46 protein-coding genes and 2 tRNA genes (2 of these 48 only partly in view) are annotated in these 57,671 nt (G+C 31.6%); 35 read left to right on the top strand and 13 right to left on the bottom strand.

The genetic code is table 11. The features are described 5' to 3' along the window. The 4 genes from AC2GW8_RS07065 to AC2GW8_RS07050 form a co-directional block, all read right to left on the bottom strand. Window positions 1-802, bottom strand: the start of a protein-coding gene (locus tag AC2GW8_RS07065; protein ID WP_440882063.1) for a phosphoenolpyruvate carboxylase. It extends 1,784 nt beyond the left edge of the window; 802 of the gene's 2,586 nt are visible here — the first part of the coding sequence; the start codon lies at window positions 800-802; the stop codon falls past the left edge of the window. A gap of 83 nt (window positions 803-885) precedes the next feature. Next, complete coding sequence (gene gltD / locus AC2GW8_RS07060) at window positions 886-2,343, bottom strand: glutamate synthase subunit beta (RefSeq protein ID WP_440882062.1); 1,458 nt, start codon at window positions 2,341-2,343, stop codon at window positions 886-888. Between the two features lie 3 nt (window positions 2,344-2,346). Beyond that, window positions 2,347-6,858 carry a glutamate synthase large subunit gene (gene gltB, locus AC2GW8_RS07055; protein ID WP_440882061.1) on the bottom strand — a complete coding sequence of 1,504 codons (4,512 nt, stop codon included), beginning with the start codon at window positions 6,856-6,858 and terminating at the stop codon, window positions 2,347-2,349. 172 nt (window positions 6,859-7,030) lie between these two features. Beyond that, window positions 7,031-8,311 (bottom strand): ammonium transporter, encoded by a 1,281-nt coding sequence (locus AC2GW8_RS07050; protein WP_440882060.1) that lies wholly within the window; start codon window positions 8,309-8,311, stop codon window positions 7,031-7,033. Between the two features lie 650 nt (window positions 8,312-8,961). Here AC2GW8_RS07050 and AC2GW8_RS07045 point away from each other — a divergent pair. Further along, window positions 8,962-9,744, top strand: coding sequence for a tRNA pseudouridine synthase A (locus tag AC2GW8_RS07045; RefSeq protein ID WP_440882059.1), 783 nt, complete (start codon window positions 8,962-8,964; stop codon window positions 9,742-9,744). Here AC2GW8_RS07045 and AC2GW8_RS07040 read toward each other — a convergent pair whose 3' ends face one another. The 3 genes from AC2GW8_RS07040 to AC2GW8_RS07030 all read right to left on the bottom strand — a co-directional run bounded on the left by AC2GW8_RS07040 (window position 9,745) and on the right by AC2GW8_RS07030 (window position 12,263). Further along, window positions 9,745-10,425 carry a GNAT family N-acetyltransferase gene (locus AC2GW8_RS07040; protein WP_440882058.1) on the bottom strand — a complete coding sequence of 227 codons (681 nt, stop codon included), beginning with the start codon at window positions 10,423-10,425 and terminating at the stop codon, window positions 9,745-9,747. It lies immediately after the preceding gene. Between the two features lie 107 nt (window positions 10,426-10,532). Then, window positions 10,533-11,030 (bottom strand): hypothetical protein, encoded by a 498-nt coding sequence (locus AC2GW8_RS07035; protein WP_440882057.1) that lies wholly within the window; start codon window positions 11,028-11,030, stop codon window positions 10,533-10,535. Between the two features lie 90 nt (window positions 11,031-11,120). Next, window positions 11,121-12,263, bottom strand: coding sequence for an acyl-CoA dehydrogenase (locus AC2GW8_RS07030; protein ID WP_440882056.1), 1,143 nt, complete (start codon window positions 12,261-12,263; stop codon window positions 11,121-11,123). Between the two features lie 100 nt (window positions 12,264-12,363). On the opposite strand from AC2GW8_RS07030, the gene AC2GW8_RS07025 reads away from it, so the two are divergent. The 33 genes from AC2GW8_RS07025 to rfbB all read left to right on the top strand — a co-directional run bounded on the left by AC2GW8_RS07025 (window position 12,364) and on the right by rfbB (window position 46,518). Beyond that, window positions 12,364-13,434, top strand: a complete 1,071-nt coding sequence (locus AC2GW8_RS07025) for an anhydro-N-acetylmuramic acid kinase (protein WP_440882055.1) — start codon at window positions 12,364-12,366, stop codon at window positions 13,432-13,434. A 308-nt stretch (window positions 13,435-13,742) separates the two neighbouring features. Beyond that, a complete protein-coding gene (locus tag AC2GW8_RS07020; protein ID WP_440882054.1) occupies window positions 13,743-14,969 on the top strand; it encodes a Glu/Leu/Phe/Val dehydrogenase dimerization domain-containing protein in 1,227 nt (408 codons plus the stop codon). A gap of 19 nt (window positions 14,970-14,988) precedes the next feature. Continuing rightward, window positions 14,989-16,461 carry a sodium/proton antiporter NhaB gene (nhaB, locus tag AC2GW8_RS07015; RefSeq protein WP_440882053.1) on the top strand — a complete coding sequence of 491 codons (1,473 nt, stop codon included), beginning with the start codon at window positions 14,989-14,991 and terminating at the stop codon, window positions 16,459-16,461. A 122-nt stretch (window positions 16,462-16,583) separates the two neighbouring features. Then, window positions 16,584-17,270 carry a MotA/TolQ/ExbB proton channel family protein gene (locus AC2GW8_RS07010; protein WP_440882052.1) on the top strand — a complete coding sequence of 229 codons (687 nt, stop codon included), beginning with the start codon at window positions 16,584-16,586 and terminating at the stop codon, window positions 17,268-17,270. Window positions 17,271-17,272: 2 nt separating this feature from the next. Further along, window positions 17,273-17,665 (top strand): ExbD/TolR family protein, encoded by a 393-nt coding sequence (locus AC2GW8_RS07005; protein ID WP_440882051.1) that lies wholly within the window; start codon window positions 17,273-17,275, stop codon window positions 17,663-17,665. A gap of 4 nt (window positions 17,666-17,669) precedes the next feature. Then, entirely contained in the window at window positions 17,670-18,488 is an 819-nt protein-coding gene (locus AC2GW8_RS07000; RefSeq protein ID WP_440882050.1) for an energy transducer TonB, read from the top strand. Window positions 18,489-18,511: 23 nt separating this feature from the next. Next, entirely contained in the window at window positions 18,512-19,720 is a 1,209-nt protein-coding gene (locus AC2GW8_RS06995) for a bifunctional folylpolyglutamate synthase/dihydrofolate synthase (RefSeq protein ID WP_440882049.1), read from the top strand. Window positions 19,721-19,858: 138 nt separating this feature from the next. Then, a tRNA-Val gene (locus tag AC2GW8_RS06990) sits at window positions 19,859-19,933 on the top strand. Between the two features lie 32 nt (window positions 19,934-19,965). Beyond that, window positions 19,966-20,040 (top strand) — tRNA-Val (locus tag AC2GW8_RS06985). 48 nt (window positions 20,041-20,088) lie between these two features. Then, entirely contained in the window at window positions 20,089-20,412 is a 324-nt protein-coding gene (locus AC2GW8_RS06980) for a GIY-YIG nuclease family protein (RefSeq protein ID WP_440882048.1), read from the top strand. A 39-nt stretch (window positions 20,413-20,451) separates the two neighbouring features. Beyond that, a complete protein-coding gene (locus tag AC2GW8_RS06975) occupies window positions 20,452-20,688 on the top strand; it encodes a GIY-YIG nuclease family protein (protein ID WP_440882047.1) in 237 nt (78 codons plus the stop codon). A gap of 159 nt (window positions 20,689-20,847) precedes the next feature. Next, the gene (locus tag AC2GW8_RS06970; protein WP_440882046.1) at window positions 20,848-22,125 is read left to right on the top strand and encodes a nucleotide sugar dehydrogenase; all 1,278 of its coding nucleotides are present in this window, start codon (window positions 20,848-20,850) and stop codon (window positions 22,123-22,125) included. Between the two features lie 186 nt (window positions 22,126-22,311). Continuing rightward, entirely contained in the window at window positions 22,312-23,247 is a 936-nt protein-coding gene (locus AC2GW8_RS06965; protein WP_440882045.1) for a Gfo/Idh/MocA family protein, read from the top strand. Between the two features lie 92 nt (window positions 23,248-23,339). Next, window positions 23,340-23,768 (top strand): adenylyltransferase/cytidyltransferase family protein, encoded by a 429-nt coding sequence (locus tag AC2GW8_RS06960; RefSeq protein ID WP_440882044.1) that lies wholly within the window; start codon window positions 23,340-23,342, stop codon window positions 23,766-23,768. A gap of 90 nt (window positions 23,769-23,858) precedes the next feature. Then, the gene (locus tag AC2GW8_RS06955) at window positions 23,859-25,181 is read left to right on the top strand and encodes a UDP-glucose dehydrogenase family protein (RefSeq protein ID WP_440882043.1); all 1,323 of its coding nucleotides are present in this window, start codon (window positions 23,859-23,861) and stop codon (window positions 25,179-25,181) included. After that, window positions 25,178-26,305 (top strand): non-hydrolyzing UDP-N-acetylglucosamine 2-epimerase, encoded by a 1,128-nt coding sequence (gene wecB / locus AC2GW8_RS06950; RefSeq protein WP_440882042.1) that lies wholly within the window; start codon window positions 25,178-25,180, stop codon window positions 26,303-26,305. Before AC2GW8_RS06955 ends, wecB begins: the two co-directional genes overlap by 4 nt. Window positions 26,306-26,307: 2 nt before the next feature. Then, complete coding sequence (gene wecC, locus AC2GW8_RS06945; protein ID WP_440882041.1) at window positions 26,308-27,537, top strand: UDP-N-acetyl-D-mannosamine dehydrogenase; 1,230 nt, start codon at window positions 26,308-26,310, stop codon at window positions 27,535-27,537. Between the two features lies 1 nt (window position 27,538). Next, window positions 27,539-28,879, top strand: a complete 1,341-nt coding sequence (locus AC2GW8_RS06940; RefSeq protein ID WP_440882040.1) for an oligosaccharide flippase family protein — start codon at window positions 27,539-27,541, stop codon at window positions 28,877-28,879. Window positions 28,880-28,884: 5 nt separating this feature from the next. Beyond that, window positions 28,885-30,030 carry a polysaccharide pyruvyl transferase family protein gene (locus tag AC2GW8_RS06935; RefSeq protein ID WP_440882039.1) on the top strand — a complete coding sequence of 382 codons (1,146 nt, stop codon included), beginning with the start codon at window positions 28,885-28,887 and terminating at the stop codon, window positions 30,028-30,030. Window positions 30,031-31,370: 1,340 nt separating this feature from the next. Continuing rightward, window positions 31,371-32,537, top strand: coding sequence for a glycosyltransferase family 4 protein (locus AC2GW8_RS06930; protein WP_440882038.1), 1,167 nt, complete (start codon window positions 31,371-31,373; stop codon window positions 32,535-32,537). Between the two features lie 20 nt (window positions 32,538-32,557). Next, on the top strand, window positions 32,558-33,670 hold the full coding sequence (locus AC2GW8_RS06925) for a glycosyltransferase (RefSeq protein WP_440882037.1): 1,113 nt from the start codon (window positions 32,558-32,560) through the stop codon (window positions 33,668-33,670). Beyond that, window positions 33,667-34,191, top strand: coding sequence for an acyltransferase (locus AC2GW8_RS15310; protein ID WP_527252137.1), 525 nt, complete (start codon window positions 33,667-33,669; stop codon window positions 34,189-34,191). The genes AC2GW8_RS06925 and AC2GW8_RS15310 overlap by 4 nt, the downstream gene beginning before the upstream one ends. Window position 34,192: 1 nt before the next feature. Then, entirely contained in the window at window positions 34,193-36,313 is a 2,121-nt protein-coding gene (locus tag AC2GW8_RS06915) for a bi-domain-containing oxidoreductase (RefSeq protein WP_440882036.1), read from the top strand. After that, the gene (locus tag AC2GW8_RS06910; RefSeq protein WP_440882035.1) at window positions 36,295-37,878 is read left to right on the top strand and encodes a heparinase II/III domain-containing protein; all 1,584 of its coding nucleotides are present in this window, start codon (window positions 36,295-36,297) and stop codon (window positions 37,876-37,878) included. The genes AC2GW8_RS06915 and AC2GW8_RS06910 overlap by 19 nt, the downstream gene beginning before the upstream one ends. Window positions 37,879-37,880: 2 nt before the next feature. Beyond that, window positions 37,881-39,062, top strand: coding sequence for a glycosyltransferase family 4 protein (locus tag AC2GW8_RS06905; protein ID WP_440882034.1), 1,182 nt, complete (start codon window positions 37,881-37,883; stop codon window positions 39,060-39,062). Continuing rightward, the gene (locus AC2GW8_RS06900; protein WP_440882033.1) at window positions 39,052-39,978 is read left to right on the top strand and encodes an NAD-dependent epimerase/dehydratase family protein; all 927 of its coding nucleotides are present in this window, start codon (window positions 39,052-39,054) and stop codon (window positions 39,976-39,978) included. The genes AC2GW8_RS06905 and AC2GW8_RS06900 overlap by 11 nt, the downstream gene beginning before the upstream one ends. A gap of 10 nt (window positions 39,979-39,988) precedes the next feature. Next, window positions 39,989-40,540: a sugar transferase gene (locus AC2GW8_RS06895; protein ID WP_440882032.1), complete on the top strand. Its 552-nt coding sequence runs from the start codon at window positions 39,989-39,991 to the stop codon at window positions 40,538-40,540. Window positions 40,541-41,559: 1,019 nt separating this feature from the next. Continuing rightward, window positions 41,560-41,796, top strand: coding sequence for a ribbon-helix-helix domain-containing protein (locus AC2GW8_RS06890; protein ID WP_440882031.1), 237 nt, complete (start codon window positions 41,560-41,562; stop codon window positions 41,794-41,796). Then, window positions 41,793-42,071, top strand: a complete 279-nt coding sequence (locus AC2GW8_RS06885) for a type II toxin-antitoxin system RelE/ParE family toxin (RefSeq protein ID WP_440882030.1) — start codon at window positions 41,793-41,795, stop codon at window positions 42,069-42,071. Before AC2GW8_RS06890 ends, AC2GW8_RS06885 begins: the two co-directional genes overlap by 4 nt. 920 nt (window positions 42,072-42,991) lie before the next feature. Beyond that, window positions 42,992-43,864, top strand: a complete 873-nt coding sequence (rfbA, locus tag AC2GW8_RS06880; protein ID WP_440882029.1) for a glucose-1-phosphate thymidylyltransferase RfbA — start codon at window positions 42,992-42,994, stop codon at window positions 43,862-43,864. A gap of 4 nt (window positions 43,865-43,868) precedes the next feature. Beyond that, a complete protein-coding gene (gene rfbC, locus AC2GW8_RS06875) occupies window positions 43,869-44,423 on the top strand; it encodes a dTDP-4-dehydrorhamnose 3,5-epimerase (protein ID WP_440882028.1) in 555 nt (184 codons plus the stop codon). Between the two features lie 2 nt (window positions 44,424-44,425). Continuing rightward, a complete protein-coding gene (gene rfbD, locus AC2GW8_RS06870; protein ID WP_440882027.1) occupies window positions 44,426-45,283 on the top strand; it encodes a dTDP-4-dehydrorhamnose reductase in 858 nt (285 codons plus the stop codon). A gap of 185 nt (window positions 45,284-45,468) precedes the next feature. Next, a complete protein-coding gene (gene rfbB, locus AC2GW8_RS06865) occupies window positions 45,469-46,518 on the top strand; it encodes a dTDP-glucose 4,6-dehydratase (RefSeq protein WP_440882026.1) in 1,050 nt (349 codons plus the stop codon). A 77-nt stretch (window positions 46,519-46,595) separates the two neighbouring features. Here rfbB and AC2GW8_RS06860 read toward each other — a convergent pair whose 3' ends face one another. From AC2GW8_RS06860 to porU, 6 genes are all read right to left on the bottom strand, one after another. Next, on the bottom strand, window positions 46,596-48,425 hold the full coding sequence (locus AC2GW8_RS06860) for a LysM peptidoglycan-binding domain-containing protein (protein ID WP_440882025.1): 1,830 nt from the start codon (window positions 48,423-48,425) through the stop codon (window positions 46,596-46,598). A gap of 42 nt (window positions 48,426-48,467) precedes the next feature. Next, window positions 48,468-50,003, bottom strand: a complete 1,536-nt coding sequence (gene guaA, locus AC2GW8_RS06855) for a glutamine-hydrolyzing GMP synthase (protein WP_440882024.1) — start codon at window positions 50,001-50,003, stop codon at window positions 48,468-48,470. Between the two features lie 217 nt (window positions 50,004-50,220). Next, entirely contained in the window at window positions 50,221-51,282 is a 1,062-nt protein-coding gene (locus tag AC2GW8_RS06850; RefSeq protein ID WP_440882023.1) for a 3-oxoacyl-ACP synthase III family protein, read from the bottom strand. A 119-nt stretch (window positions 51,283-51,401) separates the two neighbouring features. Then, on the bottom strand, window positions 51,402-51,884 hold the full coding sequence (gene cdd, locus AC2GW8_RS06845; protein ID WP_440882022.1) for a cytidine deaminase: 483 nt from the start codon (window positions 51,882-51,884) through the stop codon (window positions 51,402-51,404). Between the two features lie 114 nt (window positions 51,885-51,998). Next, on the bottom strand, window positions 51,999-53,078 hold the full coding sequence (gene porV / locus AC2GW8_RS06840; protein ID WP_440882021.1) for a type IX secretion system outer membrane channel protein PorV: 1,080 nt from the start codon (window positions 53,076-53,078) through the stop codon (window positions 51,999-52,001). A gap of 49 nt (window positions 53,079-53,127) precedes the next feature. Beyond that, window positions 53,128-56,481, bottom strand: a complete 3,354-nt coding sequence (porU, locus tag AC2GW8_RS06835) for a type IX secretion system sortase PorU (protein WP_440882020.1) — start codon at window positions 56,479-56,481, stop codon at window positions 53,128-53,130. A gap of 234 nt (window positions 56,482-56,715) precedes the next feature. On the opposite strand from porU, the gene gldJ reads away from it, so the two are divergent. Beyond that, window positions 56,716-57,671: the 5' portion of a gliding motility lipoprotein GldJ gene (gldJ, locus tag AC2GW8_RS06830; RefSeq protein ID WP_440882019.1), read on the top strand. Its footprint extends 751 nt past the window's final position; the window shows 956 of its 1,707 coding nt (coding positions 1-956); the start codon lies at window positions 56,716-56,718; its stop codon lies beyond the right edge, outside the window.

Raw genomic sequence — 57,671 nt, 5'->3', positions numbered from 1 at the left:
CTTCCTTTAGTTTACGAGATACTTTCAATGTTATTTCTGGCGTGACAAAGGGATTTCCATCCCTATCTCCCCCTGGCCAAAAACCAATATTTATAATATTATTGATAATATTTTCTACGTTATCAAATATATTTTCTTTTATGTAATCATATATGTTTCCGAAGGAATGATAAAATACATTTTCTAAATACCAAATTAAACTTATGGCTTCATCGTAGGGTGTAGGTTTATTTTGTCTAAAAAATGGAGTTTTTCCAAGTTGAGCTAAAAGCTGAGTAATCTTTTGTAAGTCATTTTCTTTGATAGCTTCAGAAAGAGCCGTAATAATTCCAAGTACTGAACCCGGATAAAATTGTGTTGGGTGTGCGGTTAAAACAATTCTTACTTTAAAATCTTGTAAAAATTGTCTCAGCTGTTTAATTTGATTACTTGAAGAGGCGAATTCTTTTAAATTTCTGAGGGTACCAATACCGTCCATATTATTAACTATAGGAAACGCTGCATCTTCAATAGCGTCAAAAAGAACAACTTGTCTTTCTATATATTGAATAAATCGAAATAATAAGTTTAGTTGACTTTTTTTATCTCTTCGACCTTGATATTTTTCAAAAAAATCTTTTACAATATCTGATGGATCATCTCCTTTTTCGAAGCCTTGTTTACAGGTTTCTTGAAACAAAGGGAGAAGCACGCCTGTTTTAGTAATACTATCAAAAGGAAGTGTCATAAAAATACTATTGTATATCTTATATTTTGCTTCTACACTTTCTTCAAACCTTTTTATTTTGGGTAGTTTGGACATGGTATGTTTTTGAGATTGGAAATTAAAAAACGTTTTCAAAAAACGTCTATATTTGATAGATATTTTTTGAAAACAATTTTTAGTTAAACTTTCGGAAGATCTCCATCACCTTTTGTTAATAGATAACTCGAATTAGATAAATATTTATCAATACTAATAGCAGCCTCTCTTCCTTCAGAAATAGCCCAAACGATTAATGATTGTCCTCTTCTCATATCTCCCGCAGTAAATATATGAGGTATATTTGTTTGAAAATTATTAGCTTTGTAATTACTTTTATGATCTAAAGCCACGCCTAATTGATCACTTAAAGTTGTTTCAGGTCCTGTAAAACCAAGAGCCAAAAGGGCCAAATCACAAGGCCATATTTTTTCAGTATTTGGTTTTTCAACTAGCATTGGACGCTCACCAGGAATAACATCCCATTTTACTTCGACAGTTTTAAGAGCAGTGAGATTACCATCGTTATCAGTAATAAATTCTTTCGTATTAATTAACCAATTTCTATTACAACCTTCTTCGTGTGAGGTACTTGTCTTTAACTGAAGCGGCCAATATGGCCATGGTGTATTTGGACTTCTATGCAAAGGCGGCTTTGGCATAATTTCAAAATTTGTTACCGATTTAGCTCCTTGTCTATTCGATGTACCTACGCAATCTGAACCTGTATCTCCGCCCCCGATAACGATTACATTTTTATCTTCTGCTGAAATAGGTTCTCCTTCAATTTCTTTATTAAATACTAATTTTGTTTGTTGTGTTAGGAAGTCCATTGCTTGATGAACACCTTTTGATTCGATTCCTTTTACAGGTATATTTCTTCTTTTTGTTGCACCTCCGCATAATAATATAGCATCAAAATAACTAAGATTTTTAATATCATAATTTACACCTACATTAACATTTGTTTTAAAAATAATACCTTCTTTTTCCAATATTTTTACACGTCTGTCAATAATTCCTTTTTCAAGTTTGAAATTAGGAATACCATATCTTAATAATCCACCCACTTCGTCATCCCTTTCAAAAACAGTAACGTTATGACCAGCTCTATTTAATTGTTGTGCTGCAGCTAATCCAGCAGGGCCAGAACCAACTACAGCAACGGTTTTTCCAGTTCTAATTTTAGGTAGAGTTGGTTGTATCCAACCATTTGAAAAAGCTTTTTCGACTATGTTTTTTTCAATATTTTCAATAGAAACGGGATCGCTTACTAAGCCTAATACACATGCTTTTTCGCAAGGAGCAGGGCATAATCGACCGGTAAATTCTGGAAAGTTATTGGTTGAATGCAAGATCAATGATGCTTTTTGCCATTCTCCTTTGTATACTAAATCGTTAAAATCGGGAACAAGATTACCAAGAGGGCAACCACTATGGCAAAAAGGAACACCACAATCCATACAGCGAGCACCTTGTTTTTTAATTTCGGATTCTTTTAGCGCAATTGTGAATTCTTTATAATCTTGTATTCTTTTTTTGACTGATATGTTTGATTCGTTCTGTCTTTCAATATCTATAAATCCTCCTAATTTTCCCATACTTTAAGCTGTAATTTTTTTTAAAACTAATTTTTCTTCAGATAATTTTTTCAGTGCTTTTTTGAAATCTTTAGGGAACACCTTGACATATTTTGTTTTTATGGTATCCCAATTATCAAGATGCATATGAGCTAGCTTACTATTTGTATGTTTATAATGATCTTCAATATGTGTCTTTAACTCAAGAAAATCATCAGTATTTAATGGATCAAGATCAACCATTTCTTTATTGCAGAGATTTGAAATAAATTCTTTATCCTCATCGAAAACATAAGCGATTCCTCCGCTCATGCCGGCAGCAAAATTTCTACCTGTTTTTCCAAGAATGATAACTTTACCACCTGTCATATATTCACAACCGTGATCACCAATACCTTCTACCACAGCAGTAACTCCTGAGTTTCTTACGGCAAACCGCTCTCCGGCAATACCATTTATAAAGGCTTTCCCTTTGATGCCCCCGTACAGACTTACATTTCCAGTAATAATATTTTTTGAAGCGTCAAAGCTAGCTGAATCAGGTTTTTTAATAATTAAGGTAGCTCCCGAAAGTCCTTTTCCTAAATAATCATTGGTTTCGCCTTCTACTTTAAGGGTAAGTCCTTTGGTAGAAAAAGCTCCGAAGCTTTGCCCTGCAGAGCCTTTAAAAGTTACATTTAAGGTGTTTTCTGGAAGACCATTTTCACCATGTATTTTCGATATTTCGTTGCTTAAAATAGCACCAATAGTCCTATCTGTGTTTTGAATTGCGTATTCGAGTGTTGTTGTTTTTGAGTTGATAATTGCAGATTTTCCATCGTTTAAAATTTTAAAATCTAGAACATTGTCTAAATTATGATTTTGTTTTTCCGTGTTATATTTAATTGTTTCTTTTTCGCTATTAGGTTCATAAAGTATTGCTGATAGGTCTAACCCTTTCGCTTTGTAATGCTTAATAGCTTTATAGGTATTTAATTTATGACTTTGCCCAATCATTTCATTTAAAGTTCTAAAACCTAATTGGGCCATAATTTGTCTTAATTCTTCAGCAACGAAGTACATGAAGTTAATAACATGTTCAGGAGTTCCTTTAAAGTTTTTTCGTAATTCTGGATTTTGAGTAGCAATACCGACTGGGCAGGTATTTAAATGACAAGCTCTCATCATGATACAACCAGAGGCCACAAGGGGAGCTGTTGCAAATCCAAATTCTTCAGCTCCTAGTAAAGCAGCGATAGCAACATCTTTTCCTGTTTTTAGCTGCCCATCGACCTCAAGAACAACTCTATTTCTTAATCCATTCAAAATTAGTGTTTGTTGTGCTTCAGCCAATCCTAATTCCCAAGGTAGTCCTGTATGTTTTAATGAAGTCAGAGGAGAAGCTCCTGTGCCTCCATCATATCCAGAAATCAATATTACGTCGGCTTTCGCTTTAGCAACACCAGCAGCAATTGTCCCAACACCAATTTTTGAGACTAATTTCACATTAATTCTAGCTTCTCGATTGGCATTTTTGAGATCGAAAATTAATTGTGCTAAATCTTCAATAGAGTAAATGTCATGATGTGGAGGAGGAGAGATTAATCCAACATAAGGTGTTGATTTTCTAACATTTGCTATCCAAGGGAGTACTTTTGGACCAGGTAGTTGACCTCCTTCACCAGGTTTTGCTCCTTGAGCCATTTTTATTTGGATTTCTTTGGCATTTGTTAAATAATTACTTGAAACACCAAAACGACCAGAAGCTACTTGTTTGATTGCACTATTTTTCCAATTGCCATTACTTTCTTTTATGAATCGTAATTTATTTTCACCACCTTCTCCTGAATTACTTTTTCCTCCAATTCGATTCATTGCAATGGCTAAATTTTCATGCGCTTCTTCGCTAATTGAGCCGTAGGACATAGCACCAGTTTTAAATCTTTTAACAATCTCAGTCCAAGGTTCTACTTCATCAATAGATATAGGATCTAAGTTATTAAACTCTAAAAGTCCTCTGAGCGTCATTAAATTTTTATTCTGTTCATTGATTTTATCCGCATATGATTTATAGCTTTCCTCATTTTTACTTCTAACAGCTTGTTGAAGCTTCGCAATAGTTGTTGGATTAAACATATGTTTTTCTCCATTTCTTCGCCATCTATAATCCCCTCCAATTTCAAGATCTAGTAAAGATTGATGATTTTCAATTTTGAATGCTTTGTCAAATCTGGTTTGAATATCCTTTTCAATAACTACAAGTCCTACACCTTCGATTCTTGAAGTAGTGTAAGGGAAATATTTTTTAGTAAAAGATTTTTTCAAACCGAGAGCTTCAAATATTTGCGAAGCCCTGTAAGAGTGAAGTGTTGATATTCCGATCTTATTCATTATTTTGAGCAACCCTTTTCCAATAGCTTTATTGAAGTTATTTACGGCTGTTTCTTCGTCTATAATCTTTATTCCCTTATTTCTAACTTGTTCTCTAATGATTTCGTTGACAAGGTAGGGATTGATAGCACTTGCGCCATATCCGAATAATGTGGCAAAATGATGTGGCTCTCTTGCTTCTCCAGTTTCAATTACAATTCCAAATTTTGAACGTTTTTGTTTATTGTTTAGAGTATGATGAACATAAGAACAGGCAAGCAATGCTGGAATTGGCGCGTATTCTTTATCAATATTTCTGTCAGAGAGTATGATGATATTAACACCTTTTAAAACCGCTTTTTCAACAGACATAATTATATCATCTAAGGATTTTTCTAAACCATTTACCCCATTTTTTATGGGGTATAACATAGGAATAGAAACAGCTTTAAAATCCGGATGATCTATATTTTTTATTTTATCTAAGTCGTCATTTGAAATAACGGGATTTTGTATTCTTAATTTTTTTGCTTGCTCCGGAATGATATCGAATATATTTCCATCACCTCCAATAGCAAGACTAATATCAGTAATAAGTTCTTCTCGGATTCCATCCAAAGGAGGGTTTGTTACTTGCGCAAATAGCTGTTTGAAGTAGTTGTATAGTAATTGAGGTTTATCTGACAGAACTGCTAGGGGAGTATCATTCCCCATTGAACCAATCGCTTCTTTAGCTTGTGTTGCCATGGGTGTTATGATAGTGTCAATTTCTTCTTTCGTATATCCAAAAACACGAAGTCTTGTCTTATAATTAGTTGGCTCGATAGGACACATATTATTTGTGTAAGGAACTTCAGATAAGGCAAGTGTGTGTTTATGAACCCATTTTTGATAAGGTCTTTTAGAGATGATGTCAGACTTTATTTCTTCATCCTCAACAATTCTTCCAGCATTCATATCAACCAAGAACATTTTTCCTGGTTCTAATCGTCCATGTCTTTCTACGTTTTCAGGTTCAATTTTAACGACACCTATTTCAGAAGACATGATAACGAATCCATCTTTAGTTACGGTATAGCGTGAGGGTCTTAAACCATTTCTATCCAATAAAGCACCAATATAATTACCATCTGTAAAAGGAATCGATGCAGGACCGTCCCAGGGTTCCATAATACAAGAGTTATATTCATAAAAAGCTTTTTTGTTATCAGCCATAGTTCGATGTTTCTCCCAAGCTTCAGGAACCATTATCATCATAACTTCAGGAAGTGATCGTCCAGTCATTAATAAAAGTTCAACAACTAAATCCATTGATGCAGAATCTGATTTACCATCACTTACTATTGGGAATAGTTTTTGAATATCTTGACCAAATAAATCACTTTTCATTAACTCCTCTCTCGCTCTCATTCTACTTACATTTCCTCTAAGTGTATTAATTTCACCATTATGACACATATATCTGAACGGTTGTGCTAAACTCCAAGAAGGGAATGTATTAGTAGAAAATCGCTGATGTACAAGGGCTAGTCTTGTAACAACATCTTTTTCTCTAAGATCTTTAAAATACCTACCGATGTCTTCAGGAATTAAAAGACCTTTATATATTATTGTGGTTGTTGAGAGACTTGGAAGATAGAAATAGTCTGATTGAGATAGTTTCGAGTTGCTAATTGTATGCTCTGCAATTTTTCTTGCAGCAAACAGCTTTGCATTGAATTGCAAGTCTGTTTCAATGGAATTTCCTTTGCCAATAAAGACTTGTTTTATTTTGGGTTCTGTTTTAGAAGCTATTTTCCCCATAAAGGAGTTATCAACGGGGACATCTCGCCATCCTATTATACACAAACCTTGCTCTACAATTTCTTTTTCAAGTATAGCTTTACAATAGTTTGATTGGTTGGTGCTTTTGGGTAGAAAAACCATTCCTACGGCATATTCTTTAGGAGAAGGAATGTTGAAAGAGCAAACTCTCTTAAAAAAATCATGAGGAATATCAATTAAGATACCCGCACCATCACCTGTTCGTCCATCTGAGCTTACAGCCCCTCGGTGCTCTAGTTTAACTAAAATCTCTAGGGCATTATGAATGATTGTATTTGATTTTTTTCCTTTTAAGTTACAAATAAACCCAGCACCGCAATTATCCTTTTCAAATTCTGGGTAATATAATCCTTGTTGTTTCATTTGTTGGTTATTTAATTATATTTAAGTTAATTACAACTAACACGTTTGAACGGTTAGTTTTGAAACCTCACGATTGATAATTTGTTAACAAATCGAGAGATATTTAAACTAAAACACCATATTTTAGTAGTATTGAATTGGTTATTTATTTTTATGTTTTCGAGCATACAAATTATTCGCCTCGATCTCTTTTACCTGGATACGCAATTGTTCCATGCTCAGCAAGATCTAGTCCTTTTTCTTCAATTTCTTTAGAAACACGTAGACCTATGGTTTTTTTTAGTGTGTACAGTACAATAAATGCTAGTATTGTAGCCCATAAAGCGTAGGCAATAGCTCCTATTACTTGAATACCCAGTTGAGAAAGTCCTCCTCCGTTAAAGAGCCCAATTCCTTTATCTCCATTAACTCCCCATAGACCTATCACTAACGTGCCCCATATTCCGACAACACCATGAACAGAAGCTGCTCCGATAGCATCGTCTATTCTTAATTTTTTTTCTATAAATTCAATTGAAAAAACAACTAAAACCCCTCCAATTAACCCAGCTAATGCTGCCCCAGTTTCAGTCAGGTAGCTACACCCAGCAGTAATACTTACTAAGCCAGCTAAAGCGCCGTTTAATGTTTGTGCTAGATGCGGTTTTCCATACCAGATCCATGTTGTTATTAAAGCACCTAGACCACCAGCTGCAGCAGATAAATTAGTAATTAATACAATATTCGATGCAGAAATGGCATCTTGTCCTCCCCATGCAAGCTGAGAACCTCCATTAAAACCAAACCAACCGAACCATAAAATGAAAACTCCTAAAGTTGCTAATATTTGATTATGACCAGGAATAGGAATAACTTTATTTCCGACAAATTTACCAATTCTAGGTCCCACTAATATTGCTGCTACCAATGCAGCCCATCCTCCAACTGAATGAACTACAGAAGATCCTGCAAAGTCAATAAATCCTATTTTTGTTAACCAACCTTCACCTTGCCATTGCCATCCACCTGATATTGGATATATAAATGCAGTTATTATTATTGAAAATATAACATATGTTGAATATTTTGTTCTTCCAGCAATGGCTCCAGATACTATTGTAGCAGCAGTAGCAGCAAACATTGTTTGAAATAAAAGATCAACTCCTTCACCAAGGAAAAGACCGCCCCAAAAAAAATACCCATTTGATGTTTTACCATACATTAAAGAATATCCAATTATCCAATAGGTTAAAGAACCAACACAAATATCAAGTAAGTTTTTCATTGCTATGTTTACAGCATTTTTAGATCTTGTCATACCAGATTCAACTAAAGTAAATCCAGCTTGCATAAAAAAAACTAAGATTGCAGAGAGTAGCATCCATAACATTCCCAAATCCTCTTTTATTTTTCCTAGTTCTATTGCTAATGAAGAGGCATCATTATTTTGAATTGTTGTATATATTACATTCATATCATTTTTATTGTAGATTTAATTGAAAATACTTAACAGAATCTTATTTTATATTAGTTTATACTTTTGTATAACCTTTAGATGATTTACTTGTTTCTTTCCAAGGGTTAAACTATTTTTAGATACACCTAGCTTCCAAAAAACAGCATTTAATTAGGGTATTTATATAATGCTTAACATTTATAATTATTGAGTGATACTTTATAGTTATAAAGACAAAAAAATATGTTTCAAAACACGATTATTGTAGGTTGTATATCATCAATTATGCTTCTAATTTTGGTTGAAATAGATTACAAAGTTTCATTTTTTTACGGATATAAACAAATGACATATAGTGTATTACCGCTTAAAAACGTTTTCGTGAGTTATATACGATTCAAAAAATAAGGGGTAAAAATTTTAATATGATAAAAGCGCTTTAGTTAACTTTAACTAAAATAATAAGTACTCAAATAAAGATAAAAAAAATACGAATATAATAAAAATGAATTTTTTTTAATAAAAACACATAAAAGGTGTTTTTTGTTTATTTTTTAAGTCTTTTTTTAATTGTTTTTTCATTAAAATCAATTTTTTATTGAATTTTATTTATTTGTTTAATTGCTTGTTAATGAGGTAAAATTGTAAAATGATCGTAGATTTGAAAAATGAATTATAATTATTCTTACTGTATCAGAATTCAATATCTTGGTTTTAGATTTCATGGGTGGCAAAAGCAACCTGGATTAAAAACAGTCCATTGGGCCATAGATAAAACATTAAAGTTCGTTTGTAAAGGGATCAGAAATAAGTCCATTGGAGTCGGGAGAACAGACGCTATGGTTTCCTCAACAAATTATGTTTTTCAGTTGTTTATAGATGAAAAGCTTAAAGAAACAGATTTTATTGAAAGTTTTAATAAAAACTCACCATCTGATATTAGAGCTTTGACTATTAAAAGAATAACAGATAACGCTTTTAATATTATTCAGCATCCCAAGTTAAAAGAATATCGATATTATTTTTCTCATGGAGAAAAAAATCATCCCTATTGTGCTGCTTTTTTAACAGGAGTTTTACAAATACTTGATCTTGATAAAATGAAAAAAGGAGCGAAGTTGTTTGAAGGGTTTCATAATTTTACGAGATATTGTACAAAGCCTTCTAAGGAAACCAAAGTAGAAAGAGTAATTGATAAATGTATTATTACAGAAAATACTGAGTTTTCGGCATCGTTTTTTCCCGAAAGAAGTTACGTTTTAATTGTAAAAGGAGAAGGTTTTCTTAGGAATCAAATACGTTTAATAATGGGGGCGTTATTTGAGTTAGGAAAAGGAAACTATGATTTAGATTTTATAAAAGAATCTTTAAATCCGAATAGTGATATTGATTTTCTAAAAACAATAGCACCCTCTTCTGGACTTCATTTACATGAAATTGAATTTAAATAATTACGATTTTTTTATATAATGCCTCCAAGTCATTTCTCCAATAATTTTAAAACCTAAATTGTTATATAACTTTAAAGCTTTGGTGTTTTCTTTAACAACATGTAAAATAGGCGTTTTACGTTTTTTTAAAATTTGATTTGAAATGTAAATTACTAATTGTTTAGCCATTCCTCTCCGCATATAATCCGGATGTGTTACAACAGCACTTATTTCAGTATAATTTTCCATTCTAAACCTTTCACCAGTGGCGGCAACGAGCTTATTATTCATAAAAATACCATAATAATCACCCATTTCAAAAGTTCTTTTTTTAAAATAACCAGGCATTACTAACCAAACTAGGTTATAAAGTTCGTTGATGTGTAGTTTAGTTAATTTTTCAATCTTATAGTTATGTTCAAAAGGAATTTTTTCATTGATCATCATCTGATGACAGGCAACAGTTCTGTCTAAAATTAGGCTTTGATGATGTTTGGGTTGTTGATTTCCCACAATGAAAAAGTCATGACATAGTTCACTATACAGCTCCATTGCTTTGTCGGTGTCTTTTATATCGGTAAAGCTACCAAATGGGCATATATCAGGATCGTAAAACTTAACTCCTTTATAATTAATAGCAAATGCTTTATGTGTTTCAGATAGTGCCTTCCAAACAGGATTTTCAAGTTCTGTACTAAACATCTTATATTTATAATAATTCTCAAATATAAATTTTATTTTTATCTCAGATGTCTAAAAAATAAAAAGCTCACCATTCGATGAGCTTTTATTTAGATTTATTTTTAATATTATAAGCTAAATAATACTCCCAAACCGATATTATTCATACTTATTGCATCATTTGACATACCATTAAAGCTTGCTTGAATGGCTATATTATCTGCAACATCATAGCTAACCATAGGTCTGTAATAAAAACCTCCTTCATTACCTTGACTTATACCAACTCCGTAACCGATATCTGCTCCAATACTAAATTTATCCGAAGCTTCATATCTTGCTGCCGCCGCGATTGGTAAAAATTGGGCGTCGCCTATGCTACCTAAAGATAATCCGAAAACTTCTTGTTCTTTACCGAAGAAGTTTATGAAGGCAACAGATGGTCCTGCTTTGAACTTATCAGCAACATCAAATAAATAGTTAGCTTCAGCTCCAAGAGTGAAAGAATAAGCATCGCTAATGTCCCCTACAGGAAGTCCAGCGTTTACACCTACATTAAATTCTCCTTTTTGAGCTTGGATTGAAGTTCCAATAACAATTGCCATAAAAAAAAATAGTTTTCTCATTTTTAAAATTTTTAAAGTTGATTGTTACTTTTCAACATTCGTGCCAATTTTAAAAAAGAGAAAACTTAAATATTTTTTGTAGGGAGAAATTTATCCTTTAATTAAACTTCTTGAAATTACAATTTTTTGAATTTCAGAAGTACCTTCATAAATTTGGGTGATCTTTGCATCACGCATTAATCTTTCTACGTGATATTCTTTTACAAAACCATTACCTCCGTGAATTTGAACTGCTTCAACAGTTTGCTCCATAGCAACTTTAGAGGCATATAATTTAGCCATTGCTCCTGATTGGTCATAATTATCACCTTCATCTTTATCAAAAGCAGCTTTCATTACTAAATGACGAGCAGCAGTTATTTCTGTATACATATCTGCAAGCTTAAATGCTATTGCTTGATGATTGCATATTTCAGTACCAAAAGCTTTACGCTCCTTAGCGTATTTTAAAGCTAATTCATAGGCTCCAGAGGCAATACCTAATGCTTGTGCAGCAATACCGATGCGACCACCAGATAAGGTTTTCATAGCGAATTTGAAGCCAAATCCATCTTCTCCAATTCTATTTTCTTTGGGGACTTTAACGTCGTTGAATTGCAACGTATGTGTATCAGAACCACGAATCCCTAGTTTATCTTCTTTTGGGCCAATATGAAAACCATCCATACTTTTTTCAACAATAAAAGCATTGATTCCTCTATGCCCCTTACTTCTATCTGTTTGAGCGATAACGAGGTAAACATCTGATCGTCCACCATTGGTAATCCAATTTTTAGTTCCATTTAATAAATAATAGTCACCTTTATCTTCAGCAGTAGTTGCTTGAGAGGTAGCATCACTTCCTGCTTCTGGTTCACTCAAACAAAAAGCTCCAATTTGTTCACCTGTAGCTAGTTTTGTTAAGTATTTTTGTTTTTGTTCTTCTGAACCATAAGCTTCTAATCCATAGCACACCAATGAGTTGTTCACAGAAACCATAACAGAGGCAGAAGCATCGATTTTAGATAGCTCTTCCATAATGAGAATGTAGGAAATAGTATCCATACCACTCCCTCCATATTTGGGATTAACCATGATGCCCATAAATCCAAGTTCCCCCATTTTTCGGACTAACTCGTTAGGAAATTCCTGCTTTTCATCTCGTTCAATAACGCCAGGTAATAATTCGGTTTGTGCAAAATCACGAGCAGCATCTCGAATCATTAAATGCTCTTCAGTAAGGTTGAAATTCATTTATTGTTTTATTAATTCACTTGTTAAATTCGTAAAATATGTTTCCAAAGATAAGTTTTTGATGTGAAATATTCAATAGACTTTTCTATTTTTACTGAATATGTTAGATGAAAAATATTTTGTTATTGGGGTAATGTCAGGCACATCTTTAGATGGTGTTGACGTAGTTTATGTTGAATTTAAAAAAAAAGATTTTAGTAAGTATGAGATAGTTTTTAGTGAAACTATTTCTTATTCAGTTGATTGGGTGGAGAGGTTGCGTGGGGGAATATCCTTAACAAGAGATGCTTTATTGGTCTTGGACATAGAGTATGCTGAATTACTTTCTAATCTAATTAATGATTTTATATATAGAAATAATATAAAAAATGTTGATTTCATCGCATCACATGGGCATACCATATTTCATCAGCCCGACAAAGGAATTACATTGCAAATAGGAGATGGTCAAACTATTGCTAATAAAACTTCAAAAAAGGTAGTTTGTGATTTTCGTACACAAGATGTTGCTTTTGGTGGACAAGGAGCTCCTTTAGTTCCAATTGGAGATAAAATATTATTTTCTAAATTTAAATACTGTATTAATCTAGGTGGTTTCGCTAACATATCATTTGATAATGCTATAGGCAAACGGATAGCATTTGATTTATGCCCACTAAATATTGTTTTGAATCATTATGCCAGAAAATTAGGGAGAGATTTTGATGATGGGGGACGTATTGCAATGAAAGGAAAGCTTAATGAGGATTTATTTGAAAAACTTAATAGCATAGATTATTACCATCAAAAGCCACCAAAATCTCTTGGTTTGGAATGGGTTCAAAAAAATATTTTTTCGCTATTAAACGAATTTAACGATGATACTCCAACAATATTAAGAACATTTGTGGAACATGCTGCTTTCCAGATTTATAAGTCAATTGGTAACGAAGTAAGTGTTCTTTACACAGGTGGTGGCGTTTTTAATACTTTTTTAACGAGTCGAATCGATTTTTTTTCTAACCAAAGGGTAGTTTTGATGGAAAAGAAGCTTATTGAATATAAGGAAGCATTAATTTTTGCTTTGTTAGGGGTTTTAAGAGTCGAAAACAAAATAAATTGTTTAGCTTCAGTTACTGGGGCGAATTCTGATCATTCATCGGGAAAAATTTACACTAATAAATCTTCCTAAGCATTAGCAAAATACTTCTTACATAAATATTACAAAATAATTTATATATCAGTATTACAAACAATAGTATTCTGAACAATTTTAAGTAATTAGAGCAGTTTAATTTCAATTTAAAACAAGTTATACTTAATACAAGTAGTTAGGTAAAATAAAAACATAAAACATATATTTTTTTGGTAAGTTTGCGATATTAGGAAATTAAAACATTATTTAGATGAATCAGCTTTAACTTCCCCTTAAGGGGAAAATCACTAAAACAGTTTTGCTAAAAAGGAAAAAACATAAAGTTGAATATTACTAAAATAAAAATGAAAGAATTACTTAAAAAATACGAAGAAAAACAACCTGAAATAGTTTTTAATTGGAAAGATCCAGAAACAGAGGCTGAAGGTTGGACTGTTATAAATTCATTAAGAGGCGGAGCTGCTGGAGGTGGAACAAGAATGAGAAAAGGATTGGATAAATATGAGGTGATGTCACTAGCGAAAACGATGGAAGTGAAATTTACTGTTTCAGGTCCTGCAATCGGAGGCGCTAAGTCAGGTATTAATTTTGACCCTCACGATCCAAGAAAAAAAGGAGTTTTAGAACGATGGTATAAAGCAGTAGCGCCTTTACTAAAGAATTATTATGGTACTGGAGGAGATTTAAATGTTGATGAAATACATGAGGTAATTCCTATTACAGAAGATAGTGGAGTTTGGCATCCTCAAGAAGGCGTTTTTAATGGTCATTTTAAACCAACAGAGGCAGATAAGATAAATAGAATAGGTCAGTTGCGTCATGGAGTTATAAAGGTTTTAGAGGATACTAACCTTTCACCTAGTATTGACAGAAAGTATACAGTAGCTGATATGATTACGGGTTATGGTGTAGCTGAAGCGGTCAAGCACTACTATGAAATCTATGGAGGAAGTGTTGTAGGAAAAAGAGCCATTGTCCAAGGTTTTGGAAATGTTGGTTCAGCAGCTGCTTTTTATTTAGCTCAAATGGGAGCAAAAGTGGTTGGTATCATAGATAGAGTTGGAGGGGTTATTAAAGAGGAGGGTTTTTCTTTTGAAGAAATTACGAACCTTTTTTTAAACAAAGACGGCAACACGTTGATTGCTGAAGATATGATTCCTTTTGAGGAAATGAACACTAGAATTTGGAATTTACCTTGTGAGATTTTTGCTCCATGTGCGGCTTCTAGATTAATTAAAAAAGATCAAATTGATCAAATGATTGCCACTGGATTGGAAGTAATATCGTGCGGAGCAAATGTGCCTTTTGCAGACCAAGAGATTTTCTTCGGACCAATAATGGAGGAAACGGATAAAAAAGTTAGCCTAATTCCTGACTTTATCTCAAATTGTGGAATGGCAAGAGTTTTTGCCTATTTTATGGAAAGAAGAGTAGAAATGACTGATGAGGCAATTTTTAATGATACCTCAAACATTATAAAAAAAGCATTACAGAAAACATTTTCTAAAAGTGCTTCAAAGACAAAAATAAGTGAAACAGCTTTTGAAATAGCGCTGAAGGAGCTAGTTTAAAAGCTTTAAATTAAGTAGTATGTTTAAATATTTTTTAGGGAATAGCCCAAAGTGGTTTAAAATGACCATGATTGGCTTTTTAATCTTCAACATTTTTTCCTTTTTTGTTTTAGGAAAGACCGTAACAGCTTGGCTCTTTATTGGAGAGTTTATTTTTACTCTAGCAATGGCATTAAAATGTTACCCTTTACAATCGGGTGGTTTGTTGGCCATTGAAGCCTTGGCTTTGGGATTAACAACACCTAAAAATGCGTATCATGAAGTGGATACTAACTTGGAAGTTGTATTGCTGTTGGTGTTTATGGTTGCTGGAATTTACTTTATGAAGCCACTTTTGATGTACATTTTTAGTAAGGTATTTACTAGAATAAAATCAAAAGTAATTTTATCCGTACTCTTTGTGCTTTTGTCTGCGGTTTTGTCTGCATTTTTAGATGCTTTAACAGTAACAGCAGTTTTAATTAGTGTTGCGGTAGGGTTTTACGGTGTTTATCATAAGATAAATTCAAGCTCTTCTGATCACGATCATGATGGGACGCTAGATAGAGATGAATTAACAGGAGAAACACTGGAGCAATTTAGAAGTTTTTTGAGGAGTTTGATTATGCATGGTGTTGTAGGTACGGCTCTGGGAGGCGTATGTACGCTCGTTGGAGAGCCTCAAAATTTGTTGATAGGAGAAAGAATGGGCTGGGATTTTATTCAGTTTTTCTTAAAAATGGCTCCTATTACAATGCCTGTTCTTGTATTGGGTGTAGCGACTACAGTAGTTTTAGAGCTAACAGGATGGTTTGGTTTTGGGGCAAAGCTTCCTAAAATCGCAGCTGAAATTATTGAAAAGTATACAGAAAAAGAAGATCAACAGAGAACAGACAAGCAAAAATATGGACTTATTGTTCAAGGAGTATCTGCTGTATTATTAATTGCAGGGCTGGCTCTACATATTGCGCCAGTTGGTTTTATAGGGTTAGCGTTAATTATCGTTCAAACGGCATTTATGGGCATTATCGATGAACATCAACTTGGTCATGCTTTTGAAGAAGCGCTGCCGTTTACGGGGCTTTTAGTGGTGTTCTTTGTTATTGTAGCGATGATTCATGATCAGCACTTATTTAGTCCTATAATTCATTGGGCATTGGAACAAGATCCTTCATCGCAACCAGGATTATTCTATTTAGCAAATGGAATACTATCTGCAATTAGCGACAATGTATTTGTGGCAACTGTTTACATTGGAGAGGTACAAGAAGCATTTAAGGCAGGGCAAATATCTAGAGAGCATTTTGAAACTTTAGCTATTGCAATTAACACGGGAACAAACTTACCAAGTGTAGCAACACCTAATGGTCAAGCGGCATTCTTGTTTCTATTAACTTCTTCATTGGCTCCTTTAATAAATTTGTCATATACTAAAATGGTTAAAATGGCACTTCCTTATACAATTGTTTTAGGTGGTGTTGGATATATTATGGTTAAAATAATATTAATCTAAAATATTAAGAAACAAACATTTTATTTCATAATTTTAAATCCTGAATTTGTTTAAATTCAGGATTTTTTTAAACAATTAAAAAACAACTCATTCGTTAGTAATAAAAACTTAAATTCATTTTAATGATAGCATATTTTCAAGACAAAGGAGAAATAATTGAAGAGGGATCACAAGAAAAAACATTATCAATTTATAATCTGATAATGGACGGTGGTATTGGAGGGCAAATAATCATAGCCATATTATTTGTACTTTTAGCTGTAGCGCTATATATTTATTTCGAACGCTTTTTTGCTATTAAAGCAGCCTCTAAAGTTGATAAGAATTTCATGAATCAAATCAAAGATCATGTTATGAATGGAAAACTTGAAAGTGCAAAATCACTTTGCGATAATACAACTACGCCAGCAGCAAGGCTTATAGGAAAAGGAATTTCAAGAATAGGAAAACCTTTAGAGGATATTAACAAAGCTATTGAAAATGCTGGAAAGTTGGAAGTTTATCAATTAGAGAAAAACGTAAGTGTTTTAGCTACAATAGCAGGAGCTGCGCCTATGATCGGCTTTTTAGGGACTGTTATTGGAATGATTGTAGCTATTCATGAAATAGCAAATTCGGGAGGTCAAATAGATATAAAAATGCTTTCAGATGGTCTATATACGGCCATGACGACAACAGTAGCAGGATTAATTGTAGGGATCATCGCTTATATAACGTATAACCACTTAGTTGTTCGTACAGATAAGGTAGTCTATCAAATGGAGGCTAAGTCGGTAGAGTTTTTGGATCTTTTAAATGAGCCTGTTTAGTTATGAATTTAAGAGGAAGAAATAAAGTAGATCCTAGTTTTAATATGTCATCGATGACAGACATTGTTTTTTTGTTGTTGATATTTTTTATGTTAACATCAACGTTGGTTACCGTTAGTGCTATTGATGTTTTGCTGCCAAAAGCAGGAGGTAAAACAGAAAATAGCACCTCTATTGCTGTTACGATTACTAAAAATTCATTTTTTTATCTAGATAAGACGAAAGTAAAACCAGGTAATTTAGAGAGAGCAATACTTCAAAAGGTAGGGCCTAACAAAAAGAAAACTTTGGTAATTCGAGGAGATCAAAATGTAGCATACAAAAATGTAATGAAAGTCATTGATATCGCGAATAGGAATAAATTGAAAATGATTTTAGCGGTTAAAGGAAAATAATTTTATGGCCATACTAGATACTAAACACAAGAAAAAATCTGCAGTAATAACATTAATTATTTTGTTTTTATTTCTTTATGGTGTGTTTAATTTTGGAATGAAGTATTTGGACCCACCAATTGAATATGGCGTAGCTATTAATTTTGGTAATTCGGATGTAGGTAAAGGAGATCCTGTTGAAAAAACAAAGGAAGCATCCGCCCAAGAGCCTGCTGATGATTTTCAAGAAGATGTGGTAGAAGAAGAAGTTCAGGAAGAGGAAGTCGAAGAGGAAGTAATAACGAATGAAACTACTGATGAGGTACCGGTGGTTAAAAAAAGTAAAGAAGAAAAAAAAGAAGTTAAAAAGCCGTCGAAAAAAGATAAACCAAAGTCAAAACCAAAACCATCAAAAGCAACAACAGACGCATTGAATAGTTTATTAAATGGTACTTCAAAAGATGGTTCATCTGGAGGAGAGGGGGATGATGCGAAGGAGGGTACTAAGGGTAATGCAAATGGAGACCCTAATTCATCAAAGTATTACGGAAAAGGAGGTAGTGGCTCGGGAGGTAATTATAATCTGGCAGGTAGGAAAGCATTATCTAAACCTGTAGAAAAACCAAATTGTCAAGAGGAAGGAAAAGTAGTAGTTAGTATTGAGGTTAATAAAAATGGGAAAGTCACCAGAGCTATTCCTGGTGCCCGAGGAACTACAAATTCAGCAGCTTGCCTATTTGATGCAGCCAAAAAAGCAGCATTAAAAACCAAATGGAATTCAGATCCCAATGCGCCTTCTAAGCAAAAAGGAACAATTATTTATCAATTTTCACTTTCACAGTAAGTTAGACAAATATTTTACAGTAAATGACGTACCAAGAAACACTTGATTGGATGTTTGCACAGTTACCTATGTATCAAAAACAAGGTAAAACTGCGTTTAAAAAAGATTTAACCAATACGATAGCTTTAGCCAAGCATCTCGGAAACCCCGAACGAAAATTTAAATCCATCCATGTTGGTGGAACAAATGGTAAGGGTTCAACAAGTCATATGATTGCTTCAATACTTCAAGAAGCTGGTTATAAGGTGGGACTTTATACGTCTCCTCATTTGAAAAATTTTACTGAAAGAATTCGTATTAATGGAGAAGAAATATCAAAAGATTCTGTAAAAGACTTCATTGTAAAAAACAAACCTTTTTTGGAAGGACAAGGACTATCCTTTTTTGAAATGACTGTATGTATGGCCTTTAATGAATTTGCTAATAAAAATGTTGATATAGCTGTAGTTGAGGTGGGGCTGGGTGGAAGGTTAGATTCTACAAATATAATTACTCCTGAAGTGTCAGTAATAACTAATATAGGCTTGGATCATACTCAGTTCTTGGGAGAAACTTTAATAGAAATAGCAGGTGAAAAAGCTGGGATTATTAAAAATTCTGTTCCAGTAGTAATTGGCGAAAGACAAAAAGAAACAACTCTAGTTTTTGAAAGAAAAGCAGAGGAATGTGGTGTAGAATTGGTTTTTGCTTCTGATAGTCATGAGGTTTATTCAACAGATTTGTTAGGAGATTATCAACTTCATAATTCAAGAACAGCTGTGCGGGCTGTAAAGGAATTAAAAGACTATGTTATATCTAAAGAAAGTATAGAAAAAGGACTTTTAAACGTAGTTCGTAACACGAATTTAAAGGGAAGGTGGCAAATACTTCAGGGATTACCTAAAATTATTTGTGATACAGCACATAACAAAGAAGGGTTGTCTTATGTATTGGCGCAACTAAGTAAAGAAAATTATAAGCGACTTCATATACTCTTGGGGGTTGTTTCTGATAAAAAATTGGAAAATGTTTTACCAATGTTTCCCAAAGAAGCCGTCTATTATTTCTGTAGGCCTAACATTCCGAGAGGGCTTTCTGAAGAGAAGCTGAAAGAAAAAGCAAAAAAATATGGATTGAGGGGGGAATCGTATTCTTCAGTTAATGATGGGTATAAGTCTTTGAAAATTAATTTAAAAGAAAATGATTTGGCATATGTGGGAGGAAGTACTTTTGTTGTAGCTGAAATTATATAGAAAAAACTTTATGAAAAGTCTTGTAGATTCTAAAAACTATTATATATTTGCACCCGCAATTAGCAATTAATGTTATTGAAAAGTTAATTATTAGTCGCAAAAAAATATAACTCTATCCTTAAAGAGTATAAAAAATAAGGGCGCGTAGCTCAGTTGGTTCAGAGCACTTGGTTTACACCCAAGGGGTCAGGGGTTCGAATCCCTTCGCGCCCACAAACTCATACTTAGTGAGTATAAATAATTAAGGGCGCGTAGCTCAGTTGGTTCAGAGCACTTGGTTTACACCCAAGGGGTCAGGGGTTCGAATCCCTTCGCGCCCACAGAAATAAAAGCTATCCATATGGATAGCTTTTTTAATTTATAGAGCTATGAAATTCTATGTTTATATTTTATACTCAAGACATCTGGGTAACTATTACATTGGTTCAACTTCTGATGTCGAGAATCGTTTAAAAAAACATTTGTCCAATCATAAAGGATACACGTCTAAAGCTAAAGACTGGATCGTTGTTTACAAAGAAGAATTTCAGACTAAATCGGAAGCGCTTTTTCGAGAGCGTGAAATAAAAAAATGGAAAAGTAGTAAGAAGATTGCGAGTTTGATAAATCAGGGGTACCCCAATTGGTTCAGAACATCCCGATTATCATCGGGAGCGTCAGGGGTTCGAATCCCTTCGCGCCCACAGAAATGAAGGCTATCCATGTGGGTAGCTTTTTTAATTTATAGAGCTATGAAATTCTACGTTTATATTTTATACTCAAGATATTTGGGTAACTATTACATCGGTTCAACTTCTGATGTCGAAAATCGTTTAAAGAAACATTTGTCCAATCATAAAGGATACACGTCTAAAGCTAAAGACTGGATCGTTGTTTACAAAGAAGAATTTCAGACTAAATCGGAAGCGCTTTTTCGAGAACGTAAAATAAAAAATGAAAAAGATTTTTATTTCTGTTTTCATTTATAATGAAGAGCTAATTTAATTTTATTAATACCAATAATATTCATTACTCTTTAAAGAAGAGTCTGTCTGTTAATAATTTCAACATAATTACATTTTAAAAGTAGCGTGTTTCCTTAAAATTACAAAGCTGTTTTTGTAAATTAGTTTATTTAAACATATTGAATGAGTAAACCAATTATAGGTATTGTGGGGCTGGGTTATGTAGGCCTCCCTTTGGCATGTCTTTTCGCTACTAAGTATAAAGTAATAGGGTATGATATTAAAGAAGAAAGAATTAATGAATTAAAAAACGGTGTAGATACTACTTTAGAAGTAGATGGAAAATTATTGTTTGAAGTTGTTGTTGAAGGTTTGAATGGTGAACAAGGTTTATTTTTAACTACTAGTTTTTCTGAGTTAAAGAGGTGTAATTATTATATAGTGGCTGTGCCTACCTGTGTTGATGAAAAGAATCAACCCGTATTGAATTCGTTATTGGAAGCTAGTAAAGTTTTAGGTAAATGTTTGAAAAAAGAAGATATCGTAATATATGAATCTACTGTGTATCCAGGAGCTACAGAGGAAGTTTGCGTTCCTATTTTAGAAAGATCGTCAAATTTAAAATATAATAGAGATTTTTATGTAGGGTATTCTCCAGAGAGAGTTAGTCCTGGAGTGAAGACAAGGACCCTTGAAAATATTTTGAAGATTACATCAGGTTCTACTAAAGAAACTGCATCAAAAATTGACAACTTATATCGATCGGTTCTGAAAAAAGGAACACAGTTAGTATCGTCAATTAAAGTGGCAGAAGCGGCAAAGATTGTGGAAAACTGTCAAAGAGATATTAATATAGCTTTTGTAAACGAAATGGCTAAAATATTTAATTTGATGAATATTGATACTCATGAAGTACTTGAAGCGGCAGAGACGAAATGGAATTTTTTACCATTTAAGCCTGGTTTAGTTGGGGGGTATTGTATTGGCACTGACCCTTATTACTTGACTCAAAAAGCGAAACAATACGGTTATTATCCAGAAGTTATTTTATCAGGAAGAAGGTTAAACGATGGCATGGGGGTATATGTGGCTTCTGAGGTTATTAAGTTGTTGATAGATAAGGGAATTAATATAAAGAAAGCGAATGCTTTAATTCTCGGTTTTACTTTCAAAGAAAACTGCCCTGATGTAAGGAATACGAAGGTTATAGATATTTATAAGAAATTAAGAATGTTTGGTCTTAATACAGATGTTTATGACCCTATAGCAAACAAAGCTTATGTTAAGTCACATTATGAAGTAGATTTAATACAACAACCTATGGATAATAACTACGATGTTATTGTCCTAGCTGTTTCCCATAACAATTTTAGACTACTTGAAATTGAAAAGCTGAAAAGAAAAGGCGGGGTTGTTTATGATGTTAAAAACTTTTTAGCATGTAAAGATAGAACATTGTAGAGTAGGGAGGAATAGAACTATTTTTTATATTTATGATAAATAGTGTTATTTCGAGTGAAGCTGAAAGGGCTTTCTTGAATTTTAATCAGAAATACGAATTCTAGTTCTGTTATGTTTTGATGTGCTTTGTCAATAGTATCAAATTTTAAAAGGCATGGCTTCATGTTTAAAAAATAGAGTTTAAAAATGAAAAATTTTGCATTAGTTGGGGCCGCGGGTTATGTTGCACCAAGGCATATGAAAGCTATTAAAGAAACAGGGAATGATCTACTAGTTGCTTTAGATAAAAATGATAGCGTTGGAGTGCTGGATCGTTATTTTCCAGATACCCTTTTTTTTACGGAAGAAAAATTATTTATAAAATACATAGAGCAATTAAAAAGAGATGAAAATAAAAAAATCGATTATTTTAGTGTTTGTTCCCCCAATCATTTACATGATTACCATGTTTCCATGGCCTTGAGGGCAGGTGCAAACGTCATATGTGAGAAACCATTGACCTTAAATCCATCGAATATAGATATTTTGGAGGCTGTTGAAAAGGAATCAGCAGGAACGATTTATACGATACTACAATTAAGATTGCATCCGAGTATCATTAAATTGAAAAAAAGAATTAATCAAGAAAATAAAAGGCAAAAGTACAACGTTGATCTTACCTATATAACCGCTCGCGGAAATTGGTATCAAAATTCATGGAAAGGGAGTCAAACCAAATCAGGAGGGATTGCCATTAATATAGGGATTCATTTTTTTGATATGCTGTTATGGTTGTTTGGAGAATTGAAAGATAGTTACCTTCATGTAAAAGAAAAAAATAAAATGGCAGGATATTTGGAGTTAGAAAGGGCAAGGGTTCGTTGGTTTTTATCCATTGATAAGAAGACACTGCCAGATGTTATTTTAAAAAAAGGGATGCCAGTTTATAGAAGTATGATAGTTGATAAACAGGAAATTAGTTTTACAAATGGTTTTACGGATTTGCATACGGAAAGCTACGGTAAAGTATTGGCTAAAAAAGGCTTTAAAATGCAAGAAGCAAGGCCATCTATAGAACTAGCTTCGCTAATAAGGAATTCTGTTAAGGTAAATTTAGGAGAAAAACATTTTTTTTTAGCATAGAAAATATATCTTTGCCCAGTTAAAAGCAAATGAAAAAACCTACTAAATAGTTTTGATTTTATTCAAATCAGTAAAAAAATAAAAATATGCAGATGAAAATAGGCATAACATTCAGTGCATTTGATTTATTGCATGCAGGACATATTAAAATGTTAGAAGAGGCGAAGCGTCATTGCGATTATTTAATATGTGGGTTACAAACAGATCCTACAATAGACAGACCAGACAAAAATAGACCGGTTCAATCAGTCGTAGAACGATACATTCAATTGAAAGGATGTAAATATGTGGACGAAATAGTACCTTATGCAACAGAGCAAGATTTAGAGGATATATTGAAGTCGTTTCATATTGATGTGCGAATTATTGGTGAAGAGTATGCAAATAAGAAATTTACAGGAAGAGATTACTGCGAGAAAAAAGGAATTAAATTATATTTCAACAAAAGAGAGCATCGTTTTTCTAGTAGCGGTTTGCGAAAAGAAGTACATGATAAAGAAAATTTAAAAGAAAAGAAATAGAAGACTCTAGTTGTGTTGGCATTTGAGAAACTAATAAGATCTCACCTTGCTTAGTTAACATCTAAAGGAAATGACATTTCATCAAAAAAAATGAATATAGCTGTAATTGGTGCGGGTTATGTTGGGTTGGTTTCAGGAACATGTTTTTCTGAAATGGGGAATAAAGTCACTTGTGTCGATATTGATAAGAGCAAGATCAATAGTATACATCAAGGGGTAATCCCAATTTATGAACCAGGTTTAGAGAAAATGGTTGTAAAGAATATTGATAAAAAAAATCTTTTTTTTACAACTAACATAAGCGAAGCTATTGAAGATGCTGAAGTAGTTTTTATAGCGGTTGGAACTCCCATGGGGGAAGATGGTTCTGCTGATTTACAATATGTTTTAGCGGTTGCTAAAGAAATTGGAATGAAAATGAATCAAGAATTGGTAATAGTAGATAAGTCTACAGTTCCAGTTGGCACTGCAGATAAAGTAAAGGCTTGTATTCAAAATGAACTTGATAAGAGGAATCTAAATCTCAATTTTCATGTGGTTTCGAATCCTGAATTTCTCAAAGAAGGAGACGCGATAAATGATTTCATGAAACCGGACAGAGTGGTTATTGGAGCGGATACGGATTTTTCCATCAAGAAAATGAAACAACTGTATAGTCCATTTTTCCGAACTCATGATCGTTTTATAACTATGGATGTGCGTTCTGCAGAGATGACGAAGTATGCGGCTAATGCTATGTTGGCTACAAAAATCTCATTTATGAATGAGATAGCCAATATTTGTGAGAGAGTAGGGGCTGATGTCAATAATGTGAGACTGGGAATAGGTTCTGATAGTCGAATTGGTTACAGTTTTATTTACCCAGGAATTGGTTATGGAGGGTCTTGTTTTCCTAAAGACGTTAAGGCTTTGAAGAGGATCGGTGAGGAGTATGGTTATGAGGCGCAGTTGATACAGTCTGTTGAAGATGTTAATAATAGGCAAAAGTTTGTAATAGCGGAAAAAGTTATTAAGAAATTTGGAGAAGATTTATCTGGAAAGACTTTTGCAATTTGGGGTCTATCTTTTAAGCCAGGAACTGATGATATGCGAGAAGCTCCATCTATTTACGTGATTAATGAGTTGGTAAAAAGAGGAGCTAGAATTAAAGCATATGACCCAAAAGCAATAAACGAGGCAAGGCATTTTTATCTAAAAGATATGGAAAGAGTTGAGTATTTTGAAAGCAAGTATGAGGTTTTAGATGGTGTTGATGCCTTAATTTTACTTACTGAGTGGAAGGAGTTTAGATCACCTGATTTTGAAGAAATAAAAAAGCAGTTGAAGTGTCCTGTAATTTTTGATGGAAGAAATCAATATATAGCATACGATCTAGAAGAGAAAGGAATAGAGTATTTTAGGATAGGAAAATGAAAAAAAAGAATTTAATAGTTTTTGGTACGCGTCCAGAGGCCATCAAAATGGCTCCTTTAGTTAAGGAATTTCAAATTTATCAAGACATTTTTGAAACAAAAGTTTGCATTACTGCACAACATAGAGAAATGTTAGATCAGGTATTAGATTTCTTTGAGATTACACCTGATTATGATCTGAATTTGATGAAGCCAAATCAGAATTTATATAGTTTAACTGCGGATATTATAACAGGATTAAAAACAATTTTAGAGGAATTTAAGCCAGATTATGTTTATGTTCATGGTGATACAACAACAACTATGGCCTCAAGTATTGCAGCATTTTATTCTGGAGCAAAAGTATGTCATGTTGAAGCAGGTCTTCGAACTTTTAACAAAAGATCACCATTTCCAGAAGAAGTAAATAGAAGTGTAGCAGGAAGTATATGTGATTACCATTTTTCACCAACGATTACCTCTAAAAGTAATTTATTAAGAGAGAATATCTCTGAAGAATCAATATTAGTTACGGGTAACACAGTTATTGATGCATTACATTTTAGTTCGGAAAAAGTAACTTCAAAGAATTATTCTGATGAAGAGGTTGTAATGCTTAAAAATATTGTAAGCACTTCAAAAAGACTAGTTTTAGTTACTGGACACAGAAGAGAAAATCATGGGCAAGGCTTTATAAACATCTGTCAAGCATTAAAAGAAATTGCAATTACGAATGAAGATGTTGAAGTTATTTATCCAGTGCATTTAAACCCCAATGTACAGAAGCCAGTTTATGAATTGTTAAATGATATTGATAATGTAAAACTAATAAACCCATTATCTTATCCGGCATTTGTTTGGTTAATGAATCAATCATACTTAATTATTACTGATAGTGGTGGGGTTCAAGAAGAAGCTCCTAGTTTGGGGAAACCAGTTTTAGTAATGAGAGATACTACAGAGAGACCTGAAGCAGTCGATGCAGGCACTGTGTTATTAGTAGGAACTGATAAGAATAAAATTGTAAAAGAAACTCAAAAGTTATTGGATAAAGAAGAGAATTATTTGTTAATGAGTAAACTTCATAACCCTTATGGAAATGGTAAAGCATGTGGACAAATAGTTAACTTTATTAAAGCATTATAAAAATGAATAAACCAGAAGTTGTAATGATTGGTCTAGGGTATATTGGATTACCTACAGCGGCATTAATAGCGCAAAATAAAGTTACTGTCCATGGTGTTGACATTAATCCAAAAGTTGTGGAAACCATTAATAGGGGTGAAATTCACATTGTGGAACCAGAATTAGAACAAGCAGTTGAGAAAGCTGTAGAAGACGGATATTTGAAAGCATCAACTATTGCTGTGGAAGCGAATAACTATTTGATTGTTGTTCCAACTCCCTTTAAGGGGAAAAATGAACCAGATATTTCTTTTGTTGAAGCAGCAACACGTGGTATTATTCCATTATTAAAAGAAGAGGATTTATACATTATTGAATCTACTTCACCTGTAGGGACTACTGAGAAGATGAGGGACTTAATCTATCAGGAGAGACCTGAGTTAAAAGATAAATTATACATTGCGTATTGTCCTGAAAGAGTTCTTCCTGGTAATGTCATGTATGAATTAGTTTATAATGATAGAGTTATAGGTGGGATTGATGAAGTTTCAACAGAAAAAGCAATAGAATTTTATAGTAAATATGTAAAAGGTGAATTGCATAGAACCAATGCTCGTACGGCTGAAATGTGTAAATTAGTTGAAAATTCCTCAAGAGATGTTCAAATTGCCTTCGCAAATGAGTTATCGTTAATTTGTGATAAGGCTGATATTAATGTTTGGGAGTTAATTAATTTAGCAAACAAACATCCAAGGGTTAATATTTTACAACCTGGCTGTGGGGTAGGAGGTCATTGTATAGCGGTGGATCCATATTTCATTGTTTCTGAATATCCTATGGAATCTAAAATTATTGGAACAGCTAGAGAGGTTAATAACTACAAGTCTTTTTGGTGTGCAGAGAAAATTCAAAATGCGAAATTACAGTTTGAATTAGAACATGGGCGAAAGCCAAAAGTTGCTTTAATGGGATTGGCATTTAAACCAAATATTGACGATTTACGGGAGTCACCAGCAAAATATATTGTGAATAAAGTGTTACAGAACGACAGTAATGGAGAGTATTTCATTGTAGAACCTAATATAAAAGAACATAAGGTGTTTAAGTTAACTTCTTATATAAAAGCATTTAATCAGGCTGATATAATTGCTTTTTTAGTTGCTCATAATGAATTCAAGAATTTAGAAATTTCTATGAACAAGGTAGTTTTAGATTTTTGTGGTATTGTTTCAAAACATATAAATTATATTTAATTTGAAACTTAGTTTTAGATCCTTAGAAGATGGAGTAATAAAAAATATTGGATGGTCTGCTTTGGGTATGGTCTTTTCACGCATTTTTGCATTTGTACTTACTATTCTTGCCACAAGAATACTAGGAGCTACATTATTTTCAGAATTTTCCTACCACAGAAACTTATTAGGGTTAATGATGGTGTTATCTGGTTCATCAATTTCGATAGCTGCTCTACGATATAGTTCAAATAGATTTAAGAAACGTAAAGATTTCGTAAAGATTTATAGTAATCTTAGTTTTATATGTTTAGTGTTTCTTACTTTAACATCTTTATTAGTTTATTTTTTTTCTACAGCGATATCCAATTTTATTACATCAGATGCTAACTTAACTCGTTCGATAAAGTTGTTGATTTTTCCATTGGTCTTTAGTCTATTATATACCTTTAAATCGGGTTTTTATTCTGGTCTAGAATATTATAAGCAAATATCTAAGACTACAATAATTAGTGCTTTGATTTCATTCCCAATACAATGGAGTTTATTTGTTTATTTAGGTGTAGATGGAGGGATCATCGGTTTGGGTATATACTACATGTTGAATTACCTTTTTTTAGAGATTTATTTTGGAATTAAAAAAATAAAAGTTTCATTCGACTTTGAATCAATAGATTTAAAATATGTTAAAATAATTCTTAAATACATCTTACCTCTTTTAGTGTCACAATTAATATTCTTACCAGTTAAAATTTATCTTGAAAGTGAGTCAATTAGAAATGTTGGATTTAAGGAATTAGGTTTGTATCAATTTATGATATCTTTGCAAGTATATGTTGTATTCTTAATTTCTATGGTTAGTAACCCCGTTATTTCATATCTTAATATGAAAGGTTTGGGAGATAGAGAAGAAAAGTTAAACAATAATTTCACTTTGTTTTTTTCAGTAATTACCTGTGCTGTTTTGTTAGTATGTGAAAATTTTGTTTTTAATTATTTAGGAGATGATTACTGTAATATTTATAAGGCTAGTTATATTTATAAAAGTTCAGTCATTATTATTTTAATAATGTCATATAAAACAAGTTTTTTTAGAATTATAGCATTAAAAGCAAAAACTTTAATAAGTCTGTTTAGTAATTTAATTTGGATGGTTATAGTTTTGGTTTCATATTTCTTTATTTTTAATAATCAAGGGATTGTTATTAAATTGGTTTCTTCTTTTCTTTTAGGTTTTTTAATTAATCTAATATACTTAATTACTTATTCAATAATTTCGGGCCTAATAAAATTTAATTCTATAATTAATTTACATTCTGTTTTATTAATTTTTATAGTATTACTAATACTTTATATAAACTAAAAAGTATGAAAAAAATCAATTTAAATATTCTAATCACTGGCGGTTACGGGTCTAACTTAGGCGATGACGCTATGTTATTAGCGTTATTACTTTTTCTAAAAGAAAATCAGAAAGATAAAACCATTGGTGTTCTATGCTACAATAAAAAATACATACCTAAAATCTGTAAAGATATATTTAAAGATGTAAGATATATTGATCGATCAGATTCATATGAAATAAGTTGTGATACTTTGATTTATGGAGGAGGAAATCAGCATTTTAGCATTGGTTCTTCAGGTAAGAATGATAATAATTTTAGAAATCTTCGAAGAAGAGTCAAATTTTTAATCAAAAATAAGTCTCAGTTATTCTTTTCACTTTTGAAAAAGATTAATAAGAATGAGTTAATTTATAGAAAAAAGGTTTTCTTAGGTATAGGATTGGGCCCGTTTGAAAAAACTCCTAATTTAGATTATTTAGATAATAGTTTAGTAATTTTAAGAGATAAATTTAGTTTTAATTATTACAAAAATTCAATCTTAGGAGCTGATTTATGTTTTAATCAATATTTTTTAAACGACATAAAAAAACACATTGCTCAGAATCGAGATGAAGAAAAAAAACATCCTAAAAAAAGAATATGTGTTGTATTAAGAGATTGGTATCATAATAATAAGGTTAATGATGATGTGATCAACATGATTAATGATTTTATCATTAAACTAAATTCATATAAAGATGAGTTTGAAATTAATGTTATCAGTTTTTGTGATGTATTAGATTTTGAATTCAAAAGTCAACTAAATTATTATGATAATTTCTTTGAATATAACTCTAGGAGTTCGAATATTTATAATGTAATTTCATTAATTGACCAAAATGATATTATTATTACTAGTAGATATCACGGAATGGTATTTGGTTCAATATTGAATATTCCTACCATTGGGATAAATATTGATCAAAAATTGAAAAATTTTGAAAATGAAGAGAAGGTTGATGCAATTACTACTGTCGATATATCAAACGATTCAACAGAATTACTATCAAAAGTCACAATCCTTTTAAGTCTAAATATTAAAGAGCTTGAACAACAATTTGAAATAAGAAATGGAAAAATGATAGAAAGGAATTCAAAAATGATGAAGCAATTGAATAAGTTTTTTTAATTTGATAAGTAAATGTTTTTTATAATTTTAATTATACTATTACTTTTATATTTTTTTACAGGAGGGACTGCATTAGGAGTATCTTTAATTATGATTGCCTTTATGTCTTTTCTAGGAATTTTTACAAAATATAGTTTTCAAAGAAAGTTAAATTTACTTTTTATAATTTTGATAGGAGGATGTTATCTACTAACTTATAATTACAATTATAATAGCATAATGTCACCCCATGGAGATGATAGTTTATTTATCGATTTAGCATTAAATAATCCTTCATTCAAAGAATTTTATTCCTTTTTAATTCATAAAATATTTAATTTTTTGGATTTATTCTCTTTAAATTTAAAGGATAAAGTATTTCTTTTATATTTCTTTACTTGGGTTTTGTACGAAAAATTTATTGAAAAATCGTTTAAGGTTTTCAAGAAAGTATTCTCTAATAGAAAAATAAAATTTAAAATTTATTCAACAATTTTAATTTTTAATGTAATTATTCAAACAAGTTTTATCCATTTATATAGAGATTTAACGCTTTATTTTCTTTTAATATTAGGTTTACAATTTTTATTGAATAGAAGATTTGTGTTTTTTATAATATGTGTTTGTTTAAGCTTTTTAATAAGAGGGGCTAATACCTTTTTATTTTTACTAACTATAATCATATTTACTAATAGAAATATAATTTTTGGTACAAAGACAATTTATCATAAATATATTAGAAGTATTTTATTGATTTCTCTAATACCTTTGTTTTCGTTTTTGTTTATATTTATTAGTCCTTATTTAAGTAGATTTTCTAATGCATCAGCTAAAGGGATTACTCTCATCGAAATGGTGAATCAAAGGAGAGATATTATGTTAAGTAATGATGTTGAAAATCAGGTTACTTATAAGGTTATTAAAAGTAATTTTTTAGTTCAAATTACATTTTTACCAATAGTTACATTATTATCTCCTTTAAAATATCAAAAGTTTAATCAAGTAAATAAAAGAGTGAGTTTTAAATATGAAATACTATATTTAAATAATTATAAAGCTTATGGGGAGTTTATTTTATCAATAATTAGTTTAGTGTTTTTAATAATTTATTTTCCAAGATTTATTCTTAATATCAAAGAGTATATAAATTCAGACATTGACTTTTGGAGTATTTTTGTGATATTATTTTTATACTTATATTCGATTTCTTTTGTAAGCCTTGTACCAAGGCATAAAACTATGTTCTTAATTTTATATTCACTTATTTGTTCTTTTGAGTTTCATAAAAATAGAAAAATACTTTTAAAAAGAAATAATACAATAAGTATCACAATGTTTGTTTTAGTAATTTTATATAATATATGGTAAAAAAGAAAGTGTTCATAGTTACAACACATTCCACATTTGAAAGTGGAGGTGTCGGAACTCATTTGTCTGTTATGAATTATGAATTTACGAAAAGTAAATTCGATTTTAATTTAATTTTAGGTTTTAACAAAACTGAAAAAATATTTTATAAGATAATAGATTTTGTTTTAAAGAAGACGCCTTTTTCGCCTCTGGTATTAATTTTTAGGGCATATTTATTATACTCTAAATTGAAAGCTGAAATTAAAAAGCAAGATATTAAAAGCCTAAAAATAATTTCTCATGACAAATTTTCATCTTTAGCAGGAATATTGGTGAAGTTTTCCTTATTAAAGGAAACAGAAGTTTATCAAGTTTTACATGCACCTTTTAGTGAACAATTTTTGATTACTAATAAAAATAACAAAGATTTATTTGGTTTTTCAAAATTCCTTGATGTATCTATATCAAAACTAGTAGATGGTGTTATAGGAGTTGACGACTTACAATTAAATATAGAGCAAGGTATGTATGATTTAAAAAATGATTTTAAAGGTGTTGTAGTTAGTAATGCAGTTAATATCTTACAATTAGATAATGTTGTTAATAAAAGAAAAAATCATAATGAAGATTTTATAATTATAGCAAGACACTTGCATAAAAAAAATGGTGTTGAGTATGGGATTGAAGGCTTCTTGAATTATTACAATAATTCAAAGAATAATAAATTCAAAAAAATTATTGTGATCGGTGATGGTCCATTAAGAGAGGATCTTGAAAAGAAATTTAAAATAGAAATAGAAAAAGGAATCGTAATTTTAAAAGGTAGGGTAGACAATAAAGAAGCTTTAGAATTAATAAATAATGCTTCTTTGAGTATTATTCCTTCAATTCCTGTTGGTAATTATATAGAAGCAACATCATTAACAATGTTAGAGTCTATGTATATTGGTACTCCTGTTATAGCTAGTAATATTGGAGGTTTAGCAGATACTATTGTGAATAATGAAGATGGAATTCTAGTTGAGCCAAGAGAACCGATTCAAATAGCTGATTCAATTTTAGAATTAGAAAAGAATGAAGAAAAATATCAGAAAATTATATCTAATTCTAGACAGAAGGTTATAGAAAATTATTCATCTGGAGTTTGGTTCGACAAAATAATTAAATTTATCAATTAGTGAAGGTTTTAATCAATTTAATGCCAATTAAAAGTGGGGGAGGACAACAAGTTGCTTCAAATTTTGTAATTCAGCTTTTAAAAAAAAAAGATGTTTTAGCTTTTTTCCTAGTTACAAAAGACACGTATATTCATAAGGTTTTACAGAATAAACAATATGAAAATATGTATGCTGTAAAAAAAGGATTATTAAAACGATTAAGTTTTCAATTGTTTAAACTAGGAAGAATTATTAAAAAGAATAATATTAATATCATTTATACGATGTTTGGTCCAGGATTGAATTATAGGGGAGTAAAATCAGTTACTGGTTGTGCATATTCAAATCTCTTTTTTCCTGAAATTAAATTTTGGCAAGGCTATTCAGGTTTTGAACTATTAAAACTCAAATTAATTGATAAGTATCGTTTAACATCGACATTAAAATCAGATTATATAGTCTTTGAAAATGAGTCTATGCTTAGGAGAGCGGTAAACTTATTTAACTATCCTATGGAACGAACTAAATTGATATTACCTTCAATATCTGCTTATCCAAGTATAGAGATTAGCGAAATTTTTGAGGAAAAATTAAAAAAGATTGATAGTTCTAAGTTTAATTTTTTAATGTTAACTGGATGGCATAAAAATAAGAATATTGAAATTGTTCCTTATGTTTTAAGTGAATTATCAAAGTTGGAGTGTAAAGATATTGATTTTATAATAACAGTTCCAGAGGATCATCCTGAATCTTTGAAGTTAAAAGAAGTAGCAAAAAAGTTTTCTGTTAAAGAGAAAATTAAATTTATAGGATCTGTTAAACCTGAAGAGGTTCCACTATTATTTAAAGAAATAAATGCAGTAGCACTTTTCAGTTTATTAGAAAGCTTTAGTAATAACATCATAGAATCTTGGTGTCTTAAGAAACCTCTATTTATATCAGATGAAGAATGGTCAAGGGCGATTTGTGGGGATGCGGCAATTTATGTTGACCGAATAAATGCTGTTAAAATAGCTGAAAAAATAATTAGTTATAGAAAAGATCCAAATTTACAAAAAGCGATAAAAGAGAATGCGAAAAAAGTTTTGAAGTTGTACCCAAATCCTGAAGAAAAGGTTGATTTACAGTTAGATTTTTTAAAAGAAGTAGAATGAAAAAGAGTATTAAAAACTTTCTAGTTTGTACTTATGAATTAATTTCTTCGATAGTATTCGCTTTACCAAGGCATCGTGTTTTTACTTTTGTTAAGAGTAATTATATGAGAATTCAAGGGGCTGAAATAGGGAAAGGAATTACTTATTATCCTGGCATTAAAATTAATCCATGCATTAACCTTAAATTGGGGAATAATGTAGATTTGGCCTGGGGAGTTCTTATAACTACAACGGGGGGGGTTGAAATTGGAGATAGAACTTTAGTGGGCTATGGAACCAATATTTTATCAGCAAATCACGTTATTCCTGAAAACAGAGGAAGGATATTTGAATCAGGACACATAAAGAAAAAAGTTATAATAGCAAATGATGTGTGGATTGGATCTAACTGTATCATTTTAGCAGGTACTAGAATAGGAGAAGGTGCAGTAGTAGCAGCTGGATCTGTAATAACTAAGGATGTTGAACCATTTACCATAGTTGGAGGAATTCCAGCGAAAGTAATTAAAAAAAGGAATTAGATTGAAACAAATAATACAAGACCTTAAGAAAGGAGATACAATATTAGAAGAAGTTCCTGTGCCCTTAGTTAAGAAAGGGCATGTACTTATAAAAACAACAAAGACATTGGTATCTCTTGGTACAGAAAAAATGTTAGTAGAATTTGGAAAGGCAAATTTTATTCAAAAAGCGAAACAACAACCGGATAAGGTAAAAATGGTTTTAGATAAGGTAAAAACCGATGGTTTAAAACCAACAATAGATGCAGTTTTTAATAAATTAGGTCAACCATTACCACTTGGATATTGCAATGTAGGAGAAGTTGTAGCTGTAGGAAAAGGCGTTTCAGAATTTAAAATTGGTGATCGAGTTGCATCTAATGGTAATCATGCAGAATATGTTTTAGTTCCTAAAAATCTTGTTGCAAAAATTCCAGATAACGTATCGGACGAGGAGGCTGCATTTACAGTAATTGGCGCTATTGGATTACAGGGTGTTAGGTTGTTGAATCCGACATTTGGCGAAACAATTGTAGTTGTAGGGTTAGGTCTTATTGGTTTAGTAACAGCAGAACTTCTTAAAGCCAATGGGTGTAATGTTATTGGATTTGATTTTGATCCTGAAAAAATTAAAATAGCAAAGTCAAAAGGTATAACAGCAATAAACCCATCAGAAGGAACAGACCAGGTTAAATTTGTAGAAACCTTTACAAATGGAATAGGTGCTGATGGCGTAATTATTACTGCTTCAAGTAAAAGTAATGATATTATAGCACAATCAGCACAAATGTGCCGTAAACTTGGTAGAATTATTCTTGTAGGTGTAATAGGATTGGATATTAGTCGAGCAGACTTTTATAATAAGGAAATATCTTTTCAAGTTTCTTGCTCTTATGGACCGGGAAGATATGACGAAGAGTATGAACAAAAAGGTAATGATTATCCAATAGGCTATGTTCGATGGACAGAAAAGAGAAACTTTGAAGCTGTGCTAAATGCGATTTCAGTCGGTTCATTAGACGTAAATCCATTGATAACAGAAAGAGTTCCTCTTGAAGAGTTTGAGACTATTTATGGAGACATGTCTTCTTCTAAATCTATAGCATCAATCTTAGAATATAATTCTACGGAAAAACCCAAAAACACAGTTAAGTTAAACGAGAAAACGTTTGATGGCAATAAAGGAATTATAGGAATTGTTGGGTCCGGGAATTTTACAAGTGCTACTATTTTACCAAGCCTAAAAAAATTAAATGCAGATATAAAATATATCGCTAGTTCTGGCGGATTATCCTCTACTACTATGGCAAAACAATATAGTATTACTAACTCAACAACAAATTACAAGGAAATACTTTCTGATACGGAAACAGATTTGGTCTTTATTACAACGAAACATAATATGCATGCGTCAATGGTTCTAGAAACATTGCGAGCTGATAAAAGTGTTTTCGTTGAAAAACCATTGGCTTTAAATAGAGATGAACTTAGTGAAATTATAGAAGAATATAATGCTAGAAATGTTTCAATTTCTGTTGGGTTTAATAGACGATTTGCTCCTTTAGCAAAACAAATGAAGAAAGTTTTAGGTAATGATAATACTCCTTTGAATATTGTAGCAACAATGAATGCAGGGTTCATCCCTTCTGATGTTTGGGTGCATGATATGGAAGTAGGGGGAGGTAGAATAATTGGAGAAGCATGCCACTATATTGATTTATGTACATATTTAGCTGGAAGTAAAGTAAAATCTGTATGTATGAATTCCATGGGGGTTAATCCAGAAGAAAATACGGATAATGCCAGCATTCTTTTAAAATATGAAAACGGAACTAATGCTGTAATTAACTACTTCGCCAATGGATCAAAAGCTTATTCTAAGGAGAGAGTCGAGGTATATTCTCAGGAAAGAACTTTAGTAATGGATAATTGGCGAAAATTATCAGGTTTTGGATTTAAGAAATTCTCAAAATGCTCTTCTAAACAAGATAAAGGTCATTATAATCAATTTAATGAATTGATTAATAGCCAAAAATTAGGTGGTGAATCAATCATCCCTTTTGAAGAGATTGTAAATACAACCAAGGCATCCTTTGCTGCTATTGAATCTTTGAAAGAAGGAAGATGGATAGAAGTAAAATAATTACGTTATATGATACAATTAAATACTTAAAGCCTGTCCAAGTTTATTACAGGCTTTACTATTTATTACGTAATCGATTTTATAAAAAATCATATTCTAATAAGGAAATAGATCGAGTTATAGATTTACTTTGGAGTGACGAAGTTTTTAATAATACATCTTATTTAGGAGCTAATAAATTTGAGTTTTTAAATATTCCAGTGAGTTTCAATAAAAAAATAAATTGGAATTATTCTGAATTCGGAAAATTATGGACTTATAATTTGAATTATTTTGACTTTTTAAATCAAAAAAATATTTCTGTTGACTCTTGTTTAGAGTTGATCAAAGATTATATCAATCAAGATTCGACATTATTAGATGGTAAAGAACCTTATGTTATTTCATTAAGAGGAATTAACTGGGTTAAATTTTTGTCAAAGAATACTATAAAAGATAAAATCATTGACGGAACACTTTATCACCATTATGAAATTTTATTAGATAATTTGGAATATCATCTTTTAGGTAATCATTTATTAGAGAATGGATTTTCTCTACTTTTTGGGGGATATTATTTTCAAGATGAAAAATTATTAGATACCGCTCGAAAAATTTTAAAGTCTGAATTAGAGGAACAAATTTTGAAAGATGGAGGGCATTATGAGCTCTCTCCAATGTATCATCAGATCTTATTGGGAAGACTTTTAGATTGTATTCAATTAATGAGACGAAATGAGCAGATTAATGATCGAAATTTATTGAGTTTTCTAGAAGAAAAGGCTTCTAGCATGTTGTCGTGGTTAAATAATCTTACCTATAAAAATGGTAATATCCCATTATTAAATGATAGTTCTACAGGAATAGCACCAGCTTCAAAAGAGTTATTCAGTTATGCTAAATCTTTACATCTAAATTGGAAAAATATTAAATTATCTGATTCAGGTTATAGAAACTTCAAATCAGATATATTTGAAGTTGTTATAGATGTTGGGGATATCCAGCCATCTTACCAGCCAGGACATGCACATTCAGACACTTTTAGTTTTGAATTATACGCTCAGAATATCCCAATTATTGTGGATCCTGGTGTTTCTACTTATGAAAAAAATGAGAGAAGACAGAAAGAGAGAGGTACCCACTATCATAATACTGTACAATTAGGTAATTTAGAACAAACACAAGTCTGGGGAGGGTTTAGGGTAGCAAAAAGAGCTAAGGTTTTTGGTGTAATTGAAGATGAGAATAAAGTGCTTGCCAAACATGATGGATATAAAAATAGAGGAGTTATTCATTCGAGACAATTTCATTTAGACCGAAATACTTTCTCCATAAAAGATTCCTTGGAAGGCAAGTCTTCATTGGACAAAAAAATGATTTTACATTTTCATCCTGACGTTAAAATAAACGAAATTAGTAAATCTCAGTTCCAACTAAATAATCTAATATTGAACCTTAGAGGCCAGTATGATAAAGTTGTTATTCAAGATTATGAATTTAGCATGGGTTTTAATAAAACAAGAAAAGGAAAAAAAATAATGGTGTTTTTTAACAGAGAATTAGAGACTCGTATTACCGAAATATAATTATGAAAATATTATTCCTAACATTTTATTACGAACCAGACTTGTCAGCAGGGTCTTTTAGAAACACTTCGTTACTTAAGGAGCTTTTAAATCACCTGGATAGTAATGATACGGTTCATGTAATTACAACGCAGCCTAACAGATATGACTCTTTCAAAGCAAAGGCTAAAGATAAAGAGGAAATTAAAGAAGGTATAGTGGTTAACAGAATTAAAATCCCCGAACATGGAAGCGGAATTATAGGACAAATTAAATCGTATAAAGAGTTTTATTTTAAAGCTTTAAAGCTTATAAAGGACGAAGAATATGATTTAGTTTATGCTTCTTCGTCTCGTTTATTTACGGCATATCTCGGTGCAAAAATTGCTAGAAAGAAAAAGGCTAAACTTTATTTAGATATTAGAGATATCTTCAGAGAAACTATTACGGATTTATATAAGAATAAGATCATTAATCTAGGATTAAACTTATTTTTAAAACCCGTTGAGAATTTTACTTTTAAAAGAGCTGGACATATAAACTTAGTTTCAAAAGGATTTAAGAGTTATTTTGAAAAATATAAAAAAACAGAATATTCATTTTTTACTAATGGTATTGACGAATTGTTTTTATCCTCCCCAATAGATAATACTGAAGAAAAAAAGAGCGAAGTTAAAACCATAATATATGGCGGTAATATTGGAGAAGGACAAGGATTAGACTTAATTATACCAGATATAGCTAAGAAACTATCTAGAACACATAAATTTCAGATTATTGGTGATGGTGGAGCTAGAGAAAAACTGGAAGAAAAATTAAGAGTAAATAATATCGAAAATGTTGAAATGATTCCTCCGGTCAATAGAAATGAGCTAATAAGTTATTACCAAAAAGCGGATTATCTATTTTTACACTTGAATAAGCATAAGGCATTTGAAAGAGTATTACCATCTAAACTTTTTGAATATGGGACTTTTAATAAACCTATAATTGCTGGTGTAGATGGATACGCGAAACAATTTTTGAAAGAAAATATGTCTAACTTAATTTTGTTTGAACCAACTAATGCAGATGAACTTTATAATAGTTTGACGAATTTCAAATATAGAAATGAGGAAAGAAAACAATTTAAGAAGAAGTATAGTAGAACGGAAATTAATAAGAGAATGACAGAGTCAATAATAAGTTTTGGAAATGACCAATAATATTTTAATTAGTGGAATTACAGGTTTCGTTGGGTTTAACTTATCAAATTATTTAAAAGAAGACTACAGAATCCAGGGAGTTTCAAGGAGAACATCAGATAAATTCATTTCTTATGATGTCTTAAATAAGGAAGTTTTAAATGCAAATAAAGCTTTTATCCATTTAGCAGGCAAGGCGCATGATTTAAAAAATACTTCGCAGGAGAAAGAGTATTTTAATGTTAATTTTGAGCTTACCAAAAATGTATTTGATAAATTTTTAAATAGTGACTGCGACGTTTTTATTTTTATGAGTTCCGTAAAAGCAATTGCGGGTGAAGTTGAAGGAGTTTTGGATGAAAGTCATGAGTCAAATCCAGTAACGGCTTATGGGAAATCAAAGCTGGCCGCTGAAGAGTATATTTTAAGTAAAGAAGTGCCTAAGAATAAAAGAGTTTACATTTTAAGGCCATGCATGATTCATGGCCCAAGTAATAAGGGGAATTTGAATTTGTTATATAATTTTGTGTCTAAAGGTATTCCTTATCCATTTGGGAAATATGAAAATCAACGATCTTTTTTATCGGTGAAAAACTTATGTTTCGTAATTAAAGAGTTGATTGAAAATAAAACAATACCATCTGGTGTTTACAATATTGCTGATGATACACCGCTTTCTACAAAAAAACTGGTTTTAAATATAGGGAAAGCAATAGAAAAAGAAGTGAGGGTGTTAAATTTACCAAAGTCTGTGCTAATTATTTTAGGTAAAATTGGGGATATATTACCAATTCCAATAAATACAGAAAAAATACATAAACTAACGGAAAACTATATGGTATCCAATAAAAAAATTAAAGATGCTATTGGAATAAAAAAATTACCATTATCTGCAGAAGAAGGTATACATTTAACAATTAAAAGTTTTATAAAATAGAATTATAATAATGATACGTCTTTTTGATTTTATATTCTCATTATTTGGAATATTAGTTTTATGGCCTTTTGGCTTAATCGTTTATATTTTAGGTTTGTTTGATACTGGATCTCCAATTTTTAAACAAAAAAGAGTAGGGAAAAATAAAAAACCATTTACTTTGTTAAAGTTCAGAACAATGAGTGTGAATACAAAGTCTGTAGCAACTCATCTAGCAAATAGTAGCTCAGTTACCAAGTTAGGATCTTTTTTACGAAAATCTAAATTGGATGAATTACCGCAGTTAATTAATGTTTTAAAGGGAGACATGAGTCTCGTTGGCCCTAGACCAAATCTTTTTAATCAAGAAGAATTAATAAAAGAAAGAGGCGAGAGGGGTGTATATAATTCTTTGCCGGGAATAACTGGCTTAGCTCAAATAAATGAGATAGATATGTCTACACCAAAGCAATTAGCGGAGGTTGATGCAGAGATGTTGGATAATTTGACTACGAAAAAATATTTTCAATATATACTGGCTACAGTTGGAGGTAAAGGGGCTGGTGATAGAATTAAAGAATAATAAAAATAACGTAGCTCAGAAATTTTCTGAGTTTATTTTTGAATTTATGGTCTCGTCCTAAACAGATAAGCCAAAAATAACACCGCAAGAAGTGTTTAAATGAAAAGCTGTTTGAGCGTAGCGAGTTCTTTTCATTTAGGTTCGAGGATGTTTAATTTTGAGCGAAGTATGGTTAAGGCTATATTTTTGTTTATTTTTCATCAACGGAAAAAGAAAATACTAGACATTTTATTTCGTGATGTGAGTTTATAGTTATTGATATTCAAGTTTTAAAAATATTGATTACTAGAAAGTTAAGATTGTGTATTGCGTTATGTATAAACTTTCTTTCATTTTGTCTTGATACAAAACGAAACAAAAAATCAAGTTCAGCCTAGGAAATTACTTCGTAACGCTCACTTTTGAAACTACTACATGCTTGATGCTTCGCATCGCAGTTCCGTTTCTTCGTTCACTATTTCTTTGTTTAGACATTTTAATAAGAATTACCCGTCATAAGCAGGCAAGCCAAAAACAACACCGCAAGAAGTGTTTAAATGAAAAGCTGTTTGAGCGTAGCGAGTTTTTTTTACTTAGGTTCGAGGATGCTTAAACGATTTTAACTTTTATTTGTGCACACCGTTTAATGCCGATATACATTTGATAGCCAATAAAAAACGAAGTGAATTTATTGGGTAGCATCAAATGATAATCGGTATTAGTTTTGAGCGCAGTCTTGTGAAGACTAGATTTTTTGGTTCTTTTTCATCAACAGAAAAAGATAATGATTTAAAAAATAAGTAGTGCATGTTCTTGAGAATTCTCCTAAAATTGAAATGTCAGTTCGAGTGATTTTTAATGAGGGTTAACGAAGTAAAAAATGTATCGAGAACTATATTAAAAACGTTTTAAAAGGTATGTAAAATAAGCTTTTGGGTGTTTGAACTTAAATAGTCTGAATTTTTATATTTGAATAGCGCAAATTATTGTAATTGGTGTTTTTTTGGTGTATATTTACATCAAAATTTAAATATTTTAGTATGGCAAGACAAAGTATTTCGTTAACCCAGCCAAATGATGAATGGCTAAAAAAGCAAATTATTAGCAAAGAATTTAGCAGTAAAAGTGAATTAATAAACGATTTAATCAGGCAAGCTAGGGGGCAGCAACATAAAATTGATTGGTTGAGATTGAAACTTGAAAAAGGAGAGCAAAGTGGGTTTACTTCAAATTCAAGGGAAGACATCTTAGCCAAAGCTAAAAAGGGGGTTAGATGACATACCAACTAACTAAAGAAGCGGAAGAAGACTTGATTAGAATTTATCGTTACGGATATAAAACGTTTGGAGAAACTCAAGCAGATAAATATTATGCTTCTTTTTTTGATAGTTTTGATCGAATAGCAACGAATCCTTTTCAATTTCCTAGAGCAGATCATATTCGAGAAGGGTATCGATATTGTGTTTCAGGTTCAGATACTATTTATTTCAGAATAAATGACAGTACAATTGAAATTATTGCTATTGTGGGGCATCAAGATTTCTGTGAGTAAATCATTAGGTGTTACTAGTGCAGTCGAAGTGTTAAATTGCTTTTCATTTCAAATAATTTAACTCGAGGTGAAGATTAAATAAAAAGTTTTATAGCCATTCTTTTTCATCAATGGAAAAAGAAAAACACTAAACATTTTATTTCGTGGTGTTAGTTTTGTAGCTATTGATATTCCTGTTAAAAATATTAATTATTAAAAGGCTAAGATTATATGTTGGATTATATCTAAATTTTGTTTCATTTTGTCTGAATACAAAACGAAACAAAAAATCAAGTTCAACCTAGGAAATTACTTGGTAACGCTCACTTTCTAAACTACATGCTTGATGCTTCGCATCGCAGTTCCGTTTCTTCGTTCACTATTTCTTTGTTTAGGCATTTTAATAAGAAAATTACCCGTCATAAGTAGGCAAATCGAAAATAACACCTCAAGAAGGGGTAAGATTAAAAGATGTTTGAGCACAGCGAGTTCTTTTTATTTAGGTTCGAGGATGCTCAGTTTTTAGCGTCGACTGGTTAAGGCTATATTTTTTGTTTTTTTTTATGAAAGGGAAAAAGAAAAATACTAAACATTTTATTTCGTGATGTGAGTTTTGTAGCTATTGATGTTTTAGTTAAAAACATTGATTAATAAAAGGTTAAGGTTATAGGTTGGGTTATATCTAAACTTTCTTTCATTTAGGTTCGAAGATGTTTAGTTTTGAGTGCCGACTGGTTAGGACTAGATTTTTTGGTTCTTTTTATGAAAGGGAAAAAAGCAAATAAAATACGCTTCGCTATTACTTTATTTAAATACTAATTATAAATTATAATGAATACAAGAAATACTTATTTAAAAATTGTATCACATATTTCTCATTAATTACTTTCTTATCTTTGGGCAATTAAAAAAAGAATAATTATAATCTAATAAAAAATCATATGAAAGGCATCATTTTAGCAGGCGGTTCAGGAACACGACTATACCCTATAACCAAAGGAGTGTCAAAGCAGTTGTTACCAGTATATGATAAACCAATGATTTATTATCCTCTGTCCGTATTAATGTTGGCTGGGATTAAAGATATATTAATCATTTCTACTCCTCAAGATTTGTCAAATTTTGAACAATTATTAGGGTCGGGGAAAGAGTTAGGAATTCAGCTTTGTTATGCAGAGCAGCCTTCACCAGATGGCTTAGCGCAGGCGTTTATTATTGGTAAAGAATTTATTGGTACCGATGATGTTTGTTTAATATTGGGAGATAATATTTTTTATGGGCATGGACTTCCGGAGATGCTAAAAAATGCTGTTAAGAATGTTGAAGAAGAGAAAAAAGCAACGGTTTTTGGTTATTATGTGGGAGACCCTCAGCGGTATGGGGTAGCAGAATTCGATAAATCAGGAAACGTTATTTCTATAGAAGAGAAGCCAATCGAACCAAAATCTAATTACGCAGTTGTAGGGCTTTATTTTTACCCGAATAATGTAACTGGTATAGCAGAAGGAGTAAAACCATCTGATAGAGAGGAGTTAGAAATTACTTCTGTGAATCAAAAATATTTAGAAGATAAAGCATTAAAGGTTGAGTTGATGGGGAGAGGCTTTGCTTGGCTAGATACTGGAACACATGATTCTTTGATGGAGGCAGGACAATTTATCGAAACTATTGAAAAGAGACAAGGATTAAAAGTGGCATGCTTAGAAGAAATTGCTTTTTATATGGGGTATATTGATGAGATGCAAGTAAAGAAATTAGCGGAGCCTTTAAAGAAAAATAATTATGGTAAATACCTGTTAAATTTGATTAAATAAAATTATGAACTTTATAAAAACAAAAATTCCTGATGTGATCATTATCGAACCAAAAATTTATGGAGATCATAGAGGGTATTTTTTTGAGTCTTTCAATTTAAAAACTTTTAATGAAAAGGTCATTAAAACTGACTTTGTTCAGGATAACGAATCTAAATCCTCTAGAGGTGTATTAAGAGGCTTGCATTTTCAAAAGCCACCATATGCTCAAGCTAAATTGGTGCGTTGTATTAAAGGTTGCGTTTTAGATGTAGCGGTTGATATAAGGGTTGGGTCTCCCACTTATGGACAACATGTTACTGTGGAATTATCGGAAGATAATAAACGACAGCTATTTGTTCCCAGAGGATTTGCTCATGGTTATTCAGTGTTATCTGAGGAAGCAATTTTTGCTTATAAGGTTGATAATTGGTATAAACCCGAATATGATAGTGGTATTATATGGAATGATACCGATTTAGGGATAGATTGGCAATTAGAGAACGATTCGATTAAATTATCAGAAAAGGATTCAAATCTATTAGTTTTTAAAGATTTAAAAAGTTCATTTAACTATTAAAAATGAATATACTAGTAACAGGAGCTTCTGGCCAATTAGGCTCAGAGATAAGAGAAAAATCAATTAAATATTCTCAATATAAATTTTTTTTTGAGGACTCTAAAAGTTTAGATATAACAGATTTTGATAAAGTAGAAGTATTTGTAGTAGAAAACAATATAAATGTTGTTATAAATTGTGCAGCTTATACGGCTGTAGATAAGGCAGAGATTGAAGAACGAGATGCTGAAAATATTAATTTACGAGGCGTTAAAAATTTAACTTCGGCATTAAAAGATAGAGGAAAACTAATTCATATTTCAACAGATTATGTATTTAACGGTAAGAGTTATGAGCCTTATAAAGAAGAAGATAATGTCGATCCTATTGGTGTTTATGGAAAAACGAAACGTTTAGGAGAAGAACATATTTTAACTTCCGAAGTTGAATCATTAATTATACGTACCTCTTGGGTATATTCTAGTTTTGGAAATAATTTTGTAAAAACAATGTTACGTTTAGGGAAAGAACGAGATGAATTAAATGTGATTTTCGATCAGATTGGTTCACCTACGTACGCGAGAGACTTGGCACTGGTGTGTTTAAATGCTATAGATAAGGACTTTTCGAAGCTCTCTAAAATTTATCACTACTCAAATGAAGGTGTAGTTTCATGGTACGATTTTGCAAAGGCAATTATGGAAATTTCCGGCGTTGTTTGTAATGTACATCCTATTGAAACTAAAGAGTATCCAACACCTGCGAAGCGACCCAATTATTCATTATTAAATAAGTCAAAAATTAAAAAAGAGTTTAATATTACAATTCCTTACTGGAGGGATTCATTAAGAGATTGTATAAAAAAAATAGAACAGAACTAATGAAACCGAGATGTTTAAAATAATACTATTTGGAGCTTAAAATTATTGTAAGAGAAAATGAAAAAAAACGTTTTATTACGGTAATTTCAAGTTACAAATGGCATAAGTATTAAATTTAAAGAAAAACGATTACTTTAAATATCAAAGGTTACATCTGACTATTGAAAAATAATAAAAATAAACAGATGAAAAACATATTAATTACTGGAGGAGCCGGATTTATTGGCTCTCATGTCGTTAGATTATTTGTGAACGCATATCCACATTATCACATTTATAATTTAGATGTTTTAACTTATGCAGGTAATTTGGAAAATCTAAAAGATATTGAGGATAAACCGAATTATACGTTCATCAAAGCAGATATTTGTGATCATGAAAAAATGGAATCTATTTTTTCTGACTATAATATCGATGGCGTTATTCATTTGGCAGCTGAATCCCATGTTGATAGATCAATAAAAGACCCATTTTCTTTCGCTAAGACAAACGTTTTAGGAACCCTGAGTTTATTGCAGGCAGCCAAAACGTACTGGAATAGTGATTTTGAGAATAAATTATTTTATCATGTATCTACAGATGAGGTATATGGAACCTTAAATGACGAAGGTTTTTTTACAGAAGACACTCCTTATGATCCACATTCTCCATATTCTGCTTCAAAAGCATCATCCGATCATTTTGTTAGAGCTTTTTTAGACACGTATAAATTACCTGTTGTTATTTCTAATTGTTCAAATAACTATGGATCGTATCAATTTCCAGAAAAATTAATTCCTTTATTTATTAATAATATTTGCAATAACAAGTCGCTACCTGTGTATGGAAGTGGAGAAAATGTTAGGGATTGGCTATTTGTGGAAGATCATGCACGAGCGATTGATGTTGTTTTTCATAAAGGAAAAGTTGGAGATACTTACAATATTGGAGGTTTTAATGAATGGAAGAACATTGACTTAATAAAGGTAATTATAAAAACAGTGGATAGGCATTTAAAACGACCGGAAGGAAGCTCTGATAAATTGATAACTTATGTAACAGATAGAGCGGGTCATGATTATCGATATGCAATTGATTCAACTAAATTAAAGAATGAGTTAGGATGGGAGCCTTCTCTTCAATTTGAGGAGGGTATTGAAAAAACAGTTATATGGTATTTAGATAATAAAGATTGGGTAGATAATGTTACGAGCGGAAATTATCAAAAGTATTACCAAGATATGTATGGAGAGTAGAAAAATAATATTTCTATTTCTTTACGATTTACGATTAAAATAAAAAACCTCAAACATTTTGTTTGAGGTTTTTTATTTTACTTTAGTCTTTGCAGACTTAAATCTGAATTGTATTTTATGATAAAGAGCCCTCTATTTTCAGCAGCTCCAAACATTTTTTTATGATAGTCAAATTTGTTTTCTACTCTTAATGATATTCCTTCTTTAAATGTTTTTGAAACATCATTACCAGAAGCATACCTCATAAGAATATCATAAGTTACATCAAAACCTCTAATAGCATAATTTGAGGGCAGTGTATTATTTCGTTTTTTGAATTTTTTATAAAAAACGTTTACATCTTCCGAATTGTCATCTAAGTAAGTGTTTGATACATAAGTGAAGTTAATATTTGCTAATTTATTATTATCAATATCTTCATAAATTTTATTTTTATGAGTCGTAAAAACTTGCACTGTTATATCATCAGGTAAACCAATCATGCTATTTAGTACATCTTTAGTAGTAACTTTATCTTCCGAAGCAATAATGACCCAATTATGTTGCTTTTCATTCATCTTATCGGTAAAACGCTCTCTTTTAATATAACCTTTTTCTGGTTTTAATTCGACAACTTCAGTAATAGAGTCATTCTTTTTTAAAGAAGTACTAATTGCGTTCATTGTCTTGTTTGATTCGGTAGTATCGTCACCAACGACGAAAATTTTTTCTCCATTAAAAACACGGCTTAAATAAGTGGTTAGGTAATTAGCATACAAGGTTTTGTTAGGAGCTGATTTTATGATTTTAGACATTGATAATTCGTCTTGATTTTTTGAATAATGAGGAAAAACAACTATCCCACCAGTCGCTTTGGCAACTTTAGACACTTTTTCGGAATAGAAAGGTCCAATAATAATATCACGATCATTTAATACATCATTCTCTACGATCTGAGAAATATTATTACCTCTAGCTCCTGTATCAAAAATATCAGTATTAACAGTTACACCTTGTTTTTTCAAGGAGTCAATAGCTATTTCTGCCCCCATGTAAAAGTCAGTAACGAAATTTGCTAATCTATTTTCAAATATTTTTTTAGCGGCTAACGTATCGTTTTTTTCTATTACAAAGGGAAGTAACAAAGCAAGATTAATCGTTGAATTTTCTTGAATGCTATCTCTATAAAAAATAAGGCTTTCATCTTCTTTTACTTCATCAATACGTTTTATTTTAAGGATTTGTCCAACAGATAATTGATTGTCTTTAATAGTTGGAAAATCAGGATTTAATTGTAATAAGTCGTCTTTCGATATGTTATAAAATCGCGTAATACTATAAACCGTTTCTTTGCTTTTTACAATATGGGTCACATATTGATTTTCAATTTCTTTTTGATTGACTACAACAGTTTCCTCAATAGCTTTTACCTTTACTATTTGACCGATAGATAATTGGTTACTGATCAATTCAGGGTGATCAGGATTCAATTTAATTAAATCCTTCTTGGATATATTGTATTGCTTGGTAATACGATATACAGTTTCTCCTGCCTTAACAATATGGGTTTCGTACTTAGTAATTGTTTTTTTCTTTAAAACAGGCTCATTATTTTTATCTGAAGGTCTTTTTAATTCATCTTTTGATTTTTCTTCAATGATAGCATAATTGCCTTCTTTTGAAGTAGATGAAGAGTCACCATTTTTAACTTTAGGGTTTGGTATCACAATAATGGTATTAGGTAGCGGACGTTTACCAACATCAGGATTAAGACGCATCAAATCTTTTGAATTCATATCCAAACGCTTTGCTATATCTCGCATTGTTTCTCCGTCTTTTACTTTATAAGAAACATAGCGTTTTTGCTGCCCGCATGAAATCGAAATAGTTAATATGCCTATTAAAATTAAAAACTGTAATTTCTTCATTTACTTTATCTATAAATTAATAAATGTTTTATTTAGAGAACGTTATTCCCACTCAATTGTTGCAGGTGGTTTTGAGCTAATATCATAAACAACTCTATTAACACCTTTTACATTGTTTATTATTTGATTGGATATTTTTTGCAAGAATTCATAAGGTAAGTTTACCCAATCGGCAGTCATACCATCAGTACTTTCTACGGCTCTTAAAGCGACTACTTTTTCATAAGTGCGCTCATCTCCCATAACACCAACGGAGTTTACAGGTAATAAAATAGCACCTGCTTGCCAAACTTTATTATAGAGATTATTTTCTTTTAAACCATTTATAAAGATGGCATCTACCTCCTGCAGGATACGAACTTTTTCAGCATCAATATCTCCTAAAATTCTGATAGCTAGTCCCGGACCAGGGAAAGGGTGACGCCCTAATAGATCTTTATCTATTCCCATAGAAGCACCAACTCTTCTTACTTCATCTTTAAAAATCATTCGCAAAGGTTCCACAACTTTTAATTTCATAAAATCAGGTAACCCGCCTACGTTATGATGACTTTTTATGGTAGCTGAAGGCCCTCCTGTTGCTGAAACGGACTCTATAACATCTGGATAGATCGTTCCTTGAGCTAGCCATTTAGCATTTTCAATTTTAGTAGCCTCGTCATCGAAAACATCAATAAATACTTTTCCTATGGCTTTACGCTTGGCCTCAGGATCTTTTAATCCTGCTAGTTCGTTCAAGAAGCGTGCCGAAGCATCAACTCCTTTAACATTGAGTCCCATACCTTCATATTGTTTCAATACATCAGTAAACTCATTTTTTCGCAAAAGACCGTTATTAACAAATATGCAATGAAGGTTGTTTCCGATCGCTTTGTGAAGTAAAACAGCAGCTACTGTGGAATCAACTCCTCCGGATAATCCTAGAACTACTTTATCATCTTTAAGCTTAGCTTTTAGTTTGGTAACTGTTTCATCAACAAAAGAATCAGGTGTCCAATTTTGTTCAATACCAGCAATTGAAACTAAAAAGTTTTCTAGCAATTGTTTTCCATCAGTAGAATGATATACTTCTGGGTGAAATTGAATAGCAAAAGTCGTTTCACCTTTTATTTTGTAAGCAGCATTTTTTACGTCATTGGTACTTGCAAGAAGTACAGCATTTTTTGGTAATTCCTTTATAGTATCTGAATGACTCATCCATACTTGACTTCCTTCAGAAATGTTAGCAAAGAATATTTCACTTTCTTTGATGTAAGATAGGTTTGCACGCCCGTACTCTCTTGTGTTTGAAGAAGCAACCAATCCGTCCGAAAAATGTGCTAGGTATTGTGCTCCATAGCAAACGGCTAATATGGGCTTTATGCCTCTGATGTTCGATAGGTCCGGATGCAGTGCGTCATCAGATTTTACAGATACTGGACTTCCAGATAAAATAACGGCTTTAAAGCTGTCTAGGTTTTCAGGTAATTTGTTGTATGGGTGAATTTCACAATAAATATTCAACTCCCTTACGCGGCGAGCAATTAACTGTGTGTATTGCGAGCCGAAATCTAAAATAAGTACGTTGTGTTGTTGCATCCGCAAAAATAGTATTTACATTTTAGAATTTAGGTATTTGTATCCTGTTTTTTACTTCAAATAGTTTTAATTTTGATGCTGTTTTTAATCTATTACGATTTTAATACGTGTAGAAAACTGAAGTGAGTATTAATGTTGACTTTGTTTTTATGAACTAAAAGGTAAATTTGTTTTCTTTGGGAATTATATTACTACTTTAGTAAAACTAAAATTGTTACTAAAATTTGTAAATTACAGCGTTAATATTCATTCCAGCTCCAACTGAAGCAAGCATAATAACATCTCCTTTTTGTATTTCTTGATCTTCAATTTCTCCTTTTAAAACTAAATCTAAAAGCGTTGGTACAGTGGCAACAGAGCTATTTCCCAACTTATGAATGCACATGGGCATAATTCCTTTGGGAACAGGCATTTTGTATAAGCGATAAAATCGCTTTATAATTGCTTCATCCATTTTTTCATTTGCTTGATGGATAAATATTTTTTTAAGTGCATCTATAGGAACGCCGCTATTGTCCAAAGCCATTTTCATTGCTTTTGGAACATTTGTTAAGGCGAATTCGTAAATTTTACGACCGTGCATTTTGATGTATCGAACATCTTTATCATCATTTTCATTATGTGAACTTCCAAAAAATAAATGATAAGCTTCGTCTTTTGCAAATGTTTGAGCTGCATGACTTAAAATACCAGTATCTAATTCTTCGGTTTTTTCTACAATACAGGCACCTGCACCATCACTATATATCATTGAATCTCTATCATAATGATCAACGACTCTAGATAAGGTCTCCGCCCCAATAACAAGAATTTTTTTAGCAATTCCAGATTTTATATAGGCTTGTGCTTGTATAATTCCTTGCACCCAACCAGGGCAACCAAAAAGTAGATCATAAGCAATACAGTTTGGGTTTTCAATTTTAAGCAAGTGCTTAACTCTTGTCGCTAAACTGGGCAAAATATCTGTCTGAATAGCATTAGCTTTGACATCTCCGAAATTATGAGCAAAAATTATATAATCTAATAATTCAGGGTCAATAGAAGCATCTTCTATTGCCTTTTTAGCAGCAAAAAAACCTAGATCAGAAGCATTAAGATTGTCTTTTGCATAACGTCTTTCTTCTATACCAGTTATTGATTTAAATTTCTCTATGATAACAGCATTATTATTTTTAAATGGTGTACCGTCAACATGTAAAAATCGATTGCCTGAAAATTGAATGTTTTCCTTTGTTATACTTGGTATATAGGTTCCCGTTCCAGTAATTATTGAATTCATCGTCTTAGCTTCCTTTCTTATGTGATTCGAACAAAGAAAAGACTTTAATTAACTTTTTTACTAGTATTTCTTAACCTTTTTGTTTTTTTTGCGATTTTAGTAAAAAAAAGCAAGAATAATTATAAATATGAACTATCAAACGAAAAAGGAAGTAGCGCCAAAAGAGATTCAGTTTTTACAATTTGACCAACCTCACCCATAAAAATTATTTCAATGGGCTCTTTTTGGTTAATTTCATATTCTGAAAGTGTTTGTCTGCAAGCTCCGCAAGGACCTACCGGCTTGCTAACTTTTGTTATTGATGAAGCAGCTGTAATAGCTATTTTTTTAACGATCATATTTGGAAAATCAGATCCAGCTTTCCATATGGCAACTCTTTCTGCACACATACCCGATGGATATGCCGCATTTTCTTGATTATTTCCAGTAATAATTTTACCATTACTGAGTAGTAGTGCAGCACCAACACTAAATTTAGAGTAGGGTGCATAGGCTTTATTTCTGGTTTTAATAGCGCTGTTCATTAGCTCTAAATCGTCTTTAGGTAGTTCTGAAAGATCATTAAATAAGAAAGCAGAAGTGTCAACTGTTATTTTTTTCATATGAATATCGTTAATTTAAAGATTCAAATAATTAATATTTTCCTTAGAGCCAAGAAAAGCTGCCAAGAAGTGGCAGCTTTATGATTTTTTGGTAAACTAATGACTAACTGATTTTTAATAGTCATCATAGATTTCTCCTAAATCAAAAGATAGCGAGAAACGCAAAGTGTTTTCTAAAGGGTTATTTACATTTGAGGCATTAACCAAGTATGATAAGTCTAAAGAAAAAGCACGCGCTTTAAAGCCTGCACCTAGTGTAAAAAATTGACGTCTACCTTTTTCGTCACTCTCATGAAAATATCCAGCTCTTACAGCAAAAGCTTTGTTGTATAAATATTCAGCACCCAAAGCCCAAGTAACTTCTTGCAACTCTTCACTAAAACTTCTATCTCCAAGAGATGTAAACATTCCTTCAAACCATCCTTTGTCCGATTTAGGGTCAGATGGAACTAATAGTTTAGTGAATTCAAGATTTAATCCTAAAAGATTATAATCGTCAAAAATAAAATCAAAACCACCACCCAGTTTTAAGTTAGTTGGAATAAAATTGGCATCTCCTGGTGTATATTCAACCTTCGGACCGATATTAGCAATGTTTACACCTAGCCTGTAACGACCATTAAAACTGCCAAAATTTTCTTCTTCTGATCTATAGTATGCAGAAATATCAACAGCGAAAGAGTTAACGGCATCCAAATTGTTAGAAACATCCAAGTTTGAATTGATGTACTTAAGTCCTACTCCCATAGAGAAAGTTTCACTCAGTTTTAGTGCGTAGGTACCAGTAAGAGCTATTTCATTAGGACTAATGCTTCCTGTTGAATTACCACTATTATCTGTTAGATCGATTCTTCCAAGAGAAAAATATTTTAAATCAACTCCGAAAGCAGCATTCTCTTTAAATCTTTGAATATAAGAAAGGTTTCCAGCAAAAATATCATCTGTCAAATTTCTTAGCCAAGGTGTGTAGTTTAAACCAACACTTATTTCATTTTTATTGAAGGCTGTTTTCGCAGCATTGTGAAAAATAGAAAAAGCGTCAGAAGAGGTTGCTACGCCAATGTCTCCCATACCTCCAGCTCTTGCATCAGAAGTAATTAATAGAAAAGGTGTTGAAGTTGTTATTCCTTGTTGTGCTTTAACTGTATAGTTGAAACCTAATAAAAGGAGCAAAAGGGTCGTTAATTTTTTCATTTATATTTCGTTTGTTGATTGTGCAAATATATAATTTTACATTCTAATATTACATTACTACTAATTTCTCAAATTTTTTAAAAGTATCATTAGAAACGGTTGATTTAACACTTAGTTTGTAAACATAAACACCTTTACCAACTTTGTTTCCAAAATCATCTAATCCGTCCCAATTTATAATATTGGATAGGTTTCCTGATGTCTGAGACACTCCATTTATTGTTTTTATCAATTTCCCAGATACTGTGAAAATTTGTACTTGAACTTTTAAAGGCTCATTCGGTTTGTTATGATTAAACCAAAACTCAGTATAATTAACAAACGGATTAGGATAGTTTAATACTCTACTGATGTTTAGCTTTAAGTCACTCACAACCACAAACGATAACGTTATCTCAGATGAATTATTGTAAGTATCCCAAGCTTTTATTCTTAAACGATGTGTTCCTTCTGATAGCTCTCTTAATTTGTATGAAATACTGCCCTTAGTGAAATTGTCAAGCTCAGTTTGATAATAGTCATTCAAGTTAATTGGGTTCGATTCGTCGTCGTCAAGGATCGCAACAATATCATGGTCAACTGCAGTAAGTGATGTGTTGATTCCACTAGAATCTTTCAGATGAATAATTAAATTAGGGGAGGTATTTGTTAAGTCTCCGTCAACGAAAGACTCATCATTAAGAAATGCTCGAATTTCAGGGCCGGTTGTATCATCAGGAGCATTTTGTTCAATACCACCAATGATAATATCAGTATTTACGCCCCTTTTGTCATAGCTGTTATTATGAGCATAGAGACTTACTTTTCCTTTTCCAAATGCTATTTTGATATCTTTGGGTACAATAAAATTAAATTTGAAATAACCATTTTTGATAGAGGCATTTCCCTTAAAAAGTTTACTTTCTTGTATGTCAAATTTATTTATAAAGCCAAAGCCATCGTTGTCAAGGGTTTGTTTATTAACAGATTTGTCAAAAATAGTAGCACTCAGAATACCGTTAAAACTAGGGATGATATTACCTGAATTGTCCGTAATAATGCCTTCCATTGAAATTTTTGAAAGAGCTTTTAAGGTATCTAAAGTTTCAGAAATTGCTTTCTGATTAATTTTGGTTAATCTAATATTTGGATTTGGAATAGCAAGTTTCATAGCTGGGTCACCAAAATAAAAGACGAAATACTTCTGTTGCGTGCGAGAAAGGTTTTTAGTAACCATTAAGTTTTGTGCTATGCTAAGGTTTTTATTTTCAAATTCCAGCACATACTTATTTAACTTATTGTTAAACATAGCACCATTTGAGATGTAAATATTTCGACTTGTTGTAATCATACTAACAGCTCCTCCCTCTTTATTCAAAAATAATTTCTCTCCAGCGGTATCTCTCAAGGGGTTGTCAAATCTTGAAAATTCACAGGTTACCGTAATGAATAAAGGAAGAGTGTTTAGGTTTTTAAATTTTTGTATCTGAGGGATTTCAAGAATTCTTTCATCAGCCAAGCCATCCTCACCGCCATGTCCAAAATAATTAAAGATTAAAGATCCTTTTTCGATGGCGTCGCTTATAGCATTTTTTACTTGTGGATATCGTTCGCCTCCTGAGGTGGTTTCTTGTTTAAATGCATCAGCATATAATTTTTTGATATTAAAAAATGGTTTATTTTTTTTTATTGAATCAGCAATTTCTTCTAGGCCAGTTAGAAGTGTTTTATCAGCGTTTTGATCAATATCATCTGCAACCAGCGTTAGGGTATTTCTCCAATCACCAAATGATTTAGGGGTGTAGTAATTTAGTATTTTATCAACAACTTGTTTGGCTTCTAGCTTAGAGGTTACAGGAATTCTTCCGGTGGCGATATCAATACTATCCTCGATAAGCATATTTCCTTCAGACGCTTCTATCATTGCGTAGTAATCATCTGTTACATAGGAGGATGTTAAATCGAAACTTTGTTTTGAATGAAAAGTTGGAACTATATTGTTATTATGAGTTAACCTATCTTTGAAATCGTATGAAGAGTCTCCAAAAAAACAAACATATTTCAATTTTTTTGATTGCGAGGAGCTGTCATAGAGATGCTTTATAAAGTCTCTAATTGCTGTAACGTCAGGCGAACCAGAGGAAAATTCATTGTATATTTGATCAAGGAGGACAACTTTTGAAGAGAGATTGTTGTTTTCATGGTAATTTGTTAATCTTTTTGCTTCACTGAATAAACTATTATTAGTGACCACCAAATACTCTATATTCTTCAAAGCATGAAGGTTTTGATTAGTAATAGGTGAAGAATTTTCAATTAGGGGTATATAATAATCATCAATTGATGTGGCGACAAATTCACTCAAGATATTTCCATTTGTTTTAAATTTATAAACCTCCGAATTACCATTGTTTTTGATGTTTTTTGGATTTAAAGGGGCAGTTACATCCCATATAAAATCAATTTTTTTATTTGTTTGAATAGCAAACTCGATAGTTCCGTTTGTTGTGGCAGCTTCGAAATTTCTAAAACAAAACTGCTTTCCGTTAGCTATTAATTTTTTTTTACCGGAAATTTCGATATAATCCAAATAGGCTTTCGCTGAAGCTAGTCCATTATTATTAAATGTCAATTTTAATGGGATAGAGTTGGTGTTGGAACTTTTTACAATGACTTCTTTTATTTTCTGCCTAGCAAGACCGCTTACACCTGAGTTTGAAACGGGAGGAAAGTTTAGGGTAGTTAGGGAAGTTTCTTCATTAGAAACCTGAAGGTTTGAAGGTAACGAAGAAATGGCTACAGCACTGATTTTTATCCTTAAAAAAGAGTTTTCTAGTTGATTTGGAAAAGGAATTTTAAATGTTTGTGAATTCGGAAAACTTAGATCCTCTCCAAGCCATAATCTTCCCAAAGCAAAAAGGTTTTTCAATTCTTTCTCATAAAAAATAAAATCATCGTAATATGAAAAGGTTTTGGTGCTATTTTGGTTGGGTTGTTCTAATATTTGAATTCTTCTTCCTGGAGTAGTATCAATCGTTAAGAAATAGTAAGATTTGTCAGAATAAATGTTTTGGTTGTGATTTGCTTTTCGGGTTGCTATATCAATACGCCAATCATGAGCTCCTTTGCCGTAAAATAAAATATAATCATCATTGTCAAATGATCTATCTTCTTCACCTTTTATATATATAGAATTCTCTTTTAGACCATTAAATCTGCTCAGACTAAGTTTTTCTGGTAACATACTACCCCCATTTCCAAATATTTTTATATTTTTAGGGTCTACGCTCTTGGTGTTGATTCCTAGTTTTTTAAGAAAGTTAGCATCTAGTTTATAAACACCAGTAGTAGAAATTGAAAATTTATACCAATTCCCCTTGGATAAAACAGAGCTTGATTGCCCGTAACCTGATATTACGATCATAAGGTAAAAAAGAGTTGTGTATACTTTCATAATTTGATACAAGTTAATAAAAATATCAAGAATTAATTTTTAGTTTTTTGTTCAGTTTGAAATAATAAAGTTTAAAAAGAATCGTTTGAGACTAAGCGAACAACATTGTTTTTAATTGAGTTTGTATTTTAAATAAAAGATAATTTAGTTGTTAGAAGTGATAAATGTTGTAAATTGCAACACCCTTAAAATAGTTAAAAATACATGAAAAGTACGTTAAGATTATTTAGTTTATTAGCCATCTCAGGATTGCTATTTGCTTCTTGTAGTAGTAAAAGAAGCGGTTCAGGACAATCTTCCCTCACTGGATGGAACTTTAATGATCCAAGTTATGGTGGTTACCTGAAAGGAAAGTACAAAGAAGGTAATAATGTGCCGCCTGGAATGGTACATATTGAAGGAGGAACTTTTACAATGGGATTAGTTCAAGACGATGTGATGTTTGACTGGAATACTACTCCAAAGCAGATGCATGTGCGTTCTTTTTATATGGATGAAACCGAAGTAACAAATTCTGAGTACAGTTTATTCATGCAGTACACAAAAGATATTTTCCCACCAGAAGAACCTCAATTTAAAAATATTTACGCATCTGTTTTACCTGATACATTGGTTTGGAGAAAAGGTTTAGGGAATACTAATTTGTTGTCAGAGAGTTATTTAAGGCATCCTTCTTATGCGGAATATCCTGTTGTTGGTGTTAGTTGGATCCAAGCAAATAAATATTGTAAGTGGAGAACTAATGCGGTTAACTTAAAAATATTAATGGATAAGGGAATTATATCGAATATTTTCAAAGAGGATTCATTGGAATTCAAAGGAAAAAATAACTTTGATACAGACGCTTATTTAACTAATCCTTATGCCTTATTTGAAGGTGACTCTACTATTTATAAACGCGGATTACCTGTTACAAGAAAAAAGGGTGAACCTAAGAAAGAGAAAGGAGCATTTACTGGAAGACATGTTACATCTACTGACGGAATTTTATCTCAGAAATTTAGACTACCAACGGAAGTTGAATGGGAATACGCTGCGAAAGCAATTTTTGAAAACAGGGAATATAATAATATTCGAGGAAGAAAGAAATATGCTTGGGACGGTAAGTATACACGTGACAGAGATAAGAGAAGAAGAGGTGATCAATTAGCTAACTTTAA

This window comes from Tenacibaculum profundi (genome assembly GCF_057162725.1).
Note: the sequence above shows the minus strand (reverse complement) of the source record. Positions and strands in the feature narration are given on the sequence as shown.

Excerpts from the sequence above, each read along its gene's own strand:
- AC2GW8_RS07020 (WP_440882054.1), top strand. The coding sequence starts at position 13,743 with ATGAAAGAATTACTTAAAAAATACGAAGAAAAACAACCTGAAATAGTT.
- gltD (WP_440882062.1), bottom strand. The coding sequence starts at position 2,343 with ATGGGAAAATTAGGAGGATTTATAGATATTGAAAGACAGAACGAATCA.
- AC2GW8_RS06965 (WP_440882045.1), top strand. The coding sequence starts at position 22,312 with ATGAAAAATTTTGCATTAGTTGGGGCCGCGGGTTATGTTGCACCAAGG.
- AC2GW8_RS15310 (WP_527252137.1), top strand. The coding sequence starts at position 33,667 with ATGAAAAAGAGTATTAAAAACTTTCTAGTTTGTACTTATGAATTAATT.
- gltB (WP_440882061.1), bottom strand. The coding sequence starts at position 6,858 with ATGAAACAACAAGGATTATATTACCCAGAATTTGAAAAGGATAATTGC.
- AC2GW8_RS06935 (WP_440882039.1), top strand. The coding sequence starts at position 28,885 with ATGAAAAAAATCAATTTAAATATTCTAATCACTGGCGGTTACGGGTCT.
- AC2GW8_RS06905 (WP_440882034.1), top strand. The coding sequence starts at position 37,881 with ATGAAAATATTATTCCTAACATTTTATTACGAACCAGACTTGTCAGCA.
- cdd (WP_440882022.1), bottom strand. The coding sequence starts at position 51,884 with ATGAAAAAAATAACAGTTGACACTTCTGCTTTCTTATTTAATGATCTT.
- AC2GW8_RS07050 (WP_440882060.1), bottom strand. The coding sequence starts at position 8,311 with ATGAATGTAATATATACAACAATTCAAAATAATGATGCCTCTTCATTA.
- AC2GW8_RS07040 (WP_440882058.1), bottom strand. The coding sequence starts at position 10,425 with ATGTTTAGTACAGAACTTGAAAATCCTGTTTGGAAGGCACTATCTGAA.
- rfbA (WP_440882029.1), top strand. The coding sequence starts at position 42,992 with ATGAAAGGCATCATTTTAGCAGGCGGTTCAGGAACACGACTATACCCT.
- AC2GW8_RS06900 (WP_440882033.1), top strand. The coding sequence starts at position 39,052 with ATGACCAATAATATTTTAATTAGTGGAATTACAGGTTTCGTTGGGTTT.
- AC2GW8_RS06930 (WP_440882038.1), top strand. The coding sequence starts at position 31,371 with ATGGTAAAAAAGAAAGTGTTCATAGTTACAACACATTCCACATTTGAA.
- AC2GW8_RS07010 (WP_440882052.1), top strand. The coding sequence starts at position 16,584 with ATGATAGCATATTTTCAAGACAAAGGAGAAATAATTGAAGAGGGATCA.
- AC2GW8_RS06860 (WP_440882025.1), bottom strand. The coding sequence starts at position 48,425 with ATGAAGAAATTACAGTTTTTAATTTTAATAGGCATATTAACTATTTCG.
- AC2GW8_RS06955 (WP_440882043.1), top strand. The coding sequence starts at position 23,859 with ATGAATATAGCTGTAATTGGTGCGGGTTATGTTGGGTTGGTTTCAGGA.
- AC2GW8_RS06895 (WP_440882032.1), top strand. The coding sequence starts at position 39,989 with ATGATACGTCTTTTTGATTTTATATTCTCATTATTTGGAATATTAGTT.
- AC2GW8_RS06975 (WP_440882047.1), top strand. The coding sequence starts at position 20,452 with ATGAAATTCTACGTTTATATTTTATACTCAAGATATTTGGGTAACTAT.
- AC2GW8_RS06980 (WP_440882048.1), top strand. The coding sequence starts at position 20,089 with ATGAAATTCTATGTTTATATTTTATACTCAAGACATCTGGGTAACTAT.
- AC2GW8_RS06960 (WP_440882044.1), top strand. The coding sequence starts at position 23,340 with ATGAAAATAGGCATAACATTCAGTGCATTTGATTTATTGCATGCAGGA.
- AC2GW8_RS07000 (WP_440882050.1), top strand. The coding sequence starts at position 17,670 with ATGGCCATACTAGATACTAAACACAAGAAAAAATCTGCAGTAATAACA.
- AC2GW8_RS07030 (WP_440882056.1), bottom strand. The coding sequence starts at position 12,263 with ATGAATTTCAACCTTACTGAAGAGCATTTAATGATTCGAGATGCTGCT.
- AC2GW8_RS06890 (WP_440882031.1), top strand. The coding sequence starts at position 41,560 with ATGGCAAGACAAAGTATTTCGTTAACCCAGCCAAATGATGAATGGCTA.
- AC2GW8_RS06910 (WP_440882035.1), top strand. The coding sequence starts at position 36,295 with ATGGATAGAAGTAAAATAATTACGTTATATGATACAATTAAATACTTA.
- AC2GW8_RS06885 (WP_440882030.1), top strand. The coding sequence starts at position 41,793 with ATGACATACCAACTAACTAAAGAAGCGGAAGAAGACTTGATTAGAATT.
- AC2GW8_RS06995 (WP_440882049.1), top strand. The coding sequence starts at position 18,512 with ATGACGTACCAAGAAACACTTGATTGGATGTTTGCACAGTTACCTATG.
- nhaB (WP_440882053.1), top strand. The coding sequence starts at position 14,989 with ATGTTTAAATATTTTTTAGGGAATAGCCCAAAGTGGTTTAAAATGACC.
- AC2GW8_RS07005 (WP_440882051.1), top strand. The coding sequence starts at position 17,273 with ATGAATTTAAGAGGAAGAAATAAAGTAGATCCTAGTTTTAATATGTCA.
- AC2GW8_RS06970 (WP_440882046.1), top strand. The coding sequence starts at position 20,848 with ATGAGTAAACCAATTATAGGTATTGTGGGGCTGGGTTATGTAGGCCTC.
- rfbD (WP_440882027.1), top strand. The coding sequence starts at position 44,426 with ATGAATATACTAGTAACAGGAGCTTCTGGCCAATTAGGCTCAGAGATA.
- AC2GW8_RS07025 (WP_440882055.1), top strand. The coding sequence starts at position 12,364 with ATGTTAGATGAAAAATATTTTGTTATTGGGGTAATGTCAGGCACATCT.
- rfbC (WP_440882028.1), top strand. The coding sequence starts at position 43,869 with ATGAACTTTATAAAAACAAAAATTCCTGATGTGATCATTATCGAACCA.
- AC2GW8_RS06850 (WP_440882023.1), bottom strand. The coding sequence starts at position 51,282 with ATGAATTCAATAATTACTGGAACGGGAACCTATATACCAAGTATAACA.
- AC2GW8_RS06925 (WP_440882037.1), top strand. The coding sequence starts at position 32,558 with ATGCCAATTAAAAGTGGGGGAGGACAACAAGTTGCTTCAAATTTTGTA.
- porU (WP_440882020.1), bottom strand. The coding sequence starts at position 56,481 with ATGATCGTAATATCAGGTTACGGGCAATCAAGCTCTGTTTTATCCAAG.
- rfbB (WP_440882026.1), top strand. The coding sequence starts at position 45,469 with ATGAAAAACATATTAATTACTGGAGGAGCCGGATTTATTGGCTCTCAT.
- AC2GW8_RS07045 (WP_440882059.1), top strand. The coding sequence starts at position 8,962 with ATGAATTATAATTATTCTTACTGTATCAGAATTCAATATCTTGGTTTT.
- AC2GW8_RS07035 (WP_440882057.1), bottom strand. The coding sequence starts at position 11,030 with ATGAGAAAACTATTTTTTTTTATGGCAATTGTTATTGGAACTTCAATC.
- wecC (WP_440882041.1), top strand. The coding sequence starts at position 26,308 with ATGAATAAACCAGAAGTTGTAATGATTGGTCTAGGGTATATTGGATTA.
- wecB (WP_440882042.1), top strand. The coding sequence starts at position 25,178 with ATGAAAAAAAAGAATTTAATAGTTTTTGGTACGCGTCCAGAGGCCATC.
- porV (WP_440882021.1), bottom strand. The coding sequence starts at position 53,078 with ATGAAAAAATTAACGACCCTTTTGCTCCTTTTATTAGGTTTCAACTAT.
- guaA (WP_440882024.1), bottom strand. The coding sequence starts at position 50,003 with ATGCAACAACACAACGTACTTATTTTAGATTTCGGCTCGCAATACACA.